The organism is Maribacter forsetii DSM 18668, from assembly GCF_000744105.1.
GTDB classification, from domain to species: Bacteria; Bacteroidota; Bacteroidia; order Flavobacteriales; family Flavobacteriaceae; genus Maribacter; species Maribacter forsetii.
In genome coordinates this window covers 4,429,387-4,487,057 of record NZ_JQLH01000001.1, presented here as the reverse complement: position 1 = coordinate 4,487,057, position 57,671 = coordinate 4,429,387, and the positions used below count along the sequence as shown (strand labels likewise).

Sequence of the window (57,671 nt, the reverse complement as noted above, 5' to 3'; positions counted from 1 at the left end):
CTTTTCAATACCTTTTATCAACGTTACCGAAACAAAATATTAATATGGTAAAATTACAGCACATGTCTTTAATTTTATTAAATTACCATACATTTTAACGACAATTAGTGTAATTAAACCAAAGTTTTTTATTTTTGCCTTCAATTTAAATTTTTAAAACAAATATTATTATGTCAGACATTGCATCAAGAGTTAAAGCTATCATCGTAGATAAATTAGGAGTTGATGAGAACGAAGTGGTAACCGAGGCTAGCTTTACTAACGATTTAGGCGCAGATTCATTAGACACAGTAGAGTTGATAATGGAGTTCGAAAAAGAATTTGATATTCAAATTCCAGACGATCAAGCTGAGAATATCGCAACTGTTGGTCAAGCCATCAGCTATATAGAAGAAGCGAAGTAAAACATGTTTTCTTAAATAGAATTCAAATTATCCATGTGGTAAACGCTCCGCATGGATAATTTTTTTTAATTTACGCTTGGTTTAGATTTAAACAAATATAAAGTTAAATGCAGTTAAAGCGAGTTGTAGTTACAGGTTTGGGGGCACTTACCCCAATAGGTAATAATATTGAAGAGTATTGGAATGCACTGGTCAACGGTAAAAGTGGCTCAGCTCCAATTACTTATTACGATACAGAAAAGTTCAAAGTAAAATTCGCATGTGAGCTAAAGAATTACAAGACGGAAGATCACTTTGAAAGAAAAGAAGGACGTAAGTTAGATAGATTTGCACAGTATGCTCTTGTATCTTCTGACGAAGCTATTCTTGACTCTAAATTAGATTTAGAAAAAGTAGATAAATTTCGTGTTGGTGTAATTTGGGGAGCAGGAATTGGAGGATTGGAAACTTTCCAGAACGAGGTCATGAATTTTGCCAATGGTGATGGTACACCAAGATTCAATCCATTCTTTATACCAAAGATGATTGCTGATATAGCACCGGGTAACATATCTATAAAACATGGTTTTATGGGTCCTAACTATACAACAGTTTCAGCATGTGCCTCTTCGGCCAATGCAATGATAGATGCCTTAAACTATATACGTTTAGGTCATTGTGATGTTATTGTAACAGGTGGTAGTGAAGCAGCTGTAACTATTGCAGGTATGGGTGGTTTTGGAGCAATGCACGCATTGTCTACAAGAAATGATAGTCCTGAAACGGCTTCAAGACCTTTTGATGCAACCAGAGACGGTTTTGTTTTAGGAGAAGGAGCAGGAGCTTTGGTTCTTGAAGAGTATGAACATGCAGTTGCAAGAGGAGCAAAAATATATGCGGAAGTAGCAGGTGGCGGTATGTCAAGTGATGCTTACCATATGACTGCGCCACACCCAGATGGTATTGGTGTAGTCAGGGTAATGGAAAACTGTTTAAGAGATGCAGGAATGTCAATTGAAGATGTAGATGCCATAAATACACATGGTACTTCTACACCTTTAGGTGATGTTGCGGAACTTAAGGCAATTACCAAGGTATTTGGTGAGCATGCCAAGAAAATAAATATCAATTCTACCAAGTCTATGACCGGTCACTTATTAGGTGCGGCGGGCGCTATTGAAGCAATCGCTTCAATATTGGCTATGGAACATGGTGTTGTACCACCAACAATTAACCATACCACGGTAGATGAGAATATAGATCCTAGTTTAAACCTTACATTGAACAAAGCTCAAAAACGAGATGTTAAAGTTGCTATGAGTAACACATTTGGTTTTGGCGGACACAATGCATGTGTAGTTTTTAAGAAAATCGATTAATTAGTTTTATGTCGTTTCCCACAAACTTATTTAATTCCCATCCAAAAGAGGATGGGGATTTTTTTTTGGGAATTACCAAGATTTTAGGATTTAAGCCTAAAACCTTATCAATTTATAAGAAAGCCTTTCTTCATAGGTCAATGAATAAAAAAGATGAAGAGGGTAATGCTATGAATTATGAACGGTTAGAATTCTTAGGGGATTCTATGCTAGGCACCATAATTTCTAAGCATCTTTACAGTGAAGTTCCTGAAGGTGATGAAGGTTATCTAACTAAAATGCGCTCTAAGATTGTTAGTAGAGAACATTTAAATGAACTGGGTAAAGACCTTGGGTTGATTAATTTTGTAGAAAGTAGAATACCAAGATCGCACTTTGGTCAAAATATTCATGGTAATGTGTTCGAAGCCTTAGTGGGCGCAATTTACCTGGATCGTGGTTATAAATATTGTGAAAAATTTATTAATAAAAGGGTCATAGATCCTTATGTTGATATTGAGCAATTAGAAGGTAGGGTAATTAGTTATAAGAGCTTGGTAATTGAATGGTGTCAGAAGAAAAAGAAAACTTTTGATTTTGATGTGTATGAAGATACCGGCAACGATCCCTTAAAACATTTTGCCGTTAGACTTTCAATAGGGGGTAACGTCGTAGCAAAAGCAAGGGCAACCTCAAAGAAGAAAGCTGAAGAAAGAGCTTCTAAAAGAGCCTTTTTTGCGCTACAGGATAAGATGAGCAATTAATCATTTAACAAATTGATAGAAAGCTAACATTTTATTAACTTTTAATGTGTTTTTATCAATTTATCTGACTAGGCTTTATAGCTTAGAAGTTCTATATTTACCCTTTTGTTGAAGTATGGCTACGACTTATAAAATAAATGATGATTTTTATGATGAATCTTTTAGCCTTATAGCTTTACACACTACCTTAGAAGATTTTGCATTGGCCTACGGCTTAAATAAAACTATTAAGGCAAAATTTGTAAGAGCAAAAAAAAATTTTATTCTTGACGAGAATAAATCGTTTCCCATATTTGATTGGGAAGATGAGTATAATGATATGTATTGGGTATTGATTGCCAATCACAGTACTGAAAAAGAGCTCATAGTTCATGACGATTTGTTTAAGAATGAAACAACATATAAAATGCCTAGGCTCATACCTGAGTATAAGGATGTTGACTATCTATTAAAAATAGAAACAGAGAAGGATGTTGACATCAACTCCTTAATAAAGAACATATTAATGTTGCCTAGAGTTATGGCAGCATATGAAATAAGTACTGACAAACTAAAATCAAAGAACAATCTAATTTTTTAAATATGCCAACTGTAAAAAAGACGAAAATTGTAGCGACATTGGGTCCTGCAACGAGCAAGAAAGAGGTACTCAGGAGCATGATTGATGCAGGAGTAGATGTATTCAGAATTAACTTTTCTCATGCAGATTACGATGATGTAAAAGAGCGTGTAAGTATGATACGTGAGTTAAATGATGAAATGGATACCAATACTTCTATTTTAGCAGATTTACAAGGACCAAAATTACGTGTAGGCGTAATGGCAGGTGACGTTGTAGTTAGCCCAGGTGATGAAATAACATTTGTAACGGGTGAGCCTTTTGAAGGTTCTGCCGAACGTGTTTACATGAACTACAAAGAATTCCCAAGAGATGTAAAAGCTGGGGAGCGTATTCTTTTAGATGATGGTAAATTAATGTTCGAAGTTGTTAAGACCAATGGAGAAGACGAGGTTTTGGCCAAGGTAATACAAGGTGGACCATTAAAGTCTAAGAAGGGTGTTAACTTACCAAATACCAATATCTCTTTACCGGCACTTACTACTAAAGATATTAAAGATGCTGAATTCGCTATTTCTTTAGAGGTGGATTGGATCGCACTTTCTTTTGTTCGTTTTAGTCAAGATTTAATAGATCTTCAAAATATCATCAATAAGCATTCTGAGCATAAAATTCCAATTATTGCTAAAATCGAGAAGCCAGAGGCAGTGGAAAATATTGATAAAATTGTTGCTTATTGTGATGGTTTAATGGTAGCTCGTGGAGATTTAGGTGTTGAAGTTCCGGCACATGAGGTTCCGTTGATTCAAAAACAGTTGGTTCTAAGAGCTAAGAAAGCTAGAATACCTGTAATTATCGCAACCCAAATGATGGAGACAATGATTACTAGCCTTACGCCAACAAGGGCAGAGGTGAACGATGTTGCCAATTCAGTAATGGATGGTGCAGATGCCGTAATGTTATCAGGTGAAACTTCTGTTGGTAATTACCCTGTACAGGTTATTGAAAAAATGTCAAGCATTTTAGAGAGTGTAGAAGGCTCAGATTTAATTCATGTACCACATGATCCACCACATATTCGTACAAAAAGATTTATCACTAAATCTATCTGTTACCATGCCGCTACAATGGCAAACGATATTAAGGCGAAAGCAATTTCAACCTTAACGAATAGTGGATATACAGCTTTTCAGATTTCTGCTTGGAGACCAAGTGCACATATTTTGGTATTTACATCAAATAGAAGAATACTAACGCAATTGAATTTGTTATGGGGAGTGAAAGCTTTTTACTATGATAAATTTGTATCTACCGATGATACTGTTGATGATGTAAACCGTATCGCTTTCAATAAAGGTTACTTGCAAATAGGGGATATGATCATTAGCCTTGCGGCAATGCCTATTAAAGATAAAGGTATGGTAAATACCTTAAGGGTAAGTGAAATAGAATCTGGTGATATTTAATTAGATTTCAGTAAATGGTTTATAAAAAAAGGGTCGCTAATTATAGCGACCCTTTTTTTTATGTTTTGATTTTCCTGTTAGGCAACTTCTTTTTCAAAGGCAATGAAATTAACGATTTCACCTTTTTTGTCAAAAATAGGTTTTCCTTGAATCCAACAGTTATAGGTAGAACCATCTTTTCTGTAATTGACAATAGTAACCTCAAAAGGTATCTTTTCTTTTATGGCATCAGAAACAATTTTCAATGTAGAAGGATTGGTCAAATTACCTTGAAACATTTTAGGCGTTTTACCTATAATTTCTTCCGGATGATACTGGCTCATGTTCCACATGTTCTGTGTAGCAAAAACAATATTTAATTTGGTATCTGTAACGACTACAACATTCTTCTGCGCTTTGAACTTTTCATCTAATAAGTTAGTGTCAATATTCCAAGAATGAGCAGAAACCAAGTTTGACAGCGAAACGGCATCTTCTTCAATTTGTTTAATGTCTTCATAATTTGAAGCGTAGAAGTCCCAAGATAAAACAGGTAACATGGTAAAGTTTAAACTATTTCTAAACTTGATTACGGCATTGTCATAATCTTTTAATTCTATCATTACGTGTAGTTTAGATGGGTAATTAAAATTTCTTTTTCATAGCAATTTGGTATAAAGCTAAAAAAATACCTGTTATGAAAATAATTTTACGAGCAGATTAGCATTTGTGTTTAAGTAATCACTATTTATAGTTTTGATTCGATATAAAACGTTCAACATAAAAAATCGAAAAATGTTCAAAATGTATGTAAAAACTAAAACCCTAATATAAATATTTTCATATTAGGGTTTTAGTTTTTAAGATTAAAGAGCCACTAATTCCACCCGCCACCTAGGGCTTGGTAAACATTTACTCTTGCCATTAACTGGTCTTTTTTAGTTTCTACCAATTCCATTTTAGATTCTAAAGCTTCACGCTGTGTAAGCAATACTTCTATATATTCAATTCTAGCCGATTGAAATAACCGTGTAGATAAATCTATAGATTCTGTCAAAGCCTTTACTTGGTTTTCCTTCAGGTCATAACTCCGTTTAAGGTTTTCCATTTTAGAAAGCTGATTCACCACTTCTATATATCCGCCTAAAATTGCTTTTTCATACTCATATACTGCTTGTATCTGTTTGGAGTTTGCTGTATTATATGCCGCTTTAATAGCATTTCTATTAATTAAAGGACCAACAACATCGCCAACCACACTGTATAAAAGTGATTCTGGTGTTTCCGTTAGATACTTGGCTTTAAATGCCGACAGACCAATACCTGCTTTTAACCCAATAGAAGGATAAAAATTAGCTCTTGCTACTTTGATATTTAGCTTGGCAGCCTCTAGTTCAAATTCTGCCTGTCTAATATCTGGTCTGTTTAAAAGCAATTGCGATGGAATACCGGAAAAAACGGTGTCCATTTCAGTTTCAATAAAACCATTAGAACTACGGGCAATTGGTTGCGGTTGTCTACCGATTAAGAAATTAATTTTGTTTTCCATTTCAACAACTTCTTGTTGCACTTCAAACTTATGGCTTTGGTTTTTTAATACCTCTGCTTCAAACCTTCTAACGGCAAGCTCGGTGGCACGCGCTGCTTCTTTTTGCAATCGGACCATTTTTAGGGCATTGCCTTGTAGCTCTAAATTTTGCTCAATAATGGCTAATTGATTGTCTAAGGCAATCAACTCATAATAAGAATCGGCTATCTCGGCAATTAATCTAGTTACCATAAAGTTTTTACCCTCAATGGTAGATAAATATTCAAGTGCAGCAGCCTTTTTAGAGTTGCGAAGTTTCTTCCAAACATCAAGTTCCCAAGTAGCAAAAAGTCCGGCTGAGTAGTCCGTTAAAGGATCGGGAAACTCTTCCCCGTCTTTAATAACCAGATTTTGTTCTACAGCACCATCACGGGTATATTCACCCACTTTTTCAACTTCGGCACTTACACCATAGTTTACAAAAGGCAGGTATTCTCCTTTTCTAGCCTTTACTTCATTTTGAGCAACATCTATTTGTTGCATCATAATGCGTAACTCTTGATTATTGACCAAGGCAGTATCAATTAATTTGATGAGGTTTTCATCGTTAAAGAAATCTCTCCATTTTAATTGCGCGCTATTAGTCGTATCTGCCAGTTGTTGTGCATAATTATCTGGCAGATTTTTATTTGCCTTTTTCAATATTCTTGTGGGTGCACAAGAATAGAAAAAGCCTATTTGTATTAGAAGCACGAAAAGCAATTTTCCATGCTTTATGGGTTTTATAACTTTAATCATTGTCTTCTTTTTTGGTTAGTTTTTTAATCATTTGTTTTAGCTCTCTAAGTTTCTGTCGGGTTTTACTTTCGCCTTCGCTAAGTCTTATAAACTCTTCAGAAACCGGCTCGTCAGATTCTCCTTTAATAAGTCCGCGACCATCAGCCATTTTGGCAAAAATGTAATACAGACCAGGGATAATAAGTACCCCAATCAAGGTTCCCATAAGCATACCACCCATGGCAGAACTACCAATAGTTTTATTGGCAATTGCCCCGGCACCATGTGCAATTACTAAAGGAATAAGACCAGCAATAAATGCAAATGAAGTCATTAAAATGGGTCTAAAACGCACTTTTGCCCCTTCAATGGCAGATTCCAGAATTGTACTGCCTTGTCGTCGTTTTTGCACGGCAAATTCTACAATAAGGACCCCGTTTTTACCAAGAAGTCCAACGAGCATGATTAGACCAATTTGTGCATAAACATCATTGGCAAGCCCCATGGTCTTCAGCATAAAGAAAGAGCCTAACACCCCAATAGGTAAGGATAGAATTATGGCAAGCGGAAGTAGAAAACTCTCGTACTGTGCTGCAAGCACGAAGTACACGAAAATTAAAACCACCAAGAATATATAAATAGATTCATTTCCTCTTTGTGCCTCGTCATACGACAACCCTTCCCAAGCGACATCAAAACCTCTAGGCAGTGTTTGCTCTGCTACCTCATTAATTGCAGCAATTGCATCGCCACTAGTATAACCTTCTGCAGGTAGCCCTCTAATAGAAGCCGAGTTGTACAAGTTGTAACGGGTAATTTCGTTAGGTCCAAGTTTCTTTTCCATGGACATAAACGCCGAATACGGTACCATTTCACCCTCCTCGTTTTTCACGAATAGCTTTTCTAAATCTGAAGGCAAAGCCCTATATTCTGGTGCTGCTTGGGTGTACACTTTAAAGAATCTACCGAAACGAATAAAACCTTGCTCGTAAGTACTACCAATAAGAATATTTAGGTTTTCCATGGCTTTATCTATGGAAACCCCTTTTTGCATCGCAATTTTATTATTGATTTTTAACTCGTACTGCGGATAGTTGGCGGAGTAAAACGTAAATAACCCGGTAAGCTCATCACGCTCGGATAAAGCTTCCATGAATTCATTATTTATCTTTTCAAACTCGTGATAATCCGTTCCATCGGTTTTATCTAAAAGACGCATGGAAAATCCGCCAGAAGAACCAAAACCAGGTACGGCAGGTGGTTCAAAATATTCAATTACAGCACCGAGGTCTTTAGTTTCTTCCTCAAGTTCTTCCATAATTTCATGAACGGAATGATGGCGGTCGCCCCATGGTTTCAGGTTAATTAAAACGGTACCTGCATTAGAACCACGACCCTCGGTCATAATTTCATAACCCGCTAAAGAAGAAACAGATTCAACACCTTCGGTCTCCTCACAAATAATTTGCAGTTTTCTAGCTACATCATTCGTACGCTCTAAAGTAGAACCTGGCGGCGTCTGAATAATAGCGTAAATCATACCTTGGTCTTCGTTGGGTATAAACCCTGCAGGTAGTGTTTCGTTAGTAAAGAAAATACCAACACAGAACGCACCTAGAATACCGAAAGTAAGTACCCTTCTGGCAACTATTTTATTTAGCACCTTAACATACTTGCCCGTTAGTTTCTCAAATCCTCGGTTAAACCAATCTATAAATTTATCGATAGGTGATTTTTTACGCTCCTTACCGTGATTGTTTTTAAGAATCATGGCACAAAGCACTGGTGTCAATGTCAATGCTACAATGGCTGAAAGTATAATGGAACCCGCCATGGTTATGGAAAATTGCCTGTAGAAAACACCAACAGGTCCCGACATGAATGCAATAGGTACGAATACGGAAACCATCACCAAAGTAATGGCGATAATTGCACCACCAATTTCATTCACCACAAGTTTTACCGCTTCATACGGACCTAAGTGCGTTTCCTCCATTTTGGCATGCACCGCTTCTACTACTACAATAGCATCATCGACCACAATACCAATGGCAAGCACCAGAGCGAACAGGGTAATTAGGTTAATGGAGAGCCCAAATAACTGCATGATAAAAAATGCACCAATTAAGGAAACAGGTACTGCAATAATAGGGATTAACGTAGAACGCCAATCACCTAAAAACAGGAATACAACAATGGCAACCAGTATAAAAGCATCTCTTAACGTATGTATCACTTGTTCTATAGATGCGTTTAAGAAGTTAGATACATCATAACTAATTTTGTAATCCATTCCACTTGGCAACTCAGACTTAAGCTCTGCCAATTTATCCTTTACTTCGGCAATTACATCGCTGGCATTACTGCCAAAAGTTTGTTTTAAGACAATAGAGGCAGAGGGTTTACCATCAAGATTAGAGTAGATATCAAAAAACTCACTACCTAATTCTACATCTGCAACTTCACCTAAGGTCAAAATTTCTCCCTCCGGGTTTGCCTTTAAAATAATGTCTTTGTACTGCTGTGGTTCGTCATACCTATCTTGGTAGAGAAGCACATATTCTAACGACTGTGAAGTTTTACCCGAGCTTTGCCCAATTCTACCAGGGCGCGCCAAAATACTTTGCTCTTCCATGGCTTCTAAAATTTCTTCAGCAGATACATTGTAGGCACGCATACGGTCAGGCTTTAACCAAACACGCATGGCATATTTACGGCTACCTAAAATTTGAGCACTTGCAATACCATTAATTCGCTGAATTTCAGGAATCATTTTGGTATAGGCATAGTTATAAAGAAACAACTCATGGTCGTCGCTATTATCACTATAAAGGTTGACGTACATTAACATACTTGGCTGTACGGGAGTAATGATTACCCCTTCTCTTTGTACCAATTCCGGCAGTAAAGGCATTACTTGATCCACTCTTGTTTTTACCCGTACCACGGCTTGGTTAGGGTCTGTGCCAGGTTCAAAAATAATACGGAGTGTACCTTCGCCTGCACTGGTGGCATCTGATGCAATATAACGCATACCTTGCACTCCGTTGATAGCGGTTTCTAAGGGAATAAGCGTTGATTTTACCAAAACATCCGCACTAGAACCAGGGTAGGCAATAAAGATATTGACCGTCGTAGGCGCAATATCGGGGAACTGTGAAATAGGCAATTGCTTAATGGAAAGCAACCCTACAAATACGATTATCACCGATATGACAATAGCCAATACCGGTCTTTTTATAAACTTACTGAACATGTTTTTTGTTTTTAGATTACTCGGCGTAAACAGCCAATTTTGACATCACCTCGTTTGGTTCAGCAAATACGGTTTCTATCTTCTCATTATTTTTTACCATACGAATGCCATCAACTAAGATTCTATCTTTTGGTTGAAGTCCTTTGCTAATAACAAAAAGATGCGGAAGTTCTGCAGCCACATCTATTTCAGTTTGGTGCACCACATCATCTTGGTCTAAAACAAACACGTAGCGTTTGTTCAATATTTCAAAAGTTGCTTTTTGTGGAATAATCAATGCGTCTTTAAACGGAATGGTCATAAGCACACTACCGGTTTCTCCATGCCTAAGAATTTGGTCTGGATTTGGGAAAGTTGCTCTAAAGGCAATGTTTCCGGTTTCGTTATTAAACTCACCCTCAATAGTTTCAACAATGCCTTTTTGGTTGAATCTTTTGTTGTTTGCCATTAAGAGTTCCACTTCTCTTTTATTGTCTTTGTCAGTGCTAATGATGTAGTCTAAATATTCGGCTTCAGGAACATTGAAATACACCCACATTTTAGAATTGTCCGATAACGTTGTCAGCAATTCACCCTCGTCTAAAAGGCTACCTTCACGTGCATGAAGGTGGTCCATAATACCATCAAATGGTGCACGAATATTTGTGAATCCTAAATGTGTTTGTGCTAAAGCCACCTCTGCATTAGCTTTGTCAAAATTGGCTTTTGCCATGGCAAGTTCATTTTTAGAAACGACATTACCATCGGTTAAAAGCTGGGTGTTCTGTAATTCTATTTCGGCAACTTTAGCTTCGGCTTTCGCTTTTTGCAAATCTGCTTCATAGATATTTGGCATAATATTGAACATTTTTTGCCCTTTTTTTACCACTTGACCTTCGTCAACGTGAATTTCCTTCAAATAGCCTTTTTCTAAGGCTCTTAGCTCAATATGCCTAAAGGAGTTTATTTGACACACATAATCTTTGGTAATAGCGGTGTCTTTTTTAATGGGACTAGTAATTAGAAACTTAGTGTGTTCCTCTTTTTTTTCTTTTTTTGAATTACAGCTTGCCGCAATAAATAAAGTGCATGCGGTAGCGATCAGGAGTACGCTCTTGGTCATAAAAATGAATATTTAATTGATTGGAAAAATGAAATTAGAAAATGCGGAGACACTCAAATTATAGGGCAAGTAGATTAATAAATCAGAAATGGCTGTTGCCCAATAAATGATGTTGGGTCAAAGGGAACTTGACCTAAATAAATTTTAAATACGAAATACCTGATATAGGACAAAGCGCCTATCTGCTGTGGGTAGAAAAGTAAATAGCCTTTGAAGTTTGTTGCTATTTGTGAAATAACTGAATAAGAATAAAACTGCTAAAAGATAAAAAGAAGCTGTAGCTTGTTGGCGCTCAGTTTCTTTTTTAAAGAACGTTTGTTCACTTTCTTCCTCTTCAATTTCTACGGCTTCAATTTCAATACCTTTGTCTAAATTGTCAAAAGAACCTTTAAGACTAGCATTATGTTGAACAGCCGCCTCTTGGGTGTTAGAAATTGAATTGGTAAATTGTTGAGTGCTATGAAAAGAGCTACCCTCTATATTGTAATTAGCAAATAGAGGACTATATATACCAGAAAGTAGTATACATATGGAAAGAAGAAATTTTAGAAAACTCTTTTTCATTTAAGTAGCCAAAATTATTCTAGCAATTATTGCTGTACAACTATATGCCGTTAATTTTTGTTAACTTTTTCGATTTTTAGATAAAAGTGCTTAAAACGCGGGTAATAATTAAAAATCAAACTTTAATTGCACTAAGATTGATTTATCGTTAACCTTTTTGACGGTTTTATCTTCTGTGTTTAAATTGGATAGGGATATGCCTAATAATCTAACGGAGTTCTGTAACTCTTCTTGGTATAAAAGATCTTTTGCAGTCTCTAAAATGAGGTCTTTATCTGCTATAAAGTAAGGCATTGTTTTACTTCTAGTATTTAAAGTAAAATCGCTGTATTTTATTTTCAGGGTGATTGTTTTACCGGCAACTTTTGATTTCGTTAGTCTTCTTTCAAGTTCTTGGGCAATATGTTCTAAACGTTCTAGCATAAAAACCTCACTGCTAAGATTTTCATTGAAAGTACGCTCTGCACCTAAGGATTTTGGTATGCGATGTGGTTTAACTTCACTATTATGAATACCACGAACTACGTGATAATAGTACGGACCGCTCTTGCCAAAATTATCGGCTAGAAATTCTATTGATTTTGATTTTAGATCACTACCGGTAAAAATACCCAGCTTGTACATTTTTTCTGCAGTGACTTTCCCTACACCATAAAACTTACGTATATCTAATTCTTCTAAAAACGGAATTACCTCTTCTGGGTTTACGGTTTTTTGACCGTTAGGCTTATTAATATCACTAGCGACTTTGGCAATAAATTTATTGATGGAAATACCTGCAGATGCATTTAAGCCTGTTTTCTCTAATATACGTTGTCGTATTTCGGTAGCAAGCATCGTTGCAGAAGGATTTCCTTTTTTGTTGACGGTAACATCAAGATAAGCTTCATCTAAAGATAGCGGTTCAACTAAATCTGTATACTCAAAGAAGATAGCTCGTATTTGTTTTGAAATTTCTTTGTAACGGTCAAACCGCGGTTTTACAAAAGTTAGGTGTGGACAGTTTTTTTTGGCTTGAAATCCGCTCATGGCACTACGTACCCCAAACTTGCGAGCTTCATAGTTCGCTGCAGAAACTACACCTCTTTTTTCACTGCCACCTACTGCCAAAGGTTTTCCCTTTAAATCTGGGTTATCCAATTCTTCTACGGAAGCATAAAATGCATCCATATCTACATGAATAATTTTTCGCAAGGGCTTTTCATTGGGCATAAGCAAATTTAAGACTTATCTTAGTTTTTGGATAGTAGTTTTAACCATTCATATGATAGAAATAGAGCGTAAATTTTTGGTGAAATCTGACGATTACAAATCTGAAGCAACATCTAAAACACGTATTGTTCAAGGTTTTTTGAATACAGACCCTAGTAGAACGGTAAGAGTAAGAATTAAGGGTGATGCAGGATTTATTACTATAAAAGGGAAATCTAACGCCACAGGTACTTCTAGGTTTGAATGGGAAAAAGAAATATCTGTAGAAGAAGCTGATGCACTTTTGAAATTATGCGAAAAAGGAATTCTAGATAAGTATAGATATGAAATTACCGTTGGAAACCATGTCTATGAAGTTGATGAATTTTTTGGAGATAATGAGGGATTGACTATTGCTGAAATAGAACTGAACGATGAAAATGAATCATTTCAGAAGCCAACTTGGTTGGGTATTGAAGTAACGGGTGAGATAAAATATTACAATTCTCAGTTAAGTAAGCACCCATTTAAGAATTGGGTTGATTAATCAGTTTTTTTAATTCCGTTTAATGGAACAATAACCAAATGTTCTAGTAATTCATTATTGCTGTAGCTATCAAAGAAATCTCTATTGGGTAGTATCACCTCGTTAATTCTAAGAAGAAACAGCTCACAGATAAGTTTAACATTAATGTTTTTTCTTAATTGATTTTTATTTTCGGCCTCTTGTAATAGGTCAAGAATATATGTCCAAACTATAGCTTGAGAAAAATCATCATAAAGTTTATAAGACTGTGGGTAATATTTTTTAAGACCAAACAAAAATGTAGGACTCAAGTTTCTTAACTCCTCAAGTCCTACAGTGGAAATATGTATAATTTTATCAAAAGGATCTGATGCTTCTTGATAAAGTTGAAAAAACCTGCTAATCTTATCATGCGTTCGGTTGAGTAATAGAGCAACACTTTCATGAACTAAATTACCTTTATTTTCAAAAACTTCATATAATGTTTTTTTAGAGATGCCAAGGGTCTCAGCCACATCATCCATTCCGACCCTTTTGCATCCATATTTAGAGAAAAGCACTAATGCCTGCTCAATATATTCAGTTTTTTTCTGCATTTTTTTAAAGCATAGATCTATTGCCATCCGCCACCAAGCGAACGATATAGCTCAACCGTAGCAGACAATTGTGATAATTTGTTATCTACCAAACTAAGTTCTGCTGTTAAAGCATTTTCTCTAGCAGTTAAAAGATCTAGGTACGTTAAATAACCACTATTCAATAATTCTTCAGAATTACTTTCTGCACGTTTCAATGCTGATACTTGTTTAGAGATAAATTCTTCTTTTTCTAAAGAGATATTATAATCATACAAAGCATTGGATACTTCTTGACCAGCATTTAAAAGTGTTTTCTTGAACATATATACTGCTTGTTCTTGCTGAGCTTGGGCTACTTCATAAGCTGTTCTTATTTTTCTTCCATTAAAAATGGGTTGAGTTAAGCCACCTACTAGATTTGCGAAAATGGAACTAGAATCTATCCAATCATCAATTTCTAAACTTTGAAATCCACCTTGTGCAGAAAGGGTAATTGAAGGGTAAAAATTGCTTCGAGCAACATTGGTCAGTTCAAAACTATTGACTAAACCATATTCTGCCTGCATAATATCAGGTCGGTTACGAAGTAAAAGAGTTGGAACGCCTAGTTGTAGATCGTTAGTTAGAGTTTGCTCATCTAAAGTGGTACGAGCATAGGTTTGTGGTTGTTCGCCTAATAGAATACTCATGGTATTTTCAGTTTGATACAATGCATTTTTAAGGTCTAGTAATTGACTTTGAGCGCTATATAATTGCGCAGCAGTTTGATCAACACCTACTTGGTTAGCTTGCCCTGCTTCTTTTAGAGCTGTAATAGTCTCTAAACTTTTAGAACGGTTTTCAATTGTTTCTTCGGTAACAGAAATCTGCTTATCTAAAGCTAAAATTTGATAGTAAGTAGTAGCAATTTGTGCTACCAAACTTGTTTTTACAGCTTTATGCGCTGCTACTGTTTGTAAGTAGCTTGCATCGCTAGCGCGTTTTGTACTTCTTATTTTTCCCCAAATATCAGCTTCCCAAGATGCCGTGCCAGATGCTTCATATTGATTGAAAGGCTGAGTGAAAAAACTACCAAATTGTCCATTCTCACTAGTTCTTGCAGTTCTGGTCGCACTAGCAGCACCAGTAATAGTGGGTAAATAACCAGCTTTACCTTGCTTAACATAAGCCTCTGCAGACGCAATGCTCTGAAGTGCAATGCGAATGTCAAGGTTGTTTACCAATCCTTTTTGAATATAAGTCTTCAAATAAGAATCTGTAAAAAGGTCTTGGTAAGAAACAGAAGCAAAAGACACACTGTCTTGAGGTAAATTATCGGTTCGAAACAGGTTTTCAGTTTCCAAATCTGGGCGCTCGTAAGTTTTTGCGGTAAAGCAAGACTGCAATAAAAGTGGCAGGAAAGCGACCAATATAAGTTTATTAGATACTAATTTATTCATGATTTCTTTAGTTCTTAGGTTCTTCAATAAGTTCTTGCGGTGCACCAGTAATGCGCTCTTGTAGCGATTGGAAAATAACATACAATGCCGGTATAACGAATACACCGAAAATGGTACCTATTAACATACCACCAACGGCGCTCATACCAATAGATCGGTTACCTACTGCACCAATACCTGATGACAACGCCAAAGGCATTAAACCAAGAATGAAGGCGAATGATGTCATTAAAATAGGTCTAAGTCTCGCTTTTGCTCCGTCAATTGCAGAGTCAATAATAGACATACCGTGCTTTCTACGTTGCAATGCGAACTCTACAATAAGAATAGCATTTTTAGAAAGTAGACCAATAAGCATAATCAATGCAATCTGGAAATAAATATTATTCTCTAAACCTGCAAAATTTATAAAAGCAATGGCACCTGCGATACCTACTGGTAACGATAATAAAATTGAGAATGGTAATATATATGATTCATATTGGGCACTTAAAAGAAAGTATACAAATATTAAACTCAATGCAAAAATGATAATGGTTTGACTACCGGCACTACTTTCTTCTTTTGTTAAACCAGAATATTCATAGGTGTAATTTTGAGGTAATACTTGCGCAGTAACCTCTTCAATTGCGTTAATGGCATCACCAGTACTGTAGCCAGGATTAAGAGCACCATTTATTTTTACAGAACTCAATAGGTTAAATCTACTAACAACTTCAGGACCATAAATTTTCTTTAAAGAAACGAATTGAGAAATAGAGACTGATTCACCCTTAGAATTCGTTACAAAAATGGAATTTATAGATTCTTCATTTGCTCTGTCTTCTGGTTTAGCCTGTATCATTACACGATACTGTTTACCAAATTTATTAAAGTCGGTGGTATATAAGCCACCATAATATCCCTGCATAGTATTAAAGATATCAGTTAATGCAAGTCCTGCAGATTTTGTCTTTTCTACATCAACAACTAATTCGTATTGAGGAAAATTTGGGTTAAACTGTGTAATAGCATATTGAACTTCAGGTCTTGCGTTTAATGCAGCTAAAAATTCATTTGTTGTATTGCTAACTGTATGCCAGTCATCTGCGTCTTTACTTTGCAGGTTAACTTCAAAACCTGCAGAGTTACCAAAACCACGAATACTTGGTGGTGCAAAGAATAGTATTTTAGCATCTTTAATAGTTGCGGCTTTAGCAAATAAAGCTCCAATTGTAGCATCTACTGATTGACCATCTCCTTTACGTTCTTCAAAATCTTTTAGTTTTATTACAGAGAAACCGTAAGAACCACCGTTAACATTGTTCAATAAACTTCGACCTGCAATATTCATTCTAGCCTTAACAATGTCCATAGACTCGTAGATTGAATCCATTTTTTTAACCGTTTCCTGTGTTTTTTCTAAAGTTGTACCAGGAGCCAAAGTCATATCGGCAAAAATAATTCCTTGGTCTTCATTAGGAATAAATCCTGAAGGTGTAGTCTTGAAAAGTAAAGCAGCAACGCCTGTAAAAATGATTAATAATAAAACTGTCAACCATTTTTTGTTCGCTAAAAATTTTACAGAACCAATATATTTGTCCGTTATAGCATCGAAACCAGTATTGAAAGCAGAAAAGAAACGTTTAGATAAACTCTTTTTCTTGTGTTCGTCAGAAGGTGTATGAGGCTTTAAAAACAAGGCGGCCAAAGCTGGACTTAGCGTAAGTGCGTTTACAGCTGATATTAAAATAGCGATTGCTAATGTAATACCAAACTGTTGATAAAAAACTCCTGAAGATCCTTCAATGAACGAAACAGGAATAAACACAGCGGACATCACCAGAGTAATGGATATAATTGCACCTGAAATCTCTGACATTGCAGATTTGGTAGCTACTTTTGCATTAGTAGCGCCTTCCTCCATTTTAGCATGCACCGCTTCGACCACCACAATGGCATCATCAACCACAATACCAATGGCAAGAATCATTGCAAATAAGGTTAACATATTTATGGTATAGCCAAATAGCTGAAGAAAGAAAAAAGTACCAATAATTGCCACTGGTACTGCAATTGCAGGTATTAGTGTGGATCTAAAATCTTGTAAAAACAAGAAAACAACTATAAATACTAAGATAAAAGCTTCTATTAAAGTAGTTATAACATGGTCTATAGAAGCATCTAAGAAGTCTTTTGAGTTATAAGGTATTATGTAATCTATCCCCTTTGGAAAATCGCTCTTGCTTTCCTTTAGAATTGTTTCAATTTGCTTAATTATCTCGTTAGCATTTGATCCTGAAGTTTGAAAAATACCCACAACTGTACCTGGGTTTCCCATACCTTCATTTTTGGTACCATAATTAAAAGCTCCCAATTCAATTTCGGCAACATCTCCTAATCTTAAATACTGTCCGTTATCTTGTGCTTTAATTACAATATTTTCATACTCTGAAATTTCAGATAATCTTCCTTTATATTTTAGAACATATTCGTAAACGCCATCTGCATTTTCACCAATTTTACCTGTTGCAGCTTCAACATTTTGTTCATTAAGTGCACTTTGTATATCTGCAGGCATTAAGTTAAAAGCGGCCATTTTATCTGGTTTTAACCAAACTCGCATAGAATAATCTCTAGCACCGATAACATTTACACTACCAACGCCTTCAATACGCTGTAATTTTGGAACAATATTGATGTTGGCGTAGTTTTCAACAAATGTGGCATCGTAGTTTTCATTTTCTGAGAACAACGAGAAGAACATTAATGCACTTGTCTGTGTTTTTTCAGTGATAACCCCGTTTGCGATTACGTTGCTAGGTAATACATTGTTTGCTCTAGCAACTCTGTTTTGAACGTTTACTGCTGCAATATCTGGATCTGTACCTAGCTTAAAAAATACGCTGATACTCGCTGCACCATCGTTACTTGCACTAGAAGTCATGTACGTCATTCCTTCCACACCGTTTATTTCCTCTTCTAATGGTACAATAACACTATTTAGAATTGTTTCTGCATTTGCGCCTGTATATGTAGCTGTAACTTGTACGGTAGGAGGTGCAATTTCTGGGTATTGTTCAATAGGTAATGATGATAAGCCTAGAACTCCTAAAATGGTTATTATGATCGATATTACTGTAGAAAGTACAGGGCGATCTATAAATTTTTGGAACATTTTTATTTATTTATATATGAAATGATTTTTTGGAAAGTCTTACTTTACTGGTGTAATTGTCATTCCGTCTTTTATTTTTGTAACACCTTCAACTACAATAGTTGTTCCTTGTTCTATACCATTTTTAACGATATAGCCTTTTTGGGTGTTCTCAATAATATCAATTGGCATAGTTGTGACTGAATTGTCACTTTTTAAAACATATATCAATTTTTTACCTTGTAAATCTATCGTTGCAACTTGTGGTATTTCATAGACACCCTCATAAATTGTTGGAATTTTTATTTTACCGGTACTTCCGCTACTTAGTATATTATTTGGATTTTCAAAATCTGCTCTAGCTGTTACATTACCTGTAGAACTATTTATTATGTTATTAACCATTGCAATTTTTCCTGGTTTTGCATAATCTGCACCATTTATCATCTCTAATTTTACTTCAGGTGCTTTGTTTAGGTTAATTAGGTGGTCTTTATTTTGAGGTAATGAAGACTTAAAGTTCAAAGCTTCTCTTTCACTCATAGAAAAATAGGCGCGAACTACACTAACGTCAGAAACCGTAGTTAAAGGTTGTGTCATCGAAGAACTTACTAAAGCACCCATTTGATATGGAATTTCACCAATATAACCATCAACAGGACTTGAAATATTAGCGTAGTTGATATTGGAAGCAACGCTTTGATAACTCGCTTTTGCTTGAGCAAGTTGTGCTTTAGCTGTTTCTAACTGTACGCTACTGATGATATTCTTTTCAACTAGAGGCTTTAACTTATCTACTTCTACTTGAGCAACGTTAACTGAAGCCTTAGCTGCATTAGCATCTTGATTTAGAGTTTGGGTCTCTAATTTAAAAAGTAGTTGTCCTTTTTTGACTTTCTGACCTTCTTCCACATATATTTTTTGCACAAAACCAGAAACTTTAGGCCAAATCTCAACATTTTGTTTACCCTCTAAAGTGGTTGAAAATTCGTTGTATGTAGTTAAATCTTGCTTTTTCAGTGCTTCGACTTTTAAACTTGGTGGTGGAGGTGCGGCTGCTCCTTCTGCCGGTTTTTCTGATGAACTAAAGCAGGAACTCAAAAGAAGAGTTGCACTTAATAATCCTATAATTGATAATTTCTTCATTTTAGATGGATGTTTATTTGTATTAAAATAGTTGCTTGGACTTGTTAAGGTTTTGTTAATTCGGAATGTTCGGTAAAAAACGAACCAAATGGATATAAAAAATTATTTTAGCTCTTTTTGTTGTTGTTTTAATGCAGCAATTGTGGTTTTCAGGCTTGATGTCATATCATCGATACATTTAACGTAAACTGTAATTTTGTTTTTATTTTCTTCATGTTTATCAGGTCTATACTCTTCATTATAAGCGGTAATTTTACGAACCATTTCACTCTCTCTTTCAAGTTTTGTTAATGAACGATTAAGCTTTTTAATGAAGAAAGTATTCTTTTCAGCAACCTTAAAATATCGTTTACGATCACCAGATTTTGTAAAATACTTTACAAAATCCATTTGTAATAAAAGATTTAAGGATGTTGAAATAGAACTTTTACTAGCGCCTCTCTTTAGAAGACAATCTTCAAAGGTTAACCCTTCTTCTTCTGTAATAACCAAGTTCGCAAAGATTCTGGCAGCTAATGGAGGCAAATCATATTCAGATTCGAAATGAACTCCCAGTTCTTCTATTAGCTTATTTTTTATCTCTTCTTTACTCATATGACTAAAATTGAAGCGACAAAGGTATAGTTAGTTCGTCTACAAACAAACTAAAAGAACTTAAATTTTGTTAAAGCTTGTTAAACTTTTGTTACAGTCACAAAGATAAATGCTAACTATTTGAAAATTAATTCAATAAAAGATATTTTTAACTGTGTGGGCATTTAAAAACGTGGTTTCTTTTAATAGAAAAAAGAATGTACTTAGTAACTTGGAGTGATTATTATTATGAAAGAGGTTTTTTATAAGGCAAAAATACCTTCTTTCTTAATTAGAGGAATAGTAGTTAAATTTGATTCGGTCACCGTGTTTTTTTCAAATACAAATCGTTTGTCGTGTAAAGTGCCGTTTGCAAAAAAGGTGACAAAGAACTCATTGTTCAATCCTAAAACATCTTCTTGAACCACTTCAATTTTCTTAAAAGATTTTGGTTCAACTAACCCCAAATTATGCCTCATAATAGATGTTTTACGATCACCGTCATAACCCTTAGACACAACCATGGTCATTTCAATTGCAATATCCTTATCATTAATGATATAAGCATTCCAATCCTTGCCCAAGAATTCTTCGTTCCATTCTCTAATAATGGCAACGTATACATCTTTAACAATAGGTATTTCAATATCTTTTTTCACGAAACGTTGTTAAAGGGCACTTTTAAATTGCTCTAAAAAGCGTAGATCATTTTCACTTAATAAACGAATATCTGTTATTTGATGAAGAAGCATAGCTATACGGTCAATACCTACACCAAAGGCAAAGCCAGAATATATTTCAGGATCTAGCCCGCAATTGGTAAGCACATTTGGGTCTACCATACCGCACCCACCAATCTCTAACCAACCAGTACCTTTAGTAATCTTGTAGTCAGTCTCTGTTTCTAGTCCCCAGTAAACATCAACCTCTGCACTTGGTTCTGTAAAAGGAAAGTAAGAAGGTCTCAATCTAATTTTAGACTTTCCAAACAGCTCTGCAGTAAAATATTGAAGTGTCTGTTTTAGATCGGCAAAAGAAACATCTTTATCAATGTACAAACCTTCTACCTGGTGAAAGAAGCAGTGGGATCTTGCTGAAATAGCTTCGTTTCTATATACTCTTCCCGGAGATATTGTACGGATAGGAGGTTGGTGGTTTTCCATATAACGCACTTGTACAGATGAGGTGTGTGTACGTAAAAGGATATCTGGATCTGTTTGTACGAAGAAAGTATCTTGCATATCTCTTGCAGGATGATACTCTGGCAAGTTCAACGCAGTAAAATTATGCCAATCATCTTCAATCTCTGGACCTTCAGAAACATTGAAACCAATTCTTGAGAAAATATCAATGATTTTATTCTTTACTATAGAAATAGGATGACGTGATCCTAGCTCAATAGGGTTTCCAGGTCTGGTTAAATCGCCATATACCTGTTCATCGGTTTGGTTATTTTCTAAAGCCTGTTTTAAAGATTCTACTTTTTCTGTAGCTGCATTTTTAAGTTCGTTAATAGTTTGACCGAACTCTTTTTTCTGCTCATTAGGTACATTCTTAAACTCCGCAAAGAAGTCGTTAAGAATACCTTTTTTGCCTAAATATTTTATACGGAACGTTTCAACGGCTTCCAAGTTGTCAGCAGTGAACGATACTACTGTAGCGATTTCTTCTTTTATCTTATCAATCATGAATGTTGATTAAAGCCGCAAAGTTAAAACTTTTAAAACACGTATGATATGTTTTTAAGGGTTTTGATAGCCTATGAAGTCGGGAATTTGTCTTTGACATTAGACTTTACCCATAGTAGACATTCATCAAAGGTGTTAAAAATGCATTGTTCAGGAATTAAATCAGGAATTACACCTACACGTTCCATCATGTAGCGTGGCTGATTAAGTACATCAACAAACAAAATATCTATACCAGATTTTCTAAGTCCGATCAAAACATCTTCCAAGGTATACAAACCAGATTGATCCATGTATTCCATTCTACCCATTCTAATGATAACGGTAGATGCCGTTTCCGGTATTTGGTCCGCCAAATGTTGAAACTCACTAGTAGATCCAAAAAATAAAGGTCCTTTTAAATGTTTTATAAAAACTTCTTCTTGCAGGCTTAAGGGAAAAGCAGCTTCATCTGGCCAATTGACTTCTTTCTCCAATGACTTTACATCTGAGCGTTCTGCGGTTAAATCCCCCATTTTTTTTATGAACATTAAAGAAGCAATGACAAGACCAACACCCACGGCATATACTAAATTCCAAATGGAAGAAAGTATCAAGACCACTAGCATGATTACTACTTCTGAACTAAATTTAAAAGGACCAATACTCAAATCTTTTGGTAAACTTGGTATAGCCTTCAAGCCTTTATAATCCATTACACCAAGTCCAACGGTAACAAGTATACCCGCAAGAACCGCAGCTGGAATTTTTGAAGCGATCGGTCCAAGAGCTAAAAGAACAATAAGTAATAGAATGCTAGCCATCATACCAGATAGTTTGGTTTTACCACCTGCATTAATATTTACTACCGTACGTATAGTGGCACCGGCACCTGGTATACCGCCAAATACTGCTGCAATACTATTGCCTATACCTTGACCAACTAATTCCTTGTTTGGCTTATGCTTTGTTTTGGTCATATTGTCTGCGACAACGGATGTAAGTAAAGAATCAATGGCTCCAAGTAAAGCTAAAGTAAGCGCGGTAAAAATATATGGAGTTACAGAGTTTAAATCAAACTCGGTAAAAATGCCCAAATTTGGCATAGGAAAATCGCTAGGTATTTCTTCAATAGGTCTATACTTCAAACCAAAACCATAAGCCACACCAGATACTACGATAAGGGCGACCAGTGCGCTAGGTATTGCTGTGGTAATTTTCTTAAAGCCATAAATAATAATGATGGTAGAAAGAGCAAGAATAAGTTCTAGCCAATTAATATTATTTAATGCCCTTGGTAATACTTTAATAGCGCCTATTACTCCTGATGCTTCAGAGTTTGCTAAGGTCTGCGCTTCTTTTAGCTTGTCTGCTTCTGTAATATCTTCAGCTTTGAAAATTGTTTCCTTAAAATCATTAAGAACTAAAACACCTTCGCCGGCTTCTTCTTTTAATATGTTTTCTAAAATAACCTGCTCAGCCATAGGTTTGTAAATCTTTACAAATTCGGCATCTTCTTTTGGGTAATAGCCAATGGCAGGTAAAATTTGTGTTACCAGAATGATAACACCAATTGCGGTCATAAAACCAGAAACTACGGGATATGGAATGTATCTAATGTATTTACCTATACCTAAAAGCCCTAAGCCTATTTGTATTAAGCCAGCTAATAAAAAAACTACTAGAATAGCTGGCAGTGCTTTTTCTAAGCTACCATCGTTTGTAGCTACGATACCCGCTATTACCACCATACTTACTGCGGTCATAGGTGCGGTAGGACCAGAAATTTGTGTGTTAGTTCCACCAAAAAGTGCCGCGAAGAAACTTATGAAAATTGCGCCATACAATCCGGCACTGGGCCCCAATCCTGAGCTAACGCCAAAAGCTAATGCTAAGGGTAGAGCAACAATACCTGCGGTAATTCCGCCAAATAAATCACCTTTGAAATTTGAAAATAGATTCTTCATACAATTAAATTAATCAATTTTAGTGAGATAGAATGGCATCCTTTGTCTACCGGTTTATCTCGTTTTTAAATAAAAATATTCGTTGGCTGCGAATAATTGATTGATTTTATGGTATTATAAAACCGATGTAAAAACACCGGTTTTAAGATTACTATTTTTCTTTTGGTTTTAGTTGTAGAATTCAACGGCACCTGTAGCAATATCATACATGGCACCAACAATCATAACTTCACCATTACTTTCCATTTCGGCTAAAACCGGACTTTGAGTTCTAATGTTATCTATGGTCATTTCTACATTTTTAGCGGAAACCTCGTCTACGAAATCTAAATTTTTAGAATTTCTTAAACTCTCATCTGCAGGTTCTTTAACAGCATCAACAGCTGGTTCTATTTTGTTGATCAAGGCGGTTAAATTACCCAATCTGGCATGGTCACAGGCACCTTTGATGGCTCCACAACTTGTATGGCCTAAAACTACAATTAATTTGGTACCGGCTAGTTTACAGCCAAATTCCATACTACCCAATATATCTTCGTTTACAAAATTACCAGCTATTCTAACGCTAAAAATATCTCCTAATCCCTGGTCAAAAACCAATTCAGCGGACACTCTAGAATCTATACAGCTTAATATGGTAGCAAAAGGGAATTGACCTTCGCTAGTATCGTTTACTTGTTCTAAAAGGTTACGATTTGCCTTTAGGTTACTCTGAAATCTCTGATTTCCTTCCTTCAAAAAATCTAAAGATTTCTTAGGGGTCATCGTTGCTTGAGTTTCTTTAGTATGTGCTTTCATATATTTTATTCTTTGTTATGATGTATAATTATTTTGGCCCATTAATAAAAGTGGAACGTTGATGTTATTTATTAGTTCACTAATATTTGCAGGCATAGAAAGAGATTTGCCCTCCTTATTTTTTTTGTTTTCAAACCTATTGATACATAAGAGATTTATCTTATTCTTAGTGATACAAGTTGATATCTTTTTAATAGAATTGGCATTTTTCTCAAATTCGAAGGATACCTCTTTTCTTTCTTTAGCTGTATCGGGTTTGTTTAATACTATCTTATTTTTTAATATTTTAAATGACTTTAAAGGTTTTTGTGAATAAAGCAATAAATCTTTAGTTAAATCAGCTATTGAAATTTCTTCGGCATTACTTAGAACTCCTAAAGAAAGGTCATTACCATAATCTAAAACATTCAACTCGTCGGTTAAAAATATAGGTCCTTTATGCTTCTTTAAAACAAAAGGTATTAAGTTATCACCAAGAATATTAAAAAAACTAGACTTTCTTTTGCCTAGTACTATAAAATCTGGTTTCTCTTTTTCTATATAAGTAGCTATCTCGTTTTTTAGATTACCAATAGCACATGAATAAGACATGGTTACGCCAAAATCTTTTGAATAAGCTGTAACAATCTTGTTTATATCATTGTCCATGGTAATGAACTCGCTATTTAGGGATCTAATTGCTGAAAGATTACTGTCTTCGGTAACTACTTCTGATGCTTTTTTAACATGAAAAATGGTAATATCCCCATTAAGCATCTTAGCCAGGCTAAGCGTACTCTTTAGCGTGTTCCCTAAAGACTCTTTCATGTCTGAGAATACGGCAATTTTATATTTTTTATCCATGTCTATCTTTTTAGTTAATTGAAAACAATTGAATTCGATTAGCTTAAGCTTAGATCTGATTTTGGTCGTTGCTCAAAGAACTGAATATAACTTGGCGGATTTTCTACCACACCACGCTTGGAAATAAGCTTAATGTCAATATTTCTTTCTTTGGCCTTATGGCTGAAATCTTCTAATATTTCTATGATATCATAATCTAAGAATCTTGTCTTTAAAACATCAAGCTCTAAGTATGTATTCTGAGGAAGACTGTCCAATTCTTTTAAAATAGCACCTTTGTTGAAAAAAGTAACTTCTTCTGCTAAGGTCATTTTAATTTTATGCTTACCATCACTATTGTCCTCAATATGGAGAAAGTGAGAGTTTTGGTAGCTCTTTAATAAAATAACAACGATACCTACGGCAAGACCTAAACTAATACCGACTAGTAAATCTGTAAAAACAATACCAATAACTGTTACAAAAAATGGAATAGATTGTTTCCACCCTAATTTATACATTTTTATGAATAAGGCTGGTTTAGCTAATTTAAATCCTACGATAAATAAAATAGCGGCTAAAACCGATAGCGGAATCATGTTTAACAATGTTGGAATCAAGATTACAGAAATCAGTAAAAGGAAACCATGAATAATGGCAGATAATTTGGTTCTACCACCAGATTGTATGTTAGCGGAACTACGTACGATTACTTGAGTAATAGGAAGACCACCTATTAAACCAGAAACTATGTTACCTGCACCTTGGGCAAGTAATTCTCTGTTTGTCGGTGTTACATTCTTATGAGGGTCTAACTTGTCGGTTGCCTCAACACAAAGCAAAGTTTCTAAACTGGCAACCAAAGCAATGGTAAAGGCAGTGATCCAAACTTTCGGATTGGTAATAGCGCTGAAATTTGGAAAGCTAAACTGACCAATAAAAGATGAAACGTCATCTGGTACGGGTACCTTAACTAGGTGATCTTTAGATATTCCCAATACTTCGCTATCTTGGGTTAGAACGTAAAATATAATACCAACGGCAACAGCAACTAAAGGTCCTTGAATAATTTGAAACACTTTAGCTTTCTTAGAAAGTACCTTGTCCCAAAGTAGAAGAATAGATAGGCCTATAATAGCAATTAATGTAGCTCCAGGACTAATATTATTAATAGTATTTAAAATTTCTGAGAATGTATTTTCTCCGTCCACTTGAAAAAATGCCCAATCTCCTTCTGGATCAGGATCATAACCAAAAAAATGAGGAATCTGTTTTAAGATTATGATGATACCGATACCGGTAAGCATTCCTTTAATTACTGAAGAAGGAAAGTAGTAGCCTATGACCCCTGCTTTTAAAATCCCGAATATAATTTGGATTATACCTCCTAGAACAACTGCTACTAAGAAATTTTCATAACCGCCTAAAGTTCCTATTGCGGTGAGTACTATTGCTGCTAGACCTGCCGCAGGACCACTAACACCTATTTTAGAACCGCTAAGACCACCGACTAATACACCGCCGATAATACCAGCAATTACTCCTGAAAATAATGGTGCTCCACTGGCTAAAGCAATACCTAGACATAAAGGTAGTGCTACGAAAAATACAACGATACTCGCGGGAATATCATTTTTGATATGTTTAAACATGTAAATAATATAATTATGCCCTAAAATTATTGTAGGACAGATTAGTTAATTGATAAAAAATGGAAATGACTAAATAGCCTGATCTGGCGGGGGAGATAAAACTTCAAGTGATAGGTCTTGGTAACCTTTCATATTAAAGTTGCTAATTATCGAATTTTCGTAAATAGCAACAATTGAAAAATCTAATGAATTTTCTTTAACGAACTTTTCTTCGCCTATTGTTTTTTTACCAGACTCTTGTTCTTCTTCGTTGAGATTGGTTATTACAATGGGGTTTTCAACATCGCATAGGGTTATGATGCTTGGTGCAGTAACTGCAAAAAGCCATAACAGTAGTAATGTAATGCGTGCGAAAAAAGTCATATACTAAAAATCAATTGTAAAGATAGTACGGAAACCGTTAAAAACTGTTAACAATGTTCTAAAAATCCTTCAACAGTTTAAGTTCGTTGTTTTGGATCCATCCAGTTTTTCCGTCTGATAATCTAATTTTATTATAATCATCTAACTGGTCTAAAACATTGACTTTAGTTCCTGCATGAATCAAAAACACTTGTTCACTTGTATTATTGGGCTCAGACTTAACAATACTTTCTTCTGCAAAAATTATTGCTGGTTGATTCTCGTCAAAATCTTTACGTTGAATAAAAGCAAACAAAACGGATAATATACATAGGAAAAGGGCAAGTAAACTACCAATAAATGTAAAACGTTTTCTTGTAGCGTAATTTGAATTATAAAAAAGGATATACAAAAGAACAAAAAGTAGCATGAAAGCTATGGCTACATACGCCCATTGATCAAAAGTTAATTTACCTGTTACGTCTTTATATAATTTAGATAAACCCGTTTCTGGCATAATATCAATGGCATCTATGGTCATATTCTGAGCATAGCTAAGGTTGGTCTTTATTTCTTGGTCATTAGGTGATAACAATAATGCCTTTTCGTAAAAATAGATACTTTCGGCAATTTTATTAAGCTTATAATAAGAATTACCTAAGTTGTAATAAACTGCGGAAGAGTGTTCACCGTTATCAAGTATATCATTGTAATAGGTAATAGCCTTGTCATATTCGCCTGCATTATATGCTACCGTAGCCTGCTCGAACAATTTGGTGTTCTGAGCGGTACAAAAGAGAACCGCAAAAAGACTTATTATGGTGGCTAACTTTTTGAACATACTTATAATTGTTTATCCATTATGGAAATTACCTCACTTGCCTTATCATAATCGGCTTGCATTTGCACGTCAGAAAATGGGCTATATCGTGCAGCTTCACAGTTTTTAAGAAGTGCTATAAAACTATCTACGGTAGTGTCATCAATTTGTCTTTGCTTAAGCAGCTCTGTAATTTTATCTTTACTAAATTCAGAAGTTTCAATTTTTAGCTTCGCCTTTAAATAGTTATGAAGTGCACGCTCAAGAGCTACATAGAAAGAATCTTTATTGCCCAATTGTTTCCTGGCGGCAGATAAATATTTTCGTGCAAGCTTATTGGCTTTTCTAATTTTATTACCAACGACATCACCGGCAATAGCATCTCTTTTCTTCCTAAAAACAATAGCTAAAGGAATTAATAATAGCGGGCAAAATAACCACATGTAAAATGATGTGGAACCAAAAAAGTAAGAAACAGATTTGTTAGTTAGGTTAGGGCTTAGTTTCAAAAAATTGAATTCATTACCGCTACTAACAACAGATTGCTTATTGCTGTTAGAAGCAGTATTGGAGTTGGAAGAAGCACTTAAAGGTCCTTCTAAAACATTGATAACGATTTCATCGGATGTTAACGTGGTATATTTTCCGGTGGACGGATTAAAATAACTAAAGCTCAAAGGTGAAATTGGGTACTTTCCTCTAAAAGAAGGTACGATGGTATATTGATTGCTCACCTTACCTTGCATACCTGCTAGCGTAGTTCTTACACCTTCTGTGAACTCAGGTTCATAAACCTCCAATGCGCTGGGTAACTCAAGTTCCGGTAGTTTAAATAATTTTAAATTTCCTTTACCGCTTACCTCTACGGTAGCCTGTAAAGATTCTGTTGCATTTAAGTTGGTCTTACTTGTGGTCACTGCAAAATCAAAATCACCAACGGCACCATTAAAATCTGCAGGTTGGTTATCTAATGGCAAGGGTTTTACATTAATCGTTCTATTACCGGCAGATACAGTTTTGTTTGTTTGGGCATACATTTTTTGACCAAAGAAATCTCTTCTTCCGGTAGGTACGTCTACCGTAACATCAAGAGAAAGGGGTTCAATATTTAATTTTCCAGATTTTTGTGGGTAAAGAACAACGCGTTTTAAGATAGCATACCTGTAAGGCTTTCCTTTATAAGTGCCATTTTGTGCGCTAAGCCCGTTTACCTTTATATCTTGACTCCAAAAATTATTATAGGTAGGGTTATCTAAAGGCTGGTAATTGGATACGCTGATATTTGGACTCACATATAGCTTATAAATGACGGTAATAGCTTCATTCAAATACGGATTTGTTTTTGAAACCTCGGCAATCAAATGTAGATTTTCATCTGCTACATCATCTGCGGTCATTTGATCACTAGGTTTGTCAACGGCTGCAGTAACTACAACATCTTGTGCTAGAGATTTATAGGTCTCACCATCAATAAAAATAGAAGCCTGTTTTATAGAAAACTTACCTTTTGCAGTAGGTGCCAGTGTATAGGAATATGATTTAGAATAGCTTCTTACACCATTGATCCATGAAGAACTAATAGATTGAGAAGGTCCCATAACTACTTTGAATCCGTTGAAATCTGGCGGACTAAAATTATCGCCATCACGATTCATAACAAAATCAACGCGTAATCTTTCGTTTAGGCCAAGCTTTGGTTTGCTCAGTTTCATTTCAAAAGTTACTCCGCTGTTATTTTGGCCCATCATCCATATAGATGATAGAAAAACGGTTAATACTAACCCAAGTTTTGTTATGGATTTAAAGTCTACCAATCTTTTTCGGTTTTAATTTTAGCACCTTTTACCTTTTTGGCATCAATTTTATCTTGAACCTTTTTCTCTGCATTTTGCATGGCTCTCAATAAATTCTCTACCTGCTGCTTAGAGAGTTGATTAGGTTTAGGTTGTTGTTGATTTTGCTCGTTATCTCCTTCTCCTTGTTCAGGTTTTTTCTTTTGGTCAGATTCATTATCACCTTCACCATCTTTACCATCGTCTTTTTTCTCTTCATCTTTATCACCTTCGTCTCCCTTGTCACCATCTTCGCCTTGATCTTTTTTATCTTCGTTTTCCCCTTCGTCCTTTTGATCTTGGTCTTTGTTTTCGTCCTTGTCGTCTTTGTCTTTATCCTTATCGTCTTGGTCTTGCTTGTTCTCGTCTTGGTCTTTTTTCAAAAGCTCTTTGGCCAAAGCTAAATTGTAACGGGTTTCTTCGTCGGTAGGATCATTGCGTAAGGCCTCTTTGTAGGCTTCAACCGCTTTTGCATAATCTTTACGCTTCATAAAAACATTACCCATATTATGGTAAGCCTTATGCTTGTCAGCTTTAGAGGTAGAAGCTTCCCCAGCTTCCTTGAACCTGCCAAAGGCTTCATTATACGTTTCATTTTGGTAATACGCATTCCCTAAATTATAAGGAGCTGCACTATTATCGGGACTTTTGGAAATTGCTTTTCTATAATCCACCTCTGCCGCAATAAAATTATCTTCTGATAATGCCTTATTGGCATCCCATGTATAGTTTGTAGATGACCTTAGGGCTTTCTCTTTTTCTTTCTCATCAACCTCTTGAGCAAAAGATGACAAGCAAACAAAAAACAATAATAGTACTGTGCTTATTTTATTCATTTCTTTTCTCATTGAACAAATTGAGTTTCTTTAACCAGCTTGTCTTGCGGTCCAAGATAAAAATATCTAAAAAGAGAAGCAACAATGCCCCGCCAATAAACCACTGAAACTGATCTTTATATTCTGCGAATTGTTTGGCTTCAAATTCCTTCTTGTCCATTTTCAACAATTCTTCTTTTATATATTCTACTGCGGTATCTGTGTTAGAACCATCTATATATTCACCATTACCTTCACTTGCAATATCCGCTAAAACACTTTCGTTTAATCTTGTGATTACGGTTTCACCTTGGCTATCTTTTTTAAGGCTTTCTAAAATTCCGTTTCTTTTTATAGGTATTGGCGCTCCTTTTTCCTTACCTACACCAATAGTATAAATGATAATGCCTTCATCAACGGCATCTTCTACGGCATCTAATGTAGACCCTTCAGAATGGTCTTCCCCATCAGAAATAATGAACAATACACGGTTTGTCTGTTCTACATCGTCATAATATGTAGTAGCCAATTCAATAGCTTGATCAATAGCGGTACCTTGAGACGTAAGCATGTCTGTATTCATACCTTGCAAGAACATTTTTGCTGCGCCGTAATCAGTTGTAATGGGTAGTTGTGGGTATGCTTGACCGGCGTAGGCTATAATTCCTATACGGTCACTTGCCAATTGATTTATAATTTCAGAAACCAATCTTTTGGCTTTCTCAATTCTGTTAGGCGCAATATCTTCCGCTAGCATACTTTTACTAACATCTACCGCAAATACGATATCTACACCTTCTCTCTTTACCGTTTCTAATTTTGTTCCAATTTTTGGGTTGACCAAACCTATGATCAGTAATGCCAATGCAAGGATGAAAACGACCAGTTTTAAACCCCCTTTGTTATAAGAACGGTTAGGCGTTAACCTTTTTAAAAGGTCAGCATCTGCAAATTTCTTTTGCGTTCTTTTTTTCCATACCAATAACAAAAGGAACAGCACTATTATCACCGGTATGATAAAGAGTAAATAAAAATATATTTTTTCGTCGTACTGTATCATATTATACAAAGCTTCTAAAAAGCGTGTTTCTTAAAATCCATTCTAACAAAAGCAATCCTCCTGCTAACAATATCCAAATTCTAAATTTTTCTTCATAGCGGTAGTATTTAAATTCTTCTACCTCGGTTTTTTCTAGTTTGTTGATCTCATCGTAGATTTCCTCTAAAGACTCGTTATCGGTAGCTCTAAAATATCTACCTCCAGTAGTAGACGCTATACTTTTAAGTAGTTCTTCGTCTATTTCTACCTGTCTCATTCCAAATCTAAAAGAACCATCCGCATTATATGAAACAGGTGAAAGGGCATTACCGTTTGTACCAAGACCAATAGTGTAGGTTTTAATACCGAATTCTAGTGCCAGGTCAGATGCCGTTTGGGGTTCTATAAAACCAGAATTATTTACCCCATCGGTCAATAATATGATGATTTTACTTTTTGCCTTACTGTCTTTTAAACGGTTTACAGAAGTTGCTAGTCCCATACCAATGGCAGTACCGTCATCTAATTGTCCGTATGAGATTTCTGAAAGCGAGTTAAGTACAATAGCTTTATCTGTAGTTATAGGTGTTTTGGTGTAACCTTCACCTGCATAAGCAACAATACCTATACGATCATTAGGTCTATTTTTAATAAAATCTGCCGCCACGTCTTTAAGTGCAGAAAGTCGGTTTGGTTTTAAATCTCTTGCCAGCATACTAGAAGAAACATCTATGGCCATGACAATATCTATACCTTTTGTAGTTTTAGAGCGGGTAGAAATATCTTCTGTCTGTGGTCTTGCCAGAGCTACGATAATTGCAGCCAATGCCAATAAGCGTAGAATGAATAACGCAGGTTTAAATTTAGGTAAAATGCTATTGTAGCTAAACCCTTTTACACTTGATATACGTAATGATGCGGTTTGCTCTTTTTGTTTAAAGATATACCACACAATTGCCAATGGCAGTAATAAGAACAGCCAAAAGAAATCAGGATTTGCAAATGATATATTCTCTAACATTTATGCTTCTGTTTTTACTTCTACCGATGCTAAGATTCGGTCAACTATTTCTTGTGCGTACGTGTCGTCTTTAAGCCAAGTAAGAATTACGTATTGTTGAAATCCTTTACCTCCAAAAAGAAGTACTGTATATTCTCCTTCTAATAACTCTTCTGAGCCAGGCATTGGAAAATTTCCACTACCAAAAACTTTCACTCCTTTAACACCGCTTATGGTACTAAACTCTTCTTGCTTGGTGATAATGTTTTTTGCTCCCTGATCCTCAAAGTTGGATAGAATTTTTTCAATGGTCTTGTCAAACTCTGGCTCTGTTTCTTTTTGTGCTAACGTAATACTAGTGGTGCCCATGTTAAATAGAGCGATAGGACTTCTGTACTCAAAAGCCTGCACGTCTTCTATGGTAGCTTTGGCTTCTGGAGGTAATTTTATTTCTTGTCTTACCAAAACTTGCGGAGACTCTAATTGTATTGGAGGAAAACCATAACTGCTACGAACCCATTCGCCCTCTAAAAGTTCTTTGGTAGGGTGACCTAAAACGGTGTCTTTTAAATAGCCGAATCCGAATTTAACTCCGGCAATGGTAATGCCAATTAAAATTAGGGCAACAGTGGAAATTACCGCTATTTTAATTTTCTTCTTTTTTGCCTTACGTTCAAGTTCTTCTTGGTATTCTGCTTGTTCCAATAACTCTTCTTCTGTGGGTTCTGGTAGCGCTTCGTGCGTTTTTTCAACAATCTGTTCAACCAGTTTTCTATCATGTTCAGCAACTGAGGTAGAAGGTTTGTTCTTAGCGAATTTCACTAAATCTGCCGTCTGTAATATTTGTTGAAACTGCTTTATAGTATCGTCTTCCAAATTTAACTCGCCGGCATCCTTTAAAAGCTCTAATTTTTCAATTAGTTGTCCGGTAGTACTTTCCATTGCGGTTACGTGAGCATCTTCCTCTAAGTATGAACGTACAATGGTGGTCAATTCAGAATAGTACTCTTTGTATTCGTCTTGTATTAGGTATCTAGAATTTTCTAATCGTTTCAATTCTAGTAACGCTCTGTCATAAGGTGGTAAAAGTGCTACTTTTTCTTCTTCTGTAAGTGGCTTTTTTCGGAATACAAACCAATAAAGGAGTCCACCAAAAATTAATAATACCAACAGACCTATTAGCAAGTACTTCCAAAGAGCATAATTGCTTTTATCTACATTGATTAAGGGTTTTATATCATACATTTTCTGATTCAAGGTATCTACAGGTACGGTAGCTACATTGATCATTGAGGAATCTGTCATAAAACCTACTCCGTTAATATCGATTCTTTGTGCAGGTAATTTGTATGCTCCAGAATCAAACTGGGTAAGGGCGTATATTTTTTGAAGTGTTAGTCTATCTTTTTTTCTAGTGGTGTCCGTAGCAAAAGCTTCTACAGTTTCTAGGGGAGAAAAGGTTTGCCCTTCAGGGAAAATCACAAAATCTGTGGAGTCGATATCCACAGTAACCTTCCATTGAACCTGCTCCCCAATTTTTATAAAAGTAGTGTCAACCTCAGTTGTAATGTTTGGTGCTTCTTGTGCGGAAAGATCAAAGATGAATAGTAGGAATACGAATAGAGGTGAAATTCGTTTACACCACGAAACACATTTTTCATTTGTTTTATTAGTAATAATCATTCGTATCAACCTCTTCTTTTAAAATAGCCCAATAATTTCTTTACATAGCTTTCATCTACCCTACAATCTAAAACTCCGCATCCAGATTTTGTGAAAGACTCCTTAAAGTAAGTAACACGGTTTTTATGATATTCAGCATAAGCGTTACGTACTTTTTTAGACTTGGTGTTTACCAATTGTAATTTTCCTGTTTCAGCATCCTCTACCTGTACCATACCTAAATTTGGTATAGATTCTTCACGTTCGTCATAAACACGAATTCCGGTTAAATCATGTTTGCTACCCGTAATCTTGAGTGTTTTTTCGTATCCGTCGTCAATAAAATCAGATAGAACAAAAACAATAGCTTTCTTTTTCATGACACTACTCAAAAATTTCATGGCTTGAGCAATATCTGTTTTGTTGCTTTTTGGTTTAAATTCCAATAATTCTCTAATGATACGTAGAACGTGGGTCTTTCCTTTTTTAGGTGGAATAAAAAGTTCTATTTGGTCAGAGAACAGAATAACACCTACTTTATCATTGTTTTGTAAAGCACTAAAAGCTAGTGTAGCCGATATTTCAGTAACGATTTCATTTTTAAATTGATTAGTGGTGCCGAATAATTCAGAGCCGCTAATATCTACCATTAGCATCATGGTCAATTCTCGTTCCTCCTCAAAAACCTTTATATAGGGTTCGTTATAACGGGCGGTAACGTTCCAGTCTATATTTCTTACATCATCGCCAAATTGATACTGTCGTACTTCACTAAAAGTCATACCACGACCTTTAAAGGTAGAGTGGTATTCCCCACCAAATATATGGTCGGAAAGACGTCTTGTCTTTATTTCAATTTTCCGTACTTTTTTGAGTAGCTCTTTAGTATCCATAATACAGCGCTCTAGCCCCCTATAGGAGATTTGATTGCGGTTAAAAATATATGTGAAACGGTAATTTTAAGCATTGTTCTTTTTTAAACCCCTTAGAATAAACGAGTAAATATTCCCTCCTTTGGAAATTGTGGGCTCTTAAGGTACTTCTATCTCGTTAACAATTTTGTTGATGATATCAACAGAAGTAATATTCTCGGCTTCTGCCTCATATGTAATACCTATTCTATGTCTTAAAACATCAAGAACAACGGCACGTACATCTTCTGGCACAACATAACCTCTTCTTTTTATGAAAGCATAACATTTGGCAGCAGTACCTAAGTTGATACTACCCCTTGGAGATGCGCCAAAGCTGATCAATGGTTTTAAGCTTTCTAAATTATATTTCTCAGGATATCTTGTAGCAAAAACAAGGTCAAGAATATATTTCTCGATTTTTTCATCCATATAAACTTCACGAACAGCTTTCTGTGCGCTAAGTATTTGTTCTATGGATACAACGGCGTTTACAGTTTCGTAGCTACCTTTTAAATTTTGGCGCATAATCAACTGCTCTTCGTTTATTTTTGGATAATCTATAACGGTCTTCAACATAAAACGATCCACCTGTGCTTCAGGTAACGGATAGGTACCTTCTTGTTCAACAGGGTTTTGTGTTGCCATTACCAAGAAAGGTTTGTCAAGAATAAAAGTTTCGTCACCAATGGTCACTTGCTTTTCTTGCATTGCCTCTAAAAGTGCAGATTGTACTTTGGCAGGTGCACGGTTAATCTCATCTGCAAGAACAAAGTTTGCGAATATTGGACCTTTCTTAATAGAAAAATCGTTTAGTTTCATGTTGTAGATCAACGTACCTACAACATCTGCCGGAAGTAAATCTGGTGTAAATTGAATTCTACTGAAACTACCTTTTACAGCTTTGGAAAGGGTGTTTATGGCTAAGGTTTTTGCCAAGCCAGGTACACCTTCCAGCAATATATGACCTTGTCCTAAGAGTCCGATCAATAATCGTTCTACCATATATTTCTGGCCAACGATTACTTTATTCATTTCAAGCATCAGTAAATCGATAAAAGCGCTTTCTTTTGCTATTTTCTCGTTAACAGCACTAATGTCAATTGAAGTATTTTCTTCCATTTAAAACTATATATTATTGAATGTTAAGGCTTCTAATTTTAACAGTTACGCAAATTGAAAATTTATTCACTCAGTCGCTGTTAATGATAGGTTAAAAAATTGGAAAACCCCTTATTTTTATGAAGGTTTTAAGGGATTTCTTTTTAAATTCATTATTCAAATTATAATACATTGAAATATTCAAGAATAATAGCAGGTACTATGACCTGGGGTAAATGGGGCAAACAACTTGCTACCAAAGATATGATATCACTTATGAATCATTGCATAGATCATAACATTACTACTTTTGATCATGCGGATATTTATGGTGATTATACCAACGAAGAAGATTTTGGTAAAGCATTAAAAGAAAGTGCGATTAAAAGGGAAGATATTCAATTGATCAGTAAATGTGGAATTCAGTTTCACGTAAAAGAACGATCAAATAGGGTTAAGCATTATGACTATAGCAAAGATTATATAGTATCATCTGTAGAGCGTTCTTTAAAAATGCTACAGACAGATCATTTAGATATGCTATTATTACACAGGCCTAGTCCTTTGATGAACCCTTCAGAAATTGCGGAAGCTATAGATAAATTAAAGAATGATGGAAAGATCAGGCAATTTGGAGTGTCGAATTTCAGCCCATCTCAAATTCAGCTTTTAGAAAAGGAAATACAGGTAGAAGCAAATCAGGTAGAGTTTTCATTGTCTTCTAACACAGTAATGAATGATGGTACTTTAGATGATTGTATTACGTTTGATAGGCTAGCAATGAGCTGGAGTCCTCTTGGTAATTATTTTAAAGAAACTTCCAAAGCAAATACAAGGATTAAAAAGGTACTGGCGGATTTTACTAAAAAATATAATGCCACAGAAGATCAACTTTTACTGGCTTGGATTTTAAAACATCCATCTAAAATACACCCAGTGGTAGGTACGTCAACGCCAAAACGATTGAAAATGGCAATGGAAGCTGTTTCAATAGAAATGGATATACAAGATTGGTTTATCTTGCTAGAAGCCAATGAAGGCCATGAAGTTGCATAATTATAATTAAAAATGACAAAAACAGCATTTATTACAGGAGCTACAAGCGGAATTGGAAAATCCACCGCGATTCATTTTGCCCAAAACGGTATAGATTTGGTATTGTGTGGTAGACGTCAAGATCGGCTAGATGCCCTTAAAGAAGTACTTGATAAACATGTACAAGTACATACCCTGAATTTTGATATTAGAAACAAGGCTTCGGTTAAAGAAGCTGTTGATTCGTTGCCAAAAGAATTTACAGAGATAGATATTCTAATAAACAATGCGGGTAATGCCCATGGAATGGATACCATTCAAGAGGGAAACATAGATGATTGGGATGCCATGTTAGATATTAATGTTAAAGGCTTGCTGTATGTATCTAAAGCGGTAATTCCACAAATGGTAGCGCGTAAATCCGGTCATATTATCAACATTGGCTCTACGGCAGGCAAAGAAGTTTACCCTAAAGGCAATGTGTATTGTGCAAGTAAACATGCGGTAGATGCTATTAATCAAGGAATGCGTATAGATTTAAACGGCACGGGAGTGCGTGTTGGGGCAGTAAATCCGGGATTGGTAGAGACAGAGTTCAGTAATGTTCGCTTTAAAGGAGATGAAGATAGGGCGGATAAGGTGTACAAGGGATTCCAGCCTTTAAAACCAGAAGATATAGCAGACATCATTCATTTTGTAGTCACAAGGCCATATCATGTAAATATTGCGGATTTGGTAGTAATGCCAACAGCACAAGCATCTTCAACTATTGTAGATAAAAAGTGATGTCATGAAAAGATTTTAGAATAAAATCTTTTAAAGCCAAAAGCCAAAAGCCAAAAGCCAAAAGCCAAAAGCCAAAAGCCAAAAGCCAAAAGCCAAAAGCCAAAAGCCAAAAGCCAAAAGCCAAAAGCCAAAAGCCAAAAGCCAAAAGCCAAAAGCCAAAAGCCAAAAGCCAAAATTATAACTTATGATCAATAAACGCCTATTGGTAAAAAACTTGCTCGCTCATAATGACGAGAACAGTTTTTACGACAAAAAGCGATTTATTTCTATTGGCGAGAAAGAAGGTAAGGGTAAATTTTTAAAGCATGTTTGTGCCTTGGCAAATAGTAATCCTGCCAATAATTCTTTCATAGTAATTGGCGTTGAAGATGAGGATAATAAAATAGTAGGTGTAGACTTTTTTGATGATAGTAAGATTCAAAATTTGGTAAATGCCTATTTAGATAATCCCCCATTGATTTCATACGAGAATATACCATTTCCGCATTTACCAGAGGGTAAAGTTGTGGGTTTGGTGACCATAAAATCTATTGGAAAAATTTGCTCGCTGAGAAAGAACATCTGGAAATATTATGGAGGTTCCGTTTTTTTTAGGGAGGGTAGTATAAGTTTACCAAAAGTGTTTGATATTGAGTTAAAAAATACTAACGCTGAGGCGGTTGCCACTATCGAACAGCATGCAAAAAACAATATTGAGCTTACTTTAGATGGAGTCATAGATTTTATAAACCACCGCCATAAAGATTTAGAAAGTGACTATAAGGTTTTTAAAGAGCAATTTGTAGTGTGTTGGGCCGGCAATAAAAAAGTAGTGAACGGAGAAACATATTTCTATAGGGTAGATATTGAATTAATAAATGAGCAGGTAAAATTATTCTACTCTAATTTAGATGAGGTTACCATTACATATGACAATGATTCATTTACAACTATTGAATATGTACAGCTTGGTTTGGCTTCGAAACAAAAATATTATCCATTAGAAAAAGTAGTTATAAATTTCAGTGAAAACGGCACCTATCAAATTACGAGCGATTTACTTTTTAATCCTCCAATACATGACGAGGATGAGCTGAAAAAGATTTATAAGTGTAATAATGCTTTGGTAGCAAAAGCAAAGAAAAATACCGAATTAACAATTGCAGAAGTAAAGCAATTGAAATACCTGGCAGATTCATATTTAATATGCTTTCTTAACGGATTTGAAGAGGCAAAAGAACGCATGGAAAAAGCTAGGCAGATTTTAAAGCCTAAATACCCAAGAATAAATGCTTCGCTAAAAGAAGCGCTTCGTGTGCTTAGGAAGGTGAAATATTCTTAATCCAAAGTTGTTCGTAGGGTTTTAGAGGCAATTCGTTATGAATAAGTTCAAATGATTTTCCGGTAAGTAAATCAATAGAATTTTTACCGGCATGAATACCAATAGAAAGCAGCCAGCCTATATTTAAAGTTTCTGTAACCTCGTTAAAATTGGACAACACCCAAATATTTTCATTTTCATGGGTTCTTTGAAAGACAAATACATGCTGGTTAGGGCAACCATGAACCTTAAGATTATTTGTGTCAGCAAATACGGTCTGCTCTTTTCGTAGGCGAATCATATTCTTAATCCCGTTGTATATTATGGTAGGCGGACTGTCTTTTTTGCTTTTCAATGTAGAGGCAACACTCCAATTCTGCATTGGTCTATTTACCCAACGATTGTCATTTACATGATCTTCATTTTGCTCATAAGAATAGTCATTTAAGGTAGCGATCTCATCTCCGGCATATATCATAGGTATACCTCCGTAGGTTAAAATAATACCGTGCATCATTAATATTTTAGTGATGGCATAGTCGATAATATTTTTATTGTTTTGTTCTAGGGCGGTTTCTAGTCCTAGTAGAGAAGCGGCACTACCCGTAATTCTACCATCACCGTTTTTGGGATTGTACATAAACATCAAACCCTTGGCAGGAGACCATTCTAACTTGCCGCAGTAATAGTTTAAAATAAATTCTTTGTGAGCGCTTGGATCATAACCCGTAGCACGTACAATATCATCTTCATATCCAAGACCAATATCATCATGGCAGCGAATGTAATTGATCCAAGTAGCATCATTGGGTTTTACTGGGATCTCGCTCACACTTTTCACTAGTAAAGAAGCTTTTTTGGTTGCAATTGAATTCCATAATAAAGCCATTAAAGAAGCATTATAAGCTACTTCGCATTCGTTACCTTCCATGGTGTCTTCACCAAAATATTTTATAATATTTCTAGGAGCAACAATAGCTTCGGCCAAAAGAATAACACCTGGTGCAATTACCTGTAGGCACATTTTAAATAGTGAAATTAAAGTATGTGCTTCTGGTAGGTTTTGTGATGATGTCCCTAATTTTTTCCAGAGAAAAGCAAGCGCATCAAAACGGATTACATCTACCCCTAAATTGGCAAGAGACATTAGGTTGCCAAGCATTTCTATAAATACCTCCGGATTCCTATAATTTAAATCCCACTGATAACTATTAAAACAGGTCATAACCCATTTTTCCATTTCTGGATTGTAGGTAAAATTGCCCGGTGCCGATTGTGGAAATATTTCAGGTAAGGACTTTTCAAACTCGTCAGGGATATGGCGGTCAGAATAAGTGTAATAGTAATTTTGATAGTGTTGGTTACCTTCTTTGGCTTTTTTTGCCCATACAAACTCATCTGAGGTATGGTTAACAACAAAATCAAGCATTAAAAACATATTATTGTCACGTGCTTTTTTGCTGAAAGCTAAAAAGTCTTTTTTTGTACCGTATTTAGGGTCAATTTCATGGTAGCTGTTCACTGCATAGCCACCATCATTTTCGCCAGCAGGTCTTATGGTTATAGGCATTAAGTGAAGAAAATTAATACCTAAATCTTCAAAGTAAGGTATCTTTTCTTTGAGTCCATTAATGTCATTGTTGAACCGGTCAACATACAATTGCATACCAACCATTTGCTCACTTTGGTACCAATTTCCAGAATTTAAACGTGCAATATCTTGTTTTTGTAGTTCTGTAGGTCGGTCTTTAAAAAGCGTTTCTAATGTATCTAAAAGGGTGTAGAAAAATGCCTTATGCTCTTTCTCTTTATATAATGAAAAAAACTGCGTCTTAATAAGTGAAAGATTAGTAGCTAATCTTTGTTCATATAAAGACGTTAATGGTATTCCACCTTTTTTCTTTTGACTTTTTAAGGCCAACAACCGGTGTAATTCAGCTTGGTTCATTTTAAGAGTCTAATTGTTGTAATGTAGGTAGCGATTGTATGGCTCCAAAATTTTCCGTTGTAATGGCCCCAGCTTTATTTGCCCTTGAAACCATGTTAGAAAGTAAATATTCGTTTACCAGAACATCTTCTATTTTAGAGTGTTCCGTAAGTTGTTGTAAAAGGCAACCAATAAAAGCATCACCGGCACCGGTAGTGTCTTTTGGTGTTACTTTTATGCTTGGTATGGTTTTGTAGAAATCTTTTGTACTAAGCAAAGTTCCTTCGCTTCCTAAGGTTACAACTATTACTTGGGTGCCCATTTCATGAAAAAACTGGCAAGCATCTTCAAGCTTATCTTTTCCTGAAAGTAGTTGTGCTTCTTCTAGGCTAAATTTACATAAATGGGATTTCTCTATAAAAGCATGGCACTTACGTATAAAAACATCCTCTTTATTCTTCCAGAGATCTACTCTGTAGTTAGGGTCAAAACTAATGAACGCATTTTTGGTTAATCCGTCAAATAGATATCTATTATAGGTCTCTTCAAGAGCACCGCCTAAAAGAGCGGTAGCTGCGCCAAAGTGAATAATGTTATTTTCAAAATTAGATTTTAAGGAAGAGTCGTAAGTAAGCTCTTTGTCTGCGCCTCGGCTAAAAACAAAATCGCGCTCACCATCGGCATCAATAGAAACAAAGGCTAAAGTGGTAAACGTATCGCATCTTTGGGCAAAGGAAATATCAACTTTTTCATCTTCAAGAATACGTAGTAAAAAAGTACCAAATGGGTCATCGCCAACAGCACCAACAAAAAAGCTATCGCCGCCAAGCTTGCTAATTGCACAGGCTACATTGGCTGGTGCACCACCTGCTTTCTTAGAAAATTCTTTTGCTTTCGTTAAATCTTTGCCTTGGTTTTCGGCAACAAAATCTATGAGTAATTCTCCAATACAGAATACCTTTTTCATACGTTTAAAAAGAAAATTAGGAAGTCTAAGTTAATTAGAAATAACACCTATTTCCTAAAAATTATGAAGTAAATATTAAATTACGGTGGTTTACAGATTATTTTATGAATTTAATTCCTTTCGTATTTTGGGTCTGTTGCTGAATTGCATATATTGAATTACACATTTTAAAACATATACTGACCATGAGCATATTTGATGAAATTAAGAAAAAACTGAGCCACGAGTTTATTGATATTGTAGAATGGCTAGATAATACTGACGACACTATAGTTTATCGTTTTGAACGTTACCAAAATGAAATTAAGAACAATGCGCAATTGATCGTTAGAGAAGGGCAGACTGCAGTTTTTATTAATGAAGGTCAATTGGCAGATGTTTTTAAACCGGGCACATATACTTTAAATACGCAGAACCTGCCTATTTTAACGACCTTAAAAGGTTGGAAATATGGATTTGATAGTCCGTTCAAAGCTGAGGTGTATTTTGTAAATACGCGCTTGTTTACAGATGAAAAATGGGGTACAAAAAATCCGTTCATGTTAAGTGATGATAGATTTGGTTTGGTGGAAATACGTGCTTTTGGTACCTATAGTTTTAGAGTAAATGATCCAGGAAAGTTTGTAGTAGATGTAGTGGGTACCGATGGTAATTTTACAAGCTATGAGGTAAATGAACATTTAAAAAGCTTAATAGTTACCCGTTTTACAGATACGGTAGGTGAAGCTAATTTACCAATTGAGTTGTATGCGGCGAACACAAGCGAACTATCTGAAACCTGCCAAGAAGTAATGCAGCCAGAATTTAATAGGGTAGGTATAGAGTTAGAGAAATTCTACATCGAAAATGTATCGATGCCTGAAGAACTTAAAAAGGAAATATTCGAATACAGCCGATTGGATAAATTGGACATGGGCAAGTTGGCGCAGTTCAAAGCAGCCAAAGCAATGGAGTTAGCGGCCAAAAATGAAGGCGGAACAGCTGGTGCCGGTATGGGCATGGGTATGGGTTTTGTATTGGCTCAACAAATGGGAGGCTTAATGGAGCAACCTGCGGCGCAACCGCTAGGAGGGCAAACAGCACAACAGCCACAAGCGCCGCCACCAATGCCGGCACAAGTAACCTATTTCTATGCGGTAAGCGGTCAACAATTAGGTCCTGTTGGTTTTGATAAGCTCAAAGAATTATTTGCGAGTAGAACAATTAATAGAGATTCGTTGATCTGGAAACAAGGTATGCCCAATTGGACTGCATTAAAAGAGGTAGAGGAATTAAAATCTTTCTTGGGTGGTAATACGCCACCACCATTACCAACAGCATAATTTTAAGCAATACCTTTTTAAGATAAGGGATACTTTCTATGGATGATATTCAACAATCGGAATATAAAAAAGCATGTGCCAATTGTGGTGCCGAGTTAAAGTTTAAGCCAGGCTCGCATCAATTGACATGTGAGTACTGTGGGTATGAAGAGTTTATTGAGGCATCTAAAACTAGTTTTGAAGAGTTAGAGCTAGAACACTACTTAAAAATCGTAGGTGAAAATGCCTATACCGAAACTATAGAATTGTTGCATTGTAAAAATTGCGGTGCCAACCAGCATGTAGAAGAAAACTATAAATCGCTCAACTGTGTGTATTGTAGTGAACCTTTAATACGGGAAGATGTTGAGAAAGAAGGTTGGATATTACCCGGCGCTCTAGTTCCATTTCAATTAGATACCAATAAAGCACAGGCAATATTTAAAGCTTGGGTAGATAAAATTTGGTTTGCACCGGATAATCTTAAAAAAGCAGCGCTTGATCCAGAAGGGTTGCATGGATTATATGTTCCGTATTGGACGTTTGATGCCAATCTTTTTGCATCATACCAAGGGCAACGAGGAGATTATTATTACGAAACACAGACCTATAATAGTAATAAGGCAAGAAGAACAAGACGTGTTAGAAAAACAAAGTGGACATATGCATCCGGTAGAGTAGATGGTTTTGTAGATGATATTTTAATAAGCGCATCAAAAAAGAAACGAAAAGAGATTCCGGCAAAAGTCACCTTCTGGAATTTGAAAGATTTAGTGGTTTTTAATTCAAAATATCTATCTGGTTTTGTTACGGAAAAATATACGGTTTCATTAAAAGAAGGGCATCACAAGTCGTTTCAAGAAGCCAAGAATATTGCTTATAATTGGATTAGGCGTGATATTGGTGGTGATACTCAAAGAGTTGCAAACGCCGATATAAAACTTTCAGATGAAAAGTTTAAACACATCTTACTTCCCATTTATCTAAGTTCATATAGATATGATGGTAAAGAGTTTAATTTTTATATAAATGGGCAAACAGGAGTATTAAGTGGAAACAGACCTTACTCCTTCTGGAAAATCTTCTTTTTAGTGATTTTTATCCTTGCCATGATAACCATAATTGCGATTTTTGCTAAATGAGTACAAAAAGAACACTGGTTGTAGGTGACATTCACTCAGGATTACAAGCTTTAAAGCAAGTACTTGAGAAAGCAGCTATAACTGAAGATGATACGATAATTTTTTTAGGAGATTATATTGATGGATGGAGTGAAGCGGTTGAAACTGTAAACTATCTTATACAACTAAAAGAAAGGTACAATTGTATATACCTAAGAGGTAATCATGATGAGCTTTGCTATGAATGGTTAACCGGTAAGGCAGATAACCCAACATGGTTTATGCATGGTGGTGAAGCCACTTCAAATTCTTATGGCAAAGCTTCAAAAGAAACAAAAGATAGGCACATTAAATTTTATGAAAGCTTAGAGAATTATTATCTAGACGCTGAAAATAGATTGTTTTTACATGCAGGCTTTACAAATTTGAAAGGTATAGAGCATGAATATTTTGAAAAGACATTTTACTGGGATCGTACTTTGTGGGAGTTGGCACTTTCTTTGAATAAAGATTTAGAAAATGATCATATCCATTATCCGAAGCGATTAAAGAATTATGCTGAAATTTATATTGGCCATACACCGGTTACCCGTATTGGTAAGACTACACCACAGAATGCCGCCAATGTATGGAATATTGATACGGGTGCAGCTTTTAAAGGACCGTTAACTGTGTTTAACGCCAATACTAAAGAATACTGGCAAAGTGAGCCGGTTTATACCTTTTATCCTAACGAAACGGGTAGAAACTAAGAAAACCGTTAACTTTACTTTAAAATAGATTGTTTTATTGACGATCTTTAATAAAATTGAAAATATGTCTAATAAAAATATAAGATTAGAAGTGATGCAGGCATTAGAGCCTAAGGTAGAGAGTTTCATGGAATCTTTCCTTATAAAACCAGAGGATATATGGCAGCCAACAGATTTTTTACCAGATTCTGAAAAAGATACATTTTTACAAGAGGTAAAAGATATTCGTGAAGAGTCTAAGGACTTAGGGTATGACTTTTGGGTAACCATGGTAGCGGATACCATTACCGAAGAAGCCTTGCCAACTTATGAATCTTGGTTAATGGATGTTGTTGGTATTGACCAGCACGGTGACCATAAAACCAATGGTTGGGCTAAATGGGTACGTGCTTGGACTGCAGAAGAAAATAGACATGGAGATGTGTTGAACAAATATCTTTATTTATCTGGAAGGGTAAATATGAGAGAGATTGAAATAACGACCCAGCATTTAATTTCTGATGGTTTTGATATTGGTACTGATCGTGATCCATATAAGAACTTTGTATATACCTCTTTTCAAGAATTAGCTACCAATATTTCGCATAAGCGTGTGGGGCAAATGGCGAAGAAGAAAGGAAATGCCTTATTAGGTAAAATGTGTACTATAATTGCCGGTGATGAAATGAGACACCATTTGGCGTACAGAGAATTCGTGAAGACTATTTTAGGCGAAGATCCATCTGGTATGATGATCGCCTTTGCAGATATGATGAAGAAGAAGATTGTTATGCCAGCACATTTTTTACGTGAGTCTGGTGGTACAATTGGTTCTGCTTTTGAGAACTTCTCTAACTGTGCACAGCGTTTAGGTGTATATACAGCGCAAGATTACGTTGATATTCTAAGCAAGTTGAATGCGTATTGGGAACTGGATTCTGTTCGTTCTTTAAATGAAGAAGCTGAAAAGGCTCGTGACTACTTAATTAAGTTACCATCAAGATTAGAGCGGATTGCAGAAAGAATGAAATTTCCGCAAGACCAATATCACTTTAAGTGGGTAGAGGCAAACGGAGCATTATAAAATAAAAAAATCCCGATCAGTTATGATCGGGATTTTTTTTGCTTTAAACGGTAGATTATAATTTACCGTGTTTGTGCTCATCTTGCCATTTAACAAGTTCTGTCCATTTACCTTCGTAGCACATTTTAGCTTGTAACGGCCAAGAAGCAGGATCGTGAATTTTGTATCGTGTACCTCCTGTATCCAATATTTTTTGGCAGGCTTCTAAACTAGCTTCAGAAAGTTCTTTCCATGTTTTAATACCGTGGTCTTTAAACATGCCTTCAATTTTTGGACCAATACCTTCCACAAGTTTTAAATCGTCTTGCTTAATGGTTTTTCCAAATGCAGCCTTGGCAGCAGCACCATCAAAAGCTAGTGCGCTACTTGTAGCGGCACCGGCAGCAAAAGAGGCGGCAGATGCACCTAGATTAGTGCTTGGAGCGCTTGGTGCGGCAGGAGGAGGTGTTACAACTTTGCTTGCGGCAATTACTCTTTGGTTACAAGCTTCTAGATCAGCCTTTAGTTTGCTGTTGCTAGCTTTAAGATTGTTTAAGTCAGACAATTCGCCTTTAAGTTTTGTATTACTAGCGGTAAGACTGTTTATTTCAGCAGAGTTGTCTATTACTTTGGCAGAACGGCTACCAAGTAGATAACCTAAAATACCGCAGATAAGACCTACTAACAATGGAATTATCAAGCACCAAATGTTCATATTTTCAAAATTCATGATTTTACTTATTTATAGGATTAGTGTATGTTTTATTTTAATGTAATAACCGTTCGTCTATTTTTTACTCTGCCTTCTTCAGTGGCATTATCGGCAATGGGTTGTGTTTGCCCTTTGGATGTAGCAATTATCTTATCTGCAGCTATTCCGTTTTGCATTAAGTAATTTTTAGCGAATTCTGCTCTATCTTGACCTAGTCTCATGTTTGTACTTGCTCGCCCTTGTGAATCTGTATGACCAACAACGCTTGCCTTGGCATCAGAAACCTTATCTAAATATCTAGATATATCGGCAACTTTTTGGCGTTGCGTAGCATCTAAATGAATAGAGGCTTCTGCAGTGTTAAAATAAAGAATTAATGGATCAGCATTTATTTTTTCATACAATGCTTTAAGGTCATCTTCTGCGGTCGCGGATTTTTCAACAAGACCAAAGGAAGCTGCACCCCAATAAGTACTCTCTTTAGCAATCATTTCGTCCATAAGTTTTCCCTGCGTATTAATTTGAGCAGTAGAGAATCCTTTTGAAGCTAAGTCGTTCTTAATTGAATTTGCTCTCGCAAGTCCTAAATTAGGGAATGCGGTATTATTCTCTTCTTGGCTAGTATAATAACCAGTTACGTTAATAACATTGTTTTCGTTCTCAGCTAAATGACCTTGTAAACCTGTAATTCCTTTGGTAAGGTCTGCACTTAATGGTGTTAAAAAGTTATGCGAAGAGATATTGAAATTATAATTGTCATTGGTGTTATAGGCAAATCCGTTTCCATCTATAGCGAAGGGATACGATGTAGCCGAGGGCTCTTTTATGATTTCCTTTTGTGTAGCGGGTTCTTTATCTACAACTTGAGTAGCGCATTCGCTACACCAGTTATAAAAGAAGTAAGTACCGACTACAATGGGAATCAACATCAATAATAAATACTTGATTGTTCTTGTCATTGTACGTAATGTTTAGTGTTTAGCGCACAATTTATTAAAAAAATCTTAAAAATGTTAAAAGATTTACACCTAATTGCCTTACAATCAATCATTATGTAAAATCCAGATATGTAAAATACAATACTAGTTATACAATCTAAGAGTTAGGCGATAAAAAAACGTATAAGGCAACAACTATTATTTGCATTTTTGCGTATGTATTGAAACGGTATACATCTCCCCACAAGGTTTGGGCATTGATTATATAATTTCAAGTTTTGAGTTAGTTGGTTAAAAAATCCTGTCTTCTTTAAGTCGACAGGATTTTTTTATGCCTAAAAGTGAAGAAATTTATAATCCAACTATACAATATTTGCATAAACCTGTACAGAAATTGTTGAATTGAGTACTATAATTTACTAGTTTGATACAGAGTAATTAGATTGTAAAATGAAGAAAAAAATAAAGAGTTTTATAAATTTCCTTTGCATGTTTATTGTTCTGGGCATACAAGCGTTACTTCATGGTAGTTGGTCTAACGAGCCAACAAGTTCAAAAGCAGGCTAGCCTTTTAGTTTACATACAAAGGAAATCATGAATCTATTATAGATCAAACTTTATACCCTGTGCCAAAGGAAGCTCTGTGGTATAGTTAATAGTATTGGTTTGTCTTCTCATGTACACTTTCCAAGCATCTGAACCACTTTCGCGACCACCACCAGTTTCTTTCTCACCGCCGAATGCACCACCTATTTCAGCACCAGAAGTACCTATGTTTACATTGGCAATACCACAATCACTACCCCAGGCAGAAAGAAAATGTTCCGCTTCACATAGGTTGTTCGTCATAATAGCAGAAGATAACCCTTGTACAACGCCATTTTGAATAGCAATTGCATTATCAACATCACCAGTATATTTTAATAAGTAAAGTACAGGGGCAAATGTTTCGTGCTGTACAATTTCAAAATCATTTTCAGCTTCTGCAATAGCAGGTTTTACGTAACAACCACTTTCATAGCCCTTACCTTCTAACACTCCGCCTTCAACGATTAGTTTACCACCTTCTTTAACTACTTTTTCTAAAGCCTTGTTGTATTGAGCAACAGCATCTGTATCAATTAACGGACCTACATGATTGTTTTCATCTAACGGGTTACCAATTCTTAATTGTTGATAAGCTGCAACAACCGCATCTTTTACCTTATCATACATAGATTCATGAATAATCAATCTTCTAGTAGAAGTACAACGTTGACCAGCAGTACCTACAGCGCCGAACACGGCACCTATAACGGTCATTTTTAGGTCAGCGTCTGGTGTAACAATAATTGCATTGTTGCCACCAAGTTCAAGTAAAGATTTTCCAAGTCTGGCAGCAACGGCCTGAGCAACTATTTTTCCCATTCTAATAGATCCGGTAGCAGATACTAATGGTACTCTTTTATCTTGGGTCATTAATTCTCCAATTTTATAATCGCCATTTATTAAGCAAGAAATACCTTCTGGTAAGTTGTTGGCTTTCATTACCGCGGCAGCTATGTTTTGGCATGCAATACCACACAAAGGTGTTTTTTCAGAAGGTTTCCAAACACAAACATCACCGCAGATCCAGGCTAGTGCCGTATTCCACGCCCATACGGCAACAGGAAAATTAAATGCAGATATAATACCTACAACACCTAATGAATGATATTGCTCGTACATTCTATGCCCAGGTCTTTCAGAATGCATCGTTAATCCGTGTAATTGTCGTGATAATCCTACTGCAAAATCACAGATATCTATCATTTCTTGAACCTCTCCCAGACCTTCTTGATAGCTTTTGCCCATTTCGTAAGAAACAAGCTTACCTAAAGGTTCTTTAAGTTCTCTAAGTTTGTCACCAAACTGTCTAACAACTTCTCCACGTTGCGGTGCAGGTTTGGTTCTCCACTCTTTAAAAGCTGTCGTTGCAGTAGACATTACTTTTTCATAATCAGCTTCTGTCGTTGTTTTGACTTTTGCAATTAACGAGCCATCTACCGGCGAGTATGATGAAATTACCTCTCCTGATGAAAAATGATTAGCTCCGGTTGAGGTTCCCTCATTAATATCTTTAATTCCTAATGCTTTTAGGGCATCATGTATTCCGAAATCTGCTGCAATTTTTGACATTTTATAACTTTTTACTCGATTAATGTTAGATATATTACAAAAATACAAAGAATTTTATCCTTAGAAAGAACAAATTGTAACTATGAGAATTTAATAATGGACCATAATATAATTCCTATTAACGCAGGTATACTTTGGACTATGAATATTTTTTTACTTACGGTTAGTGCACCGTAAGCACCAGCAATAGCAACGCAACCTAAAAAGAAGAGTGCAACATTTGCAGACCATTGTATTTCGGTAATGAAAAATGACCAGATCAACCCAGCAGCTAAGAAGCCATTATAAAGCCCTTGGTTTGCCGCCATGGACTTTGTGGGTTCAAATAAATCTTTTGGAAAATTTTGAAAAACCTTTCTACCTGTCGTTGTCCATGCAAACATTTCAAACCAAAGAATATAAATATGGATCAGGGCTACAAGAGCAGTAATTATTTTAGCTATTAGTATCATTTTTCTTTAGCTATAAAACGTTCATCAACCGGCATTACAGTACCGCAATTGTCACAAGTCCTTAATTCCTTTGAGCTATAAAAATGCTTAAAGTGAGATAAAAAATCTTTTTCTATATCGTGAAGGGTAAAATAGGCTTCATATAATTTATGGTTACAATTGTCACAAAACCACAAGAGTCCGTCGTCCACATTCATATGGTCACGTTTACGTTCTATCACAAGGCCTATTGATCTTTCTTTACGAACTGGAGAATGTGGTACCTTGGCTGGGTGCAGATACATATCTCCAGGTCCTAGTTGCATGGTGCGTTTTTTACCGTCTTCTTGAATGTGCACTTCTATGTTACCTTCAAGCTGATAGAACAATTCTTCGGTTTCGTTATAGTGATAGTCTTTTCTGGCATTTGGTCCGGCAACGATCATAACGATATAATCGCCGGCATCTTTGTATAAATTTTTGTTTCCAACAGGGGGCTTAAGTGAAGCTCTGTTTTCTTCAATCCATTTGTTAAGATTAAATGGTGCTTGTATGCTCATTTCTGTGAATTTAAGTGAAAGTTAAAGAAACGATTATTTTTCACCTAAAAGGTAAGCATAAAAAAAGCCTTTGTTTTCAAAGGCTTTATAAAAAATATGTTCTTTCTTTTATTGTTTTACAAATATTTGAGTAAAATAATAGTCGCCGTTACTATTTTCAACAATGCTGATGGCTGAGTAATTAAAATCTCCCTCTAAATTTTTTCTATGCCCTTCACTATCTAACCAAGCATCGAAAGCTTCCTCTATGGTATCATAATTTCTTGCTACATTTTCAGCAACAAATACAGCATCTGTTCTTTTAGAAATACCCGATGCGCGTTTGGTGAACATATCATGACTGGTAATTCCTTTAGAAATCATGTAATTCGTGTGCAATGTAGCATAGTAATATGAAATGCTTTCAAATTCAAATGGATTTAAACCTACACTTATTCTATAATTATTTATTAATTCAAAAAGGTCGGCTTCCATTGTGCTATGCATTTTTGAAGAAGCTAAAGTTAGTTCTGAAGGTGAGTCTTCTGATGTATCTTCATATCCTGCAAAGTTCTCGTATCTAGAACAGGATGATAAAATGGTAACGATTAAAGCTAAATAAATGAAAGTGGATTTCATACTGGGGGATAATTTTATGTGTGCCAAAAGTAGTATGGTTCACAACGGTTAGAAGAAAAACATCTACACATAGTTTGAAATACTCGTTAAGCTGCCACTAACGGTAATATTTAGGCTTATCGATAAAATACATGAATGATTATATCGGAAAAATTAGCATTTCACATGATTTTTCCCACTTTGCCGAAATATGGAAACCATTCAACCTATTTGAGTTAAACTATAGTCTAACTAAACCTTAATATATTGAATAGTTTACTGCTTGTAAAAAAGTTGGGTAAAGTAGTAGTTGCCTAAGTCGTCTCTCTTTACACTGATACCGGTGTGTGTAAAATCGCCCTCCATTGTTTTTTTGTGGCTGCTACTAATGTACCATCCTTCAAAAGCTTCTAGGGCGGTTTGGTAATCTTTGGCTACATTTTCAGCCACCATTTCAACGCTTATTTCAGAATCGATGTTAGATGCTCTTGAGCTAAAGTTATCATGACTAATGCTACCTTTTGAAATCATGTAGTCTGTATGAAGGTTTGCATATTTATAAGCCACTTCACTAAACTGCAAGGCATTAGCGTTTAGGTTTAACCTATGTTCATTAACAATTTCCAAAAGGTCCTGCTCAATAGTTAAAACATTTTCAGCTTCAAGTACGGGCGTTTCATCAAGAGATTCGCTTGTACAAGAACCAAGAAAAAGTAATAAAAAGACAGGGACCGCATAAAGCAATCTCATTTTCATATAAGTGTCTTTTAATTAAATAGCCTCTCGGCGTAGCGAAGTAGGTAATAAAGTTAAGAGTGTTCTAAGCTCTCGTAATCGATTTGGGTTATCGATAGCGTAATATTATAGAAAAATTAAATGCAGGGTATGAACAAAAATGCTTATTCGATAAAGTGTTCAAAAAGTAAGATTAGGGTATGAAGTGATTAGATAAAAATGTGTTCTTTAGAAGACTCTTTTTCTGGACTTTCATTTTGTAGTACAGTATCAAAAATTAATGCACCTATATCCTTAATAGGTTGGTAAAGAATAGATTCCTTTTTAGTTTCTTCTTTCAGTAAGTTGAACGTGGTATCCATTCGATCAAAAAATATAAAAGCGGCACCTAATAAAATAGCAACTTTCAATGCACCAAAAATACCCCCTGCAATTTTATTTAAAGAGCCTAGCATGGCAAAATTGGCAACCTTAGTCAATAGTTTTCCAATTAAATTGACGATTATTATGATTAGTACGAATGTGATTATAAAGGCAATGATACTCATATTACGTTCGTCCCAATTCAAGTGTTCAGATAAATATTCACCTGTAATATATGAAAAATGAATGGCTCCGAAAATTCCGGCGACTAGTGCCACAATAGATGCAATTTCCATGAAAAGTCCGTTTTTATATCCTTTCCATAGACCCCATATTAAAGGTAATCCAAGTAAAATATCTAAAAGTCCCATTCGTAAAGTGTTTTAACAAATATAGAACTTTGATTTGTACCTTTGCAAGGTCAATATCATAGATGAGATTGAAGGAATTTTATGGCAAGGGATATACAATTAAAAGAAAGATGGGATTTTTTGGTAGAAAAGCTTTCAACAAAGTTTTCTGACGGAGATCCTTTAGAGCTAGATGCAATTATTTATTTGGTAGGCGTTCAAGAATTAGGACAGTACCACAGAAAATATAAGAAAGACGATAAGTTAGACTTAATGCATATTGCTATATGTCGTCTTTTAGAACCTTATGGATTCTATGAATTTAGTTTTTTTGATGAAGATGGTTGGCCTCATTACAATGTGTTAGAAGAATTACCAACGCTAAAGGCTGGGGAGCAAACCGTACTTATGAAAGAAGCGATTGTAACATATTTTATAGAAAAAGACTTTATACAGTAAACGATGAAGAAGCCCTATTACGCTGTTATTTTTACTTCCGCTAGAACAACAGGTGATAATGGTTATGGTAAAATGGCCGAGTTCATGGAGCTATTAGCCAAAAAACAATCGGGTTTTATAGGTATTGAAAGTGCAAGGGAGAATATTGGAATTACCGTAAGTTATTGGGAAAGCTTAAATGCTATTCATGATTGGAAACAACAAGCAGACCATGTGTTAGCTCAAAAAAAAGGTATTGCTGACTGGTACGATTCTTACACCGTTCGCATTTGCTTGGTAGAAAGGGAATATAGTTTTCATAAAAACCCATAAATTTTCAAAAAACTTACTGCTTTGGAATCAGCTTTAATTCCGTTATATTTAGGAAAATAACTTAAAGCACATGTCAAGGCAATTTATAGTATCATTGGATCAGGGAACTACAAGCTCTAGAGCATTGTTGGTAGACCATGATGGCGCCATTAAAGGAATGGTCCAAAAAGAATTCAAACAAATTTTTCCTAAATCGGGTTGGGTAGAACATGATCCAAACGAAATCTTATCTTCACAGATGGTTGTTTTAAAAGAGCTGCTTGAACAGGAAAAAGTAAAACCCACAGAAATTGTAGGTATAGGCATTACCAACCAAAGGGAAACTACTGTGGTTTGGGATAAAAATACAGGAGAACCAGTATATAATGCCATTGTTTGGCAAGACAAACGTACAGCAGATATTTGCGAACATTTAAAGAAAATAGGGCTTACGGAGCATGTCAAGAAAACTACAGGTTTGGTCATTGACTCTTATTTTTCGGGCACCAAAGTAAAATGGATATTGGATAATGTTGAAGGCGCAAAAGAGAAAGCCAAAGCAGGCAATTTGCTAATGGGTACAATTGATACTTGGTTAGTCTGGAACATGACCAAAGACCATAACCATGTAACCGATTATACCAATGCATCACGAACCATGATTTATGATATTGTAAATCTTAAGTGGGACGATAAATTACTAAAAGCGCTAGATATACCGAAAACGATGTTGCCAGAAGTAAAACCATCTTCTGCGAATTTTGGTGATTATGAGTTAGATGGAGTTAAAATATCAATTGCGGGTATTGCAGGTGATCAGCAAGCAGCATTATTTGGGCAAGCTTGTTTTAAGAAAGGATCTGCAAAGAACACCTATGGTACAGGTTGTTTTATGCTAATGAACACAGGTGAAAAACCCCAGTTTTCTAAAAACGGACTTTTAACTACTATAGCTTATGGTTTAGATGGCAAAGTCAATTATGCGTTGGAAGGAAGTATTTTTATTGCAGGAGCAGCGATACAATGGTTACGAGATGGTTTAGAGCTTATTAAAGATGCAAAAGAAACCGAAGAATTAGCAAACTCGATTGAAGGGGAGAACCCGGTTTATGTAGTGCCGGCCTTTGCAGGTCTTGGAGCACCTTATTGGGATATGTATGCCAGAGGAGCCGTTTTCGGTTTAACAAGGGATACGGGTAAAGCACATTTGGCAAAGGCAACATTAGAAGCGTTGGCATACCAAACCAAGGATATTTTAAAGGCAATGGAAGATGATTCTGGAATTCAGCTTAAAAATTTAAGAGTTGATGGTGGTGCTTGTGCAAATAATCATCTAATGCAATTTCAAGCAGATATTTTAGACTCAGAAGTTCATCGTCCAGAAATTATTGAATCTACCGCAATGGGTGCAGCATTTCTTGCAGGAATTCAAGTAGGTTTTTGGGAGCAATCAGACATTGATCAAAGTCGACCAATGGATCGAATATTTAAGCCCACTTTTGATCGTGTAAAACGGAAACGTTTGTATAAAAAATGGCAAAAAGCTGTAGAAAGATCAAAAGGCTGGGAAGAAGAATAGTAGCGTACATATCAATTTTACAATTTATTAATTTTTTAGAGCATAGAATAGCATATGACTAGTTCTATCTTTGCCTATTAATGTTAGGTTTTCGTCGTTATCCGACGAAAACTATCGTTTCAAATTAAAAAGACATCTAGTGATGAAGAATATAAAATTTACCAATTTAGAACGTCAAAATACGATAGACCACTTAGAATCAGAAGATTTTGATTTGGTGGTTATAGGAGGGGGAATTACCGGTGGCGGTATTGCATTAGATGCTGCATCACGTGGTTTAAAAGTAGCCGTATTGGAAAAAGGGGATTTTGCCTCTGGTACCAGTAGTAAATCTACCAAGCTAATACATGGTGGATTGCGATATTTAAAACAGTTCGATTTTTGGTTGGTAAAAGAAGTAGGGTCTGAGCGTGCCATTGTACATAAGTTGGCTCCTCATTTAGTACTGCCTGAAAAAATGTTATTGCCATTAATAGAAAATGGTTCTTACGGTAAATGGTTAACATCTATTGGTCTTAAGGTATATGATATTCTTGCTCAGGTTACAGGTGATGATAAGCGAAAAATGCTAGAAAAAAAGGAAGCCTTAAAATTGGAACCTTTATTACCAAAGAAGATTTTGAACGGTGCTGGTTATTATGCGGAATATAGAACAGATGATGCGCGTTTAACCATAGAAAATATAAAGACTAGTCTTTTGTTCGGTGCTCAGGCATTGAACTATGCAAAGGTGAATGAGTTTGTATATGAAAACGATAAAGTTGCCGGTGTTAAAGCAATTGATACGGTTACCGGTAAAGAATTTACCATTAAGTCTAAATATGTCATCAGTGCAGCTGGTCCGTGGGTAGATGAGTTAAGAAGCCTAAATAATTCTAAAAAAGGGAAACAGCTTCATTTGACCAAAGGGGTGCATTTAGTATTTCCGTATGAAAAATTACCTGTTAAGCAGTCTTGTTATTTTGACATACCAGATGGTAGAATGATGTTTGCTATTCCAAGAGGTAAAATCACTTATGTAGGTACAACAGATACCAATTATAATGATAATAAGAACAAGGTGAAAACAGATCTTGCAGATGCTATTTATTTAATTTCTGCGGTTAATAATATGTTTCCTGATATTAATCTTGAGCTGGAAGATATTGTTTCTTCATGGGCAGGTCTGCGCCCACTTATTCACGAGGAAGGTAAATCTGCTTCAGAACTATCTAGAAAAGATGAGATTTTTGTTTCAGATACAGGCTTAATCAGTATTGCGGGTGGTAAATTAACAGGTTACCGTAAAATGGCAGAAAGAGTAGTAGATCGTATTGCCAAAAAGATGGAAGAGGATTACGATACCGAATTAAAAGAATGTTACACAGAGAAAATATTTTTGTGCGGTAATGTAGATTTCAAGAAATTTAAACATGTAAAAAAATACATTGATGAGGTATATGACCAAATCAAAGAAGAGGGTTTTACAAAGCACGATGCTTGGTTTTTAGTGACCAACTATGGTAAGCAAACAGA

The 57,671-nt window shown here is 35.6% G+C and carries 53 protein-coding genes (1 of these 53 running past the window's edge); 17 read left to right on the top strand and 36 right to left on the bottom strand.

The window, feature by feature from the left end:
• The first annotated feature begins 170 nt into the window (after positions 1 to 170).
• From P177_RS19125 to pyk, 5 genes are all read left to right on the top strand, one after another.
• A complete protein-coding gene (locus tag P177_RS19125; RefSeq protein ID WP_008269813.1) occupies positions 171 to 404 on the top strand; it encodes an acyl carrier protein in 234 nt (77 codons plus the stop codon).
• Between the two features lie 107 nt (positions 405 to 511).
• On the top strand, positions 512 to 1,762 hold the full coding sequence (gene fabF / locus P177_RS19120; protein WP_036157474.1) for a beta-ketoacyl-ACP synthase II: 1,251 nt from the start codon (positions 512 to 514) through the stop codon (positions 1,760 to 1,762).
• A gap of 8 nt (positions 1,763 to 1,770) precedes the next feature.
• On the top strand, positions 1,771 to 2,505 hold the full coding sequence (rnc, locus tag P177_RS19115; RefSeq protein WP_036157471.1) for a ribonuclease III: 735 nt from the start codon (positions 1,771 to 1,773) through the stop codon (positions 2,503 to 2,505).
• A gap of 115 nt (positions 2,506 to 2,620) precedes the next feature.
• Positions 2,621 to 3,085, top strand: a complete 465-nt coding sequence (locus P177_RS19110) for an IPExxxVDY family protein (protein WP_036157465.1) — start codon at positions 2,621 to 2,623, stop codon at positions 3,083 to 3,085.
• 2 nt (positions 3,086 to 3,087) lie between these two features.
• A complete protein-coding gene (pyk, locus tag P177_RS19105; RefSeq protein WP_036157462.1) occupies positions 3,088 to 4,530 on the top strand; it encodes a pyruvate kinase in 1,443 nt (480 codons plus the stop codon).
• A gap of 77 nt (positions 4,531 to 4,607) precedes the next feature.
• Here pyk and P177_RS19100 read toward each other — a convergent pair whose 3' ends face one another.
• The 6 genes from P177_RS19100 to dinB all read right to left on the bottom strand — a co-directional run bounded on the left by P177_RS19100 (position 4,608) and on the right by dinB (position 12,948).
• The gene (locus P177_RS19100) at positions 4,608 to 5,132 is read right to left on the bottom strand and encodes a PAS domain-containing protein (protein WP_036157460.1); all 525 of its coding nucleotides are present in this window, start codon (positions 5,130 to 5,132) and stop codon (positions 4,608 to 4,610) included.
• 254 nt (positions 5,133 to 5,386) lie between these two features.
• Positions 5,387 to 6,835, bottom strand: a complete 1,449-nt coding sequence (locus P177_RS19095; protein ID WP_036157457.1) for a TolC family protein — start codon at positions 6,833 to 6,835, stop codon at positions 5,387 to 5,389.
• Positions 6,828 to 10,070, bottom strand: coding sequence for an efflux RND transporter permease subunit (locus P177_RS19090; protein ID WP_036157454.1), 3,243 nt, complete (start codon positions 10,068 to 10,070; stop codon positions 6,828 to 6,830). Before P177_RS19090 ends, P177_RS19095 begins: the two co-directional genes overlap by 8 nt.
• 16 nt (positions 10,071 to 10,086) lie before the next feature.
• A complete protein-coding gene (locus P177_RS19085) occupies positions 10,087 to 11,172 on the bottom strand; it encodes an efflux RND transporter periplasmic adaptor subunit (RefSeq protein WP_051941922.1) in 1,086 nt (361 codons plus the stop codon).
• 144 nt (positions 11,173 to 11,316) lie between these two features.
• Entirely contained in the window at positions 11,317 to 11,736 is a 420-nt protein-coding gene (locus tag P177_RS19080; RefSeq protein ID WP_036157453.1) for a hypothetical protein, read from the bottom strand.
• Between the two features lie 108 nt (positions 11,737 to 11,844).
• Entirely contained in the window at positions 11,845 to 12,948 is a 1,104-nt protein-coding gene (gene dinB / locus P177_RS19075; RefSeq protein ID WP_036157448.1) for a DNA polymerase IV, read from the bottom strand.
• A gap of 52 nt (positions 12,949 to 13,000) precedes the next feature.
• Between dinB and P177_RS19070 the strand changes: the two genes are divergently transcribed.
• Positions 13,001 to 13,474: a CYTH domain-containing protein gene (locus P177_RS19070; protein WP_036157445.1), complete on the top strand. Its 474-nt coding sequence runs from the start codon at positions 13,001 to 13,003 to the stop codon at positions 13,472 to 13,474.
• Here P177_RS19070 and P177_RS19065 read toward each other — a convergent pair.
• From P177_RS19065 to P177_RS18970, 20 genes are all read right to left on the bottom strand, one after another.
• The gene (locus tag P177_RS19065) at positions 13,471 to 14,049 is read right to left on the bottom strand and encodes a TetR/AcrR family transcriptional regulator (RefSeq protein WP_167333131.1); all 579 of its coding nucleotides are present in this window, start codon (positions 14,047 to 14,049) and stop codon (positions 13,471 to 13,473) included. The genes P177_RS19070 and P177_RS19065 overlap by 4 nt on opposite strands.
• A gap of 17 nt (positions 14,050 to 14,066) precedes the next feature.
• A complete protein-coding gene (locus P177_RS19060; RefSeq protein WP_036157440.1) occupies positions 14,067 to 15,470 on the bottom strand; it encodes a TolC family protein in 1,404 nt (467 codons plus the stop codon).
• A 7-nt stretch (positions 15,471 to 15,477) separates the two neighbouring features.
• Positions 15,478 to 18,627 carry an efflux RND transporter permease subunit gene (locus P177_RS19055; RefSeq protein ID WP_036157438.1) on the bottom strand — a complete coding sequence of 1,050 codons (3,150 nt, stop codon included), beginning with the start codon at positions 18,625 to 18,627 and terminating at the stop codon, positions 15,478 to 15,480.
• 39 nt (positions 18,628 to 18,666) lie between these two features.
• On the bottom strand, positions 18,667 to 19,752 hold the full coding sequence (locus P177_RS19050) for an efflux RND transporter periplasmic adaptor subunit (RefSeq protein WP_036157435.1): 1,086 nt from the start codon (positions 19,750 to 19,752) through the stop codon (positions 18,667 to 18,669).
• 102 nt (positions 19,753 to 19,854) lie between these two features.
• A complete protein-coding gene (locus P177_RS19045; protein ID WP_036157432.1) occupies positions 19,855 to 20,346 on the bottom strand; it encodes a GbsR/MarR family transcriptional regulator in 492 nt (163 codons plus the stop codon).
• Positions 20,347 to 20,588: 242 nt separating this feature from the next.
• A complete protein-coding gene (locus tag P177_RS19040) occupies positions 20,589 to 20,984 on the bottom strand; it encodes a hypothetical protein (protein ID WP_036157429.1) in 396 nt (131 codons plus the stop codon).
• Between the two features lie 9 nt (positions 20,985 to 20,993).
• Complete coding sequence (pheS, locus tag P177_RS19035; RefSeq protein WP_036157424.1) at positions 20,994 to 22,013, bottom strand: phenylalanine--tRNA ligase subunit alpha; 1,020 nt, start codon at positions 22,011 to 22,013, stop codon at positions 20,994 to 20,996.
• 71 nt (positions 22,014 to 22,084) lie between these two features.
• Positions 22,085 to 23,959, bottom strand: coding sequence for a SulP family inorganic anion transporter (locus P177_RS19030; RefSeq protein ID WP_036157421.1), 1,875 nt, complete (start codon positions 23,957 to 23,959; stop codon positions 22,085 to 22,087).
• Between the two features lie 168 nt (positions 23,960 to 24,127).
• The gene (locus P177_RS19025) at positions 24,128 to 24,757 is read right to left on the bottom strand and encodes a carbonic anhydrase family protein (protein ID WP_036157418.1); all 630 of its coding nucleotides are present in this window, start codon (positions 24,755 to 24,757) and stop codon (positions 24,128 to 24,130) included.
• Positions 24,758 to 24,772: 15 nt separating this feature from the next.
• A complete protein-coding gene (locus tag P177_RS19020; protein ID WP_036157415.1) occupies positions 24,773 to 25,600 on the bottom strand; it encodes a universal stress protein in 828 nt (275 codons plus the stop codon).
• Positions 25,601 to 25,638: 38 nt separating this feature from the next.
• Entirely contained in the window at positions 25,639 to 27,231 is a 1,593-nt protein-coding gene (locus P177_RS19015; protein WP_036157412.1) for a SulP family inorganic anion transporter, read from the bottom strand.
• Positions 27,232 to 27,300: 69 nt separating this feature from the next.
• Positions 27,301 to 27,594: a hypothetical protein gene (locus tag P177_RS19010; protein WP_036157409.1), complete on the bottom strand. Its 294-nt coding sequence runs from the start codon at positions 27,592 to 27,594 to the stop codon at positions 27,301 to 27,303.
• 58 nt (positions 27,595 to 27,652) lie between these two features.
• The gene (locus P177_RS19005; protein WP_036157406.1) at positions 27,653 to 28,414 is read right to left on the bottom strand and encodes a tetratricopeptide repeat protein; all 762 of its coding nucleotides are present in this window, start codon (positions 28,412 to 28,414) and stop codon (positions 27,653 to 27,655) included.
• 2 nt (positions 28,415 to 28,416) lie between these two features.
• A complete protein-coding gene (locus tag P177_RS19000; protein WP_051941921.1) occupies positions 28,417 to 30,141 on the bottom strand; it encodes a BatD family protein in 1,725 nt (574 codons plus the stop codon).
• Between the two features lie 59 nt (positions 30,142 to 30,200).
• Positions 30,201 to 31,061: a tetratricopeptide repeat protein gene (locus tag P177_RS18995; RefSeq protein ID WP_036158823.1), complete on the bottom strand. Its 861-nt coding sequence runs from the start codon at positions 31,059 to 31,061 to the stop codon at positions 30,201 to 30,203.
• Complete coding sequence (locus P177_RS18990) at positions 31,054 to 32,100, bottom strand: VWA domain-containing protein (protein WP_036157403.1); 1,047 nt, start codon at positions 32,098 to 32,100, stop codon at positions 31,054 to 31,056. Before P177_RS18990 ends, P177_RS18995 begins: the two co-directional genes overlap by 8 nt.
• A 1-nt stretch (position 32,101) precedes the next feature.
• Positions 32,102 to 33,100 (bottom strand): vWA domain-containing protein, encoded by a 999-nt coding sequence (locus P177_RS18985; RefSeq protein ID WP_036157400.1) that lies wholly within the window; start codon positions 33,098 to 33,100, stop codon positions 32,102 to 32,104.
• Complete coding sequence (locus P177_RS18980; protein WP_036157397.1) at positions 33,101 to 34,762, bottom strand: hypothetical protein; 1,662 nt, start codon at positions 34,760 to 34,762, stop codon at positions 33,101 to 33,103.
• Positions 34,763 to 34,767: 5 nt separating this feature from the next.
• Complete coding sequence (locus P177_RS18975) at positions 34,768 to 35,634, bottom strand: DUF58 domain-containing protein (RefSeq protein ID WP_036157393.1); 867 nt, start codon at positions 35,632 to 35,634, stop codon at positions 34,768 to 34,770.
• A 138-nt stretch (positions 35,635 to 35,772) separates the two neighbouring features.
• The gene (locus tag P177_RS18970) at positions 35,773 to 36,774 is read right to left on the bottom strand and encodes an AAA family ATPase (RefSeq protein WP_036157390.1); all 1,002 of its coding nucleotides are present in this window, start codon (positions 36,772 to 36,774) and stop codon (positions 35,773 to 35,775) included.
• 171 nt (positions 36,775 to 36,945) lie between these two features.
• On the opposite strand from P177_RS18970, the gene P177_RS18965 reads away from it, so the two are divergent.
• The 3 genes from P177_RS18965 (at position 36,946) to P177_RS18950 (ending at position 39,895) form a co-directional block, all read left to right on the top strand.
• On the top strand, positions 36,946 to 37,809 hold the full coding sequence (locus tag P177_RS18965) for an aldo/keto reductase (protein ID WP_036157387.1): 864 nt from the start codon (positions 36,946 to 36,948) through the stop codon (positions 37,807 to 37,809).
• A gap of 12 nt (positions 37,810 to 37,821) precedes the next feature.
• The gene (locus tag P177_RS18960) at positions 37,822 to 38,574 is read left to right on the top strand and encodes an SDR family NAD(P)-dependent oxidoreductase (RefSeq protein WP_036157384.1); all 753 of its coding nucleotides are present in this window, start codon (positions 37,822 to 37,824) and stop codon (positions 38,572 to 38,574) included.
• A 184-nt stretch (positions 38,575 to 38,758) separates the two neighbouring features.
• Entirely contained in the window at positions 38,759 to 39,895 is a 1,137-nt protein-coding gene (locus tag P177_RS18950; protein WP_036157380.1) for an ATP-binding protein, read from the top strand.
• On the opposite strand, the gene P177_RS18945 is transcribed toward P177_RS18950, so the two are convergent.
• Together P177_RS18945 and P177_RS18940 are read right to left on the bottom strand one after the other, a co-directional pair.
• A complete protein-coding gene (locus tag P177_RS18945; protein ID WP_036157377.1) occupies positions 39,873 to 41,822 on the bottom strand; it encodes an amylosucrase in 1,950 nt (649 codons plus the stop codon). The two genes, P177_RS18950 and P177_RS18945, sit on opposite strands and share 23 nt — an antisense overlap.
• A 1-nt stretch (position 41,823) precedes the next feature.
• Positions 41,824 to 42,768, bottom strand: coding sequence for a carbohydrate kinase family protein (locus tag P177_RS18940; protein ID WP_036157374.1), 945 nt, complete (start codon positions 42,766 to 42,768; stop codon positions 41,824 to 41,826).
• A gap of 185 nt (positions 42,769 to 42,953) precedes the next feature.
• Here P177_RS18940 and P177_RS18935 point away from each other — a divergent pair, with 185 nt between their 5' ends.
• The 4 genes from P177_RS18935 (at position 42,954) to P177_RS18920 (ending at position 47,005) form a co-directional block, all read left to right on the top strand.
• Positions 42,954 to 44,090 (top strand): SPFH domain-containing protein, encoded by a 1,137-nt coding sequence (locus P177_RS18935; RefSeq protein WP_036157371.1) that lies wholly within the window; start codon positions 42,954 to 42,956, stop codon positions 44,088 to 44,090.
• Positions 44,091 to 44,128: 38 nt separating this feature from the next.
• Complete coding sequence (locus P177_RS18930) at positions 44,129 to 45,211, top strand: hypothetical protein (protein WP_036157368.1); 1,083 nt, start codon at positions 44,129 to 44,131, stop codon at positions 45,209 to 45,211.
• A complete protein-coding gene (locus P177_RS18925; RefSeq protein WP_036157365.1) occupies positions 45,208 to 45,942 on the top strand; it encodes a metallophosphoesterase family protein in 735 nt (244 codons plus the stop codon). The genes P177_RS18930 and P177_RS18925 overlap by 4 nt, the downstream gene beginning before the upstream one ends.
• Positions 45,943 to 46,006: 64 nt before the next feature.
• Entirely contained in the window at positions 46,007 to 47,005 is a 999-nt protein-coding gene (locus tag P177_RS18920; RefSeq protein ID WP_036157363.1) for an acyl-ACP desaturase, read from the top strand.
• A gap of 55 nt (positions 47,006 to 47,060) precedes the next feature.
• Here P177_RS18920 and P177_RS18915 read toward each other — a convergent pair whose 3' ends face one another.
• The 8 genes from P177_RS18915 to P177_RS18880 form a co-directional block, all read right to left on the bottom strand.
• Complete coding sequence (locus tag P177_RS18915) at positions 47,061 to 47,714, bottom strand: hypothetical protein (RefSeq protein ID WP_036157361.1); 654 nt, start codon at positions 47,712 to 47,714, stop codon at positions 47,061 to 47,063.
• A gap of 32 nt (positions 47,715 to 47,746) precedes the next feature.
• Complete coding sequence (locus P177_RS18910; RefSeq protein WP_036157358.1) at positions 47,747 to 48,655, bottom strand: OmpA family protein; 909 nt, start codon at positions 48,653 to 48,655, stop codon at positions 47,747 to 47,749.
• A 582-nt stretch (positions 48,656 to 49,237) separates the two neighbouring features.
• Positions 49,238 to 50,791, bottom strand: coding sequence for an L-piperidine-6-carboxylate dehydrogenase (gene amaB, locus P177_RS18905; RefSeq protein ID WP_036157355.1), 1,554 nt, complete (start codon positions 50,789 to 50,791; stop codon positions 49,238 to 49,240).
• 80 nt (positions 50,792 to 50,871) lie between these two features.
• Entirely contained in the window at positions 50,872 to 51,243 is a 372-nt protein-coding gene (locus tag P177_RS18900) for a DUF1304 domain-containing protein (protein WP_036157354.1), read from the bottom strand.
• A complete protein-coding gene (locus P177_RS18895) occupies positions 51,240 to 51,782 on the bottom strand; it encodes a 3-hydroxyanthranilate 3,4-dioxygenase (RefSeq protein ID WP_036157351.1) in 543 nt (180 codons plus the stop codon). Before P177_RS18895 ends, P177_RS18900 begins: the two co-directional genes overlap by 4 nt.
• A 108-nt stretch (positions 51,783 to 51,890) precedes the next feature.
• Positions 51,891 to 52,400, bottom strand: a complete 510-nt coding sequence (locus P177_RS18890; protein WP_036157348.1) for a CAP domain-containing protein — start codon at positions 52,398 to 52,400, stop codon at positions 51,891 to 51,893.
• A 255-nt stretch (positions 52,401 to 52,655) separates the two neighbouring features.
• Complete coding sequence (locus tag P177_RS18885; protein WP_036157345.1) at positions 52,656 to 53,135, bottom strand: CAP domain-containing protein; 480 nt, start codon at positions 53,133 to 53,135, stop codon at positions 52,656 to 52,658.
• A gap of 188 nt (positions 53,136 to 53,323) precedes the next feature.
• Positions 53,324 to 53,848, bottom strand: a complete 525-nt coding sequence (locus P177_RS18880) for a CvpA family protein (RefSeq protein ID WP_036157343.1) — start codon at positions 53,846 to 53,848, stop codon at positions 53,324 to 53,326.
• A gap of 81 nt (positions 53,849 to 53,929) precedes the next feature.
• Here P177_RS18880 and P177_RS18875 point away from each other — a divergent pair, with 81 nt between their 5' ends.
• The 4 genes from P177_RS18875 to P177_RS18860 form a co-directional block, all read left to right on the top strand.
• Entirely contained in the window at positions 53,930 to 54,286 is a 357-nt protein-coding gene (locus tag P177_RS18875; RefSeq protein ID WP_036157340.1) for a hypothetical protein, read from the top strand.
• Positions 54,287 to 54,289: 3 nt separating this feature from the next.
• A complete protein-coding gene (locus tag P177_RS18870; protein ID WP_036157337.1) occupies positions 54,290 to 54,598 on the top strand; it encodes an antibiotic biosynthesis monooxygenase family protein in 309 nt (102 codons plus the stop codon).
• Between the two features lie 70 nt (positions 54,599 to 54,668).
• Positions 54,669 to 56,156 carry a glycerol kinase GlpK gene (gene glpK / locus P177_RS18865; protein ID WP_036157334.1) on the top strand — a complete coding sequence of 496 codons (1,488 nt, stop codon included), beginning with the start codon at positions 54,669 to 54,671 and terminating at the stop codon, positions 56,154 to 56,156.
• 142 nt (positions 56,157 to 56,298) lie between these two features.
• Positions 56,299 to 57,671 carry the 5' portion of a glycerol-3-phosphate dehydrogenase/oxidase gene (locus tag P177_RS18860; RefSeq protein WP_036157331.1) on the top strand. The gene runs 295 nt beyond the window's last position, so 1,373 of the gene's 1,668 nt are visible here — the first part of the coding sequence; it begins with the start codon at positions 56,299 to 56,301; the stop codon falls past the right edge of the window.

What these genes read in the sequence shown, in the direction of transcription:
- P177_RS19125 (WP_008269813.1), top strand. Translation starts at nt 171, where the DNA reads ATGTCAGACATTGCATCAAGAGTTAAAGCTATCATCGTAGATAAATTA.
- fabF (WP_036157474.1), top strand. Translation starts at nt 512, where the DNA reads ATGCAGTTAAAGCGAGTTGTAGTTACAGGTTTGGGGGCACTTACCCCA.
- rnc (WP_036157471.1), top strand. Translation starts at nt 1,771, where the DNA reads ATGTCGTTTCCCACAAACTTATTTAATTCCCATCCAAAAGAGGATGGG.
- P177_RS19110 (WP_036157465.1), top strand. Translation starts at nt 2,621, where the DNA reads ATGGCTACGACTTATAAAATAAATGATGATTTTTATGATGAATCTTTT.
- pyk (WP_036157462.1), top strand. Translation starts at nt 3,088, where the DNA reads ATGCCAACTGTAAAAAAGACGAAAATTGTAGCGACATTGGGTCCTGCA.
- P177_RS19100 (WP_036157460.1), bottom strand. Translation starts at nt 5,132, where the DNA reads ATGATAGAATTAAAAGATTATGACAATGCCGTAATCAAGTTTAGAAAT.
- P177_RS19095 (WP_036157457.1), bottom strand. Translation starts at nt 6,835, where the DNA reads ATGATTAAAGTTATAAAACCCATAAAGCATGGAAAATTGCTTTTCGTG.
- P177_RS19090 (WP_036157454.1), bottom strand. Translation starts at nt 10,070, where the DNA reads ATGTTCAGTAAGTTTATAAAAAGACCGGTATTGGCTATTGTCATATCG.
- P177_RS19085 (WP_051941922.1), bottom strand. Translation starts at nt 11,172, where the DNA reads ATGACCAAGAGCGTACTCCTGATCGCTACCGCATGCACTTTATTTATT.
- P177_RS19080 (WP_036157453.1), bottom strand. Translation starts at nt 11,736, where the DNA reads ATGAAAAAGAGTTTTCTAAAATTTCTTCTTTCCATATGTATACTACTT.
- dinB (WP_036157448.1), bottom strand. Translation starts at nt 12,948, where the DNA reads ATGCCCAATGAAAAGCCCTTGCGAAAAATTATTCATGTAGATATGGAT.
- P177_RS19070 (WP_036157445.1), top strand. Translation starts at nt 13,001, where the DNA reads ATGATAGAAATAGAGCGTAAATTTTTGGTGAAATCTGACGATTACAAA.
- P177_RS19065 (WP_167333131.1), bottom strand. Translation starts at nt 14,049, where the DNA reads ATGCAGAAAAAAACTGAATATATTGAGCAGGCATTAGTGCTTTTCTCT.
- P177_RS19060 (WP_036157440.1), bottom strand. Translation starts at nt 15,470, where the DNA reads ATGAATAAATTAGTATCTAATAAACTTATATTGGTCGCTTTCCTGCCA.
- P177_RS19055 (WP_036157438.1), bottom strand. Translation starts at nt 18,627, where the DNA reads ATGTTCCAAAAATTTATAGATCGCCCTGTACTTTCTACAGTAATATCG.
- P177_RS19050 (WP_036157435.1), bottom strand. Translation starts at nt 19,752, where the DNA reads ATGAAGAAATTATCAATTATAGGATTATTAAGTGCAACTCTTCTTTTG.
- P177_RS19045 (WP_036157432.1), bottom strand. Translation starts at nt 20,346, where the DNA reads ATGAGTAAAGAAGAGATAAAAAATAAGCTAATAGAAGAACTGGGAGTT.
- pheS (WP_036157424.1), bottom strand. Translation starts at nt 22,013, where the DNA reads ATGATTGATAAGATAAAAGAAGAAATCGCTACAGTAGTATCGTTCACT.
- P177_RS19030 (WP_036157421.1), bottom strand. Translation starts at nt 23,959, where the DNA reads ATGAAGAATCTATTTTCAAATTTCAAAGGTGATTTATTTGGCGGAATT.
- P177_RS19025 (WP_036157418.1), bottom strand. Translation starts at nt 24,757, where the DNA reads ATGAAAGCACATACTAAAGAAACTCAAGCAACGATGACCCCTAAGAAA.
- P177_RS19020 (WP_036157415.1), bottom strand. Translation starts at nt 25,600, where the DNA reads ATGGATAAAAAATATAAAATTGCCGTATTCTCAGACATGAAAGAGTCT.
- P177_RS19015 (WP_036157412.1), bottom strand. Translation starts at nt 27,231, where the DNA reads ATGTTTAAACATATCAAAAATGATATTCCCGCGAGTATCGTTGTATTT.
- P177_RS19010 (WP_036157409.1), bottom strand. Translation starts at nt 27,594, where the DNA reads ATGACTTTTTTCGCACGCATTACATTACTACTGTTATGGCTTTTTGCA.
- P177_RS19005 (WP_036157406.1), bottom strand. Translation starts at nt 28,414, where the DNA reads ATGTTCAAAAAGTTAGCCACCATAATAAGTCTTTTTGCGGTTCTCTTT.
- P177_RS19000 (WP_051941921.1), bottom strand. Translation starts at nt 30,141, where the DNA reads ATGATGGGCCAAAATAACAGCGGAGTAACTTTTGAAATGAAACTGAGC.
- P177_RS18995 (WP_036158823.1), bottom strand. Translation starts at nt 31,061, where the DNA reads ATGAATAAAATAAGCACAGTACTATTATTGTTTTTTGTTTGCTTGTCA.
- P177_RS18990 (WP_036157403.1), bottom strand. Translation starts at nt 32,100, where the DNA reads ATGATACAGTACGACGAAAAAATATATTTTTATTTACTCTTTATCATA.
- P177_RS18985 (WP_036157400.1), bottom strand. Translation starts at nt 33,100, where the DNA reads ATGTTAGAGAATATATCATTTGCAAATCCTGATTTCTTTTGGCTGTTC.
- P177_RS18980 (WP_036157397.1), bottom strand. Translation starts at nt 34,762, where the DNA reads ATGATTATTACTAATAAAACAAATGAAAAATGTGTTTCGTGGTGTAAA.
- P177_RS18975 (WP_036157393.1), bottom strand. Translation starts at nt 35,634, where the DNA reads ATGGATACTAAAGAGCTACTCAAAAAAGTACGGAAAATTGAAATAAAG.
- P177_RS18970 (WP_036157390.1), bottom strand. Translation starts at nt 36,774, where the DNA reads ATGGAAGAAAATACTTCAATTGACATTAGTGCTGTTAACGAGAAAATA.
- P177_RS18960 (WP_036157384.1), top strand. Translation starts at nt 37,822, where the DNA reads ATGACAAAAACAGCATTTATTACAGGAGCTACAAGCGGAATTGGAAAA.
- P177_RS18950 (WP_036157380.1), top strand. Translation starts at nt 38,759, where the DNA reads ATGATCAATAAACGCCTATTGGTAAAAAACTTGCTCGCTCATAATGAC.
- P177_RS18945 (WP_036157377.1), bottom strand. Translation starts at nt 41,822, where the DNA reads ATGAACCAAGCTGAATTACACCGGTTGTTGGCCTTAAAAAGTCAAAAG.
- P177_RS18940 (WP_036157374.1), bottom strand. Translation starts at nt 42,768, where the DNA reads ATGAAAAAGGTATTCTGTATTGGAGAATTACTCATAGATTTTGTTGCC.
- P177_RS18935 (WP_036157371.1), top strand. Translation starts at nt 42,954, where the DNA reads ATGAGCATATTTGATGAAATTAAGAAAAAACTGAGCCACGAGTTTATT.
- P177_RS18930 (WP_036157368.1), top strand. Translation starts at nt 44,129, where the DNA reads ATGGATGATATTCAACAATCGGAATATAAAAAAGCATGTGCCAATTGT.
- P177_RS18925 (WP_036157365.1), top strand. Translation starts at nt 45,208, where the DNA reads ATGAGTACAAAAAGAACACTGGTTGTAGGTGACATTCACTCAGGATTA.
- P177_RS18920 (WP_036157363.1), top strand. Translation starts at nt 46,007, where the DNA reads ATGTCTAATAAAAATATAAGATTAGAAGTGATGCAGGCATTAGAGCCT.
- P177_RS18915 (WP_036157361.1), bottom strand. Translation starts at nt 47,714, where the DNA reads ATGAATTTTGAAAATATGAACATTTGGTGCTTGATAATTCCATTGTTA.
- P177_RS18910 (WP_036157358.1), bottom strand. Translation starts at nt 48,655, where the DNA reads ATGACAAGAACAATCAAGTATTTATTATTGATGTTGATTCCCATTGTA.
- amaB (WP_036157355.1), bottom strand. Translation starts at nt 50,791, where the DNA reads ATGTCAAAAATTGCAGCAGATTTCGGAATACATGATGCCCTAAAAGCA.
- P177_RS18900 (WP_036157354.1), bottom strand. Translation starts at nt 51,243, where the DNA reads ATGATACTAATAGCTAAAATAATTACTGCTCTTGTAGCCCTGATCCAT.
- P177_RS18895 (WP_036157351.1), bottom strand. Translation starts at nt 51,782, where the DNA reads ATGAGCATACAAGCACCATTTAATCTTAACAAATGGATTGAAGAAAAC.
- P177_RS18890 (WP_036157348.1), bottom strand. Translation starts at nt 52,400, where the DNA reads ATGAAATCCACTTTCATTTATTTAGCTTTAATCGTTACCATTTTATCA.
- P177_RS18885 (WP_036157345.1), bottom strand. Translation starts at nt 53,135, where the DNA reads ATGAAAATGAGATTGCTTTATGCGGTCCCTGTCTTTTTATTACTTTTT.
- P177_RS18880 (WP_036157343.1), bottom strand. Translation starts at nt 53,848, where the DNA reads ATGGGACTTTTAGATATTTTACTTGGATTACCTTTAATATGGGGTCTA.
- P177_RS18875 (WP_036157340.1), top strand. Translation starts at nt 53,930, where the DNA reads ATGGCAAGGGATATACAATTAAAAGAAAGATGGGATTTTTTGGTAGAA.
- P177_RS18870 (WP_036157337.1), top strand. Translation starts at nt 54,290, where the DNA reads ATGAAGAAGCCCTATTACGCTGTTATTTTTACTTCCGCTAGAACAACA.
- glpK (WP_036157334.1), top strand. Translation starts at nt 54,669, where the DNA reads ATGTCAAGGCAATTTATAGTATCATTGGATCAGGGAACTACAAGCTCT.